At 43.7% G+C, this 44426-nt stretch carries 39 protein-coding genes and 2 tRNA genes; 18 read left to right on the forward strand and 23 right to left on the reverse strand.

Annotated features, from left to right (window positions below; genetic code table 11):
* Positions 1-422 (reverse strand): hypothetical protein (locus ACE5CV_RS05465; RefSeq protein ID WP_374949157.1); only part of this gene is annotated, 422 nt, incomplete at its 3' end.
* A 121-nt stretch (positions 423-543) separates the two neighbouring features.
* On the opposite strand from ACE5CV_RS05465, the gene ACE5CV_RS05470 reads away from it, so the two are divergent.
* Positions 544-614, forward strand: a tRNA-Gln gene (locus ACE5CV_RS05470).
* 82 nt (positions 615-696) lie between these two features.
* On the opposite strand, the gene ACE5CV_RS05475 is transcribed toward ACE5CV_RS05470, so the two are convergent.
* The 4 genes from ACE5CV_RS05475 to ACE5CV_RS05490 form a co-directional block, all read right to left on the reverse strand.
* Positions 697-1671 carry a metallophosphoesterase gene (locus ACE5CV_RS05475; protein WP_374949158.1) on the reverse strand — a complete coding sequence of 325 codons (975 nt, stop codon included), beginning with the start codon at positions 1669-1671 and terminating at the stop codon, positions 697-699.
* Positions 1672-1761: 90 nt separating this feature from the next.
* Complete coding sequence (locus ACE5CV_RS05480; protein ID WP_374949159.1) at positions 1762-2838, reverse strand: phosphatidylinositol-specific phospholipase C1-like protein; 1077 nt, start codon at positions 2836-2838, stop codon at positions 1762-1764.
* Between the two features lie 47 nt (positions 2839-2885).
* Positions 2886-4478 carry a RagB/SusD family nutrient uptake outer membrane protein gene (locus ACE5CV_RS05485; protein WP_374949160.1) on the reverse strand — a complete coding sequence of 531 codons (1593 nt, stop codon included), beginning with the start codon at positions 4476-4478 and terminating at the stop codon, positions 2886-2888.
* A 24-nt stretch (positions 4479-4502) separates the two neighbouring features.
* Positions 4503-7508 (reverse strand): SusC/RagA family TonB-linked outer membrane protein, encoded by a 3006-nt coding sequence (locus ACE5CV_RS05490; RefSeq protein WP_374949161.1) that lies wholly within the window; start codon positions 7506-7508, stop codon positions 4503-4505.
* 339 nt (positions 7509-7847) lie between these two features.
* On the opposite strand from ACE5CV_RS05490, the gene ACE5CV_RS05495 reads away from it, so the two are divergent.
* The 6 genes from ACE5CV_RS05495 (at position 7848) to ACE5CV_RS05520 (ending at position 13868) form a co-directional block, all read left to right on the forward strand.
* Entirely contained in the window at positions 7848-9062 is a 1215-nt protein-coding gene (locus ACE5CV_RS05495) for a CehA/McbA family metallohydrolase (RefSeq protein WP_374949162.1), read from the forward strand.
* 128 nt (positions 9063-9190) lie between these two features.
* Positions 9191-10069: a diacylglycerol/lipid kinase family protein gene (locus tag ACE5CV_RS05500; RefSeq protein WP_374949163.1), complete on the forward strand. Its 879-nt coding sequence runs from the start codon at positions 9191-9193 to the stop codon at positions 10067-10069.
* Positions 10070-10074: 5 nt separating this feature from the next.
* Positions 10075-10623, forward strand: a complete 549-nt coding sequence (locus ACE5CV_RS05505; RefSeq protein ID WP_374949164.1) for a dual specificity protein phosphatase family protein — start codon at positions 10075-10077, stop codon at positions 10621-10623.
* Between the two features lie 125 nt (positions 10624-10748).
* On the forward strand, positions 10749-12143 hold the full coding sequence (locus ACE5CV_RS05510) for an inorganic phosphate transporter (protein WP_374949165.1): 1395 nt from the start codon (positions 10749-10751) through the stop codon (positions 12141-12143).
* Positions 12144-12158: 15 nt separating this feature from the next.
* Positions 12159-12980 (forward strand): universal stress protein, encoded by an 822-nt coding sequence (locus ACE5CV_RS05515; protein ID WP_374949166.1) that lies wholly within the window; start codon positions 12159-12161, stop codon positions 12978-12980.
* A gap of 78 nt (positions 12981-13058) precedes the next feature.
* Positions 13059-13868, forward strand: a complete 810-nt coding sequence (locus ACE5CV_RS05520) for a lysophospholipid acyltransferase family protein (RefSeq protein WP_374949167.1) — start codon at positions 13059-13061, stop codon at positions 13866-13868.
* Between the two features lie 10 nt (positions 13869-13878).
* Here the strand turns inward: ACE5CV_RS05520 and ACE5CV_RS05525 are convergent, their stop codons facing one another.
* The 6 genes from ACE5CV_RS05525 to ACE5CV_RS05550 form a co-directional block, all read right to left on the reverse strand.
* Positions 13879-14790 carry a metallophosphoesterase family protein gene (locus ACE5CV_RS05525; RefSeq protein WP_374949168.1) on the reverse strand — a complete coding sequence of 304 codons (912 nt, stop codon included), beginning with the start codon at positions 14788-14790 and terminating at the stop codon, positions 13879-13881.
* Positions 14791-14794: 4 nt separating this feature from the next.
* The gene (locus tag ACE5CV_RS05530; RefSeq protein WP_374949169.1) at positions 14795-14962 is read right to left on the reverse strand and encodes a hypothetical protein; all 168 of its coding nucleotides are present in this window, start codon (positions 14960-14962) and stop codon (positions 14795-14797) included.
* 92 nt (positions 14963-15054) lie between these two features.
* Complete coding sequence (locus ACE5CV_RS05535) at positions 15055-16146, reverse strand: phosphoglyceromutase (RefSeq protein ID WP_374949170.1); 1092 nt, start codon at positions 16144-16146, stop codon at positions 15055-15057.
* Between the two features lie 58 nt (positions 16147-16204).
* A complete protein-coding gene (locus ACE5CV_RS05540) occupies positions 16205-17806 on the reverse strand; it encodes a SusD/RagB family nutrient-binding outer membrane lipoprotein (protein WP_374949171.1) in 1602 nt (533 codons plus the stop codon).
* A gap of 21 nt (positions 17807-17827) precedes the next feature.
* Positions 17828-21106, reverse strand: coding sequence for a SusC/RagA family TonB-linked outer membrane protein (locus ACE5CV_RS05545; protein WP_374949172.1), 3279 nt, complete (start codon positions 21104-21106; stop codon positions 17828-17830).
* 174 nt (positions 21107-21280) lie between these two features.
* Positions 21281-21868, reverse strand: a complete 588-nt coding sequence (locus ACE5CV_RS05550) for an HD domain-containing protein (protein WP_374949173.1) — start codon at positions 21866-21868, stop codon at positions 21281-21283.
* A gap of 151 nt (positions 21869-22019) precedes the next feature.
* On the opposite strand from ACE5CV_RS05550, the gene ACE5CV_RS05555 reads away from it, so the two are divergent.
* The 4 genes from ACE5CV_RS05555 to ACE5CV_RS05570 all read left to right on the forward strand — a co-directional run bounded on the left by ACE5CV_RS05555 (position 22020) and on the right by ACE5CV_RS05570 (position 25809).
* Positions 22020-22598, forward strand: coding sequence for a helix-turn-helix domain-containing protein (locus ACE5CV_RS05555; RefSeq protein ID WP_374949174.1), 579 nt, complete (start codon positions 22020-22022; stop codon positions 22596-22598).
* An 80-nt stretch (positions 22599-22678) separates the two neighbouring features.
* Complete coding sequence (locus ACE5CV_RS05560; RefSeq protein ID WP_374949175.1) at positions 22679-23362, forward strand: HAD hydrolase-like protein; 684 nt, start codon at positions 22679-22681, stop codon at positions 23360-23362.
* 6 nt (positions 23363-23368) lie between these two features.
* Positions 23369-24685, forward strand: coding sequence for a DUF5690 family protein (locus tag ACE5CV_RS05565; protein WP_374949176.1), 1317 nt, complete (start codon positions 23369-23371; stop codon positions 24683-24685).
* Positions 24682-25809, forward strand: a complete 1128-nt coding sequence (locus tag ACE5CV_RS05570) for a TIGR03364 family FAD-dependent oxidoreductase (RefSeq protein ID WP_374949177.1) — start codon at positions 24682-24684, stop codon at positions 25807-25809. The genes ACE5CV_RS05565 and ACE5CV_RS05570 overlap by 4 nt, the downstream gene beginning before the upstream one ends.
* A 15-nt stretch (positions 25810-25824) precedes the next feature.
* On the opposite strand, the gene ACE5CV_RS05575 is transcribed toward ACE5CV_RS05570, so the two are convergent.
* The gene (locus tag ACE5CV_RS05575) at positions 25825-27036 is read right to left on the reverse strand and encodes an alkaline phosphatase family protein (RefSeq protein ID WP_374949178.1); all 1212 of its coding nucleotides are present in this window, start codon (positions 27034-27036) and stop codon (positions 25825-25827) included.
* Positions 27037-27362: 326 nt separating this feature from the next.
* Between ACE5CV_RS05575 and ACE5CV_RS05580 the strand changes: the two genes are divergently transcribed.
* Positions 27363-28115, forward strand: coding sequence for a hypothetical protein (locus ACE5CV_RS05580; protein ID WP_374949179.1), 753 nt, complete (start codon positions 27363-27365; stop codon positions 28113-28115).
* 50 nt (positions 28116-28165) lie between these two features.
* Here ACE5CV_RS05580 and ACE5CV_RS05585 read toward each other — a convergent pair whose 3' ends face one another.
* On the reverse strand, positions 28166-30850 hold the full coding sequence (locus ACE5CV_RS05585; protein ID WP_374949180.1) for an ATP-binding protein: 2685 nt from the start codon (positions 30848-30850) through the stop codon (positions 28166-28168).
* A 239-nt stretch (positions 30851-31089) separates the two neighbouring features.
* On the opposite strand from ACE5CV_RS05585, the gene ACE5CV_RS05590 reads away from it, so the two are divergent.
* A complete protein-coding gene (locus ACE5CV_RS05590; protein ID WP_374949181.1) occupies positions 31090-31587 on the forward strand; it encodes a hypothetical protein in 498 nt (165 codons plus the stop codon).
* Between the two features lie 35 nt (positions 31588-31622).
* Here ACE5CV_RS05590 and ACE5CV_RS05595 read toward each other — a convergent pair whose 3' ends face one another.
* The 10 genes from ACE5CV_RS05595 to ACE5CV_RS05640 all read right to left on the reverse strand — a co-directional run bounded on the left by ACE5CV_RS05595 (position 31623) and on the right by ACE5CV_RS05640 (position 39552).
* On the reverse strand, positions 31623-32984 hold the full coding sequence (locus ACE5CV_RS05595) for a L,D-transpeptidase (RefSeq protein WP_374949182.1): 1362 nt from the start codon (positions 32982-32984) through the stop codon (positions 31623-31625).
* 136 nt (positions 32985-33120) lie between these two features.
* On the reverse strand, positions 33121-33714 hold the full coding sequence (locus tag ACE5CV_RS05600) for a dihydrofolate reductase family protein (RefSeq protein ID WP_374949183.1): 594 nt from the start codon (positions 33712-33714) through the stop codon (positions 33121-33123).
* A 171-nt stretch (positions 33715-33885) separates the two neighbouring features.
* Positions 33886-33970: transfer RNA gene (locus ACE5CV_RS05605), tRNA-Ser, on the reverse strand.
* Between the two features lie 87 nt (positions 33971-34057).
* Positions 34058-35038, reverse strand: coding sequence for a YihY/virulence factor BrkB family protein (locus tag ACE5CV_RS05610; RefSeq protein WP_374949184.1), 981 nt, complete (start codon positions 35036-35038; stop codon positions 34058-34060).
* A 9-nt stretch (positions 35039-35047) separates the two neighbouring features.
* Positions 35048-35455, reverse strand: coding sequence for an acyl-CoA thioesterase (locus ACE5CV_RS05615; RefSeq protein WP_374949185.1), 408 nt, complete (start codon positions 35453-35455; stop codon positions 35048-35050).
* Positions 35455-36507 carry an endolytic transglycosylase MltG gene (gene mltG, locus ACE5CV_RS05620; protein WP_374949186.1) on the reverse strand — a complete coding sequence of 351 codons (1053 nt, stop codon included), beginning with the start codon at positions 36505-36507 and terminating at the stop codon, positions 35455-35457. Before mltG ends, ACE5CV_RS05615 begins: the two co-directional genes overlap by 1 nt.
* A gap of 20 nt (positions 36508-36527) precedes the next feature.
* The gene (locus ACE5CV_RS05625) at positions 36528-36830 is read right to left on the reverse strand and encodes a rhodanese-like domain-containing protein (RefSeq protein ID WP_374949187.1); all 303 of its coding nucleotides are present in this window, start codon (positions 36828-36830) and stop codon (positions 36528-36530) included.
* Positions 36817-37608 carry a PASTA domain-containing protein gene (locus ACE5CV_RS05630; RefSeq protein WP_374949188.1) on the reverse strand — a complete coding sequence of 264 codons (792 nt, stop codon included), beginning with the start codon at positions 37606-37608 and terminating at the stop codon, positions 36817-36819. The genes ACE5CV_RS05625 and ACE5CV_RS05630 overlap by 14 nt, the downstream gene beginning before the upstream one ends.
* Before the next feature lie 114 nt (positions 37609-37722).
* Positions 37723-38640 (reverse strand): helix-turn-helix domain-containing protein, encoded by a 918-nt coding sequence (locus ACE5CV_RS05635; protein ID WP_374949189.1) that lies wholly within the window; start codon positions 38638-38640, stop codon positions 37723-37725.
* Positions 38641-38652: 12 nt separating this feature from the next.
* Complete coding sequence (locus tag ACE5CV_RS05640) at positions 38653-39552, reverse strand: NmrA family NAD(P)-binding protein (protein ID WP_374949190.1); 900 nt, start codon at positions 39550-39552, stop codon at positions 38653-38655.
* Between the two features lie 258 nt (positions 39553-39810).
* On the opposite strand from ACE5CV_RS05640, the gene ACE5CV_RS05645 reads away from it, so the two are divergent.
* The 5 genes from ACE5CV_RS05645 (at position 39811) to ACE5CV_RS05665 (ending at position 44158) form a co-directional block, all read left to right on the forward strand.
* The gene (locus tag ACE5CV_RS05645; RefSeq protein WP_374949191.1) at positions 39811-40794 is read left to right on the forward strand and encodes a D-alanine--D-alanine ligase; all 984 of its coding nucleotides are present in this window, start codon (positions 39811-39813) and stop codon (positions 40792-40794) included.
* Between the two features lie 81 nt (positions 40795-40875).
* Entirely contained in the window at positions 40876-41466 is a 591-nt protein-coding gene (locus tag ACE5CV_RS05650) for a TlpA family protein disulfide reductase (protein ID WP_374949192.1), read from the forward strand.
* A 5-nt stretch (positions 41467-41471) separates the two neighbouring features.
* The gene (locus ACE5CV_RS05655; protein ID WP_374949193.1) at positions 41472-42284 is read left to right on the forward strand and encodes a helix-turn-helix domain-containing protein; all 813 of its coding nucleotides are present in this window, start codon (positions 41472-41474) and stop codon (positions 42282-42284) included.
* A 79-nt stretch (positions 42285-42363) separates the two neighbouring features.
* The gene (locus ACE5CV_RS05660; RefSeq protein ID WP_374949194.1) at positions 42364-43479 is read left to right on the forward strand and encodes an FAD-dependent oxidoreductase; all 1116 of its coding nucleotides are present in this window, start codon (positions 42364-42366) and stop codon (positions 43477-43479) included.
* 184 nt (positions 43480-43663) lie between these two features.
* Positions 43664-44158, forward strand: coding sequence for a DoxX family protein (locus tag ACE5CV_RS05665; protein WP_374949195.1), 495 nt, complete (start codon positions 43664-43666; stop codon positions 44156-44158).
* Positions 44159-44426: the final 268 nt, after the last annotated feature.

Below are 44426 nucleotides of genomic sequence, written 5' to 3' on the forward strand. Positions count from 1 at the left end.
CGGCCCTCAACTTTAAGCACCTGGAATTGAATACTATCTTTAGTTTGCTTTTGCAAACGCATGTATGCCCATGCTATATTAAATATCGAGTCGTGATCGAACTGCATGGGCGCATTGCCCCAGGTTTTATTGACCGGGTTATAAATATTTACAGAATCGTCATTCAAGAATTTAAAGCGCCACTCCGGTTGCAGCTGGTAACCGTATTCACTAAAGGCTATGCCATTTTTAAAGGTGCGTTTTACTTCGGTGAAACTTTTGCCCCAATGCTGTTTAAAAGTAGGCTTTACTGATTTGTCGCTTTCAATAGTGCGATAAACCTTGCCTTTTTCTGGGCCGCCATTACAGGAAAGAATACAAGCCGTTGCAATTGAAATGATAATTATGCGCGATAAGATGCCGCGAAGAAAAAATGTATCCATAAATGTGTTGCAACGGCGAATATAAAACATTGGCTCAAACCTGATTGGCTATATAATGAATAACCTTAGGCTATTGTTTAATTTTTTATAATTTTGCAGCGTATTAGACTCGATACTATACTTTCCTGTAGTGTAACGGTAGCACACCAGACTCTGACTCTGTTAGTAGTGGTTCGAATCCATTCAGGAAAACGTGTAAATCACAAACATAAAAAGCCGGATCTATAGTCCGGCTTTTTTATTGACTTGGTCGTTCTGAAAAAATGTTCAGTAATTATTTTTTTAGCTCCGTTTGGTAAAGCACTTTGCCTGCCGCATTTATAGCCTGCACGTTAATTTTTTCGTTGTTTACCGCAAAGTACATAAAGCCGTGGTCTGACGCCTGGAAGCGGCTGTATGGTATGCCTTCAAAAACCGGGGTAAGCTCAGATCCTGCCCCGGAGATAAACTGGTGAGTAAGCCCTTCAGGTTTTAAGTGCTGCAGGGAATGATCATGCCCCGACAGGTACACATCGATTTTATATTTCGCCAGTACCGGTCCGAGTTTTTCGCGAACGGTTAGGGTATCATAATTTTTTATGCGGGGACCTACCGTATAATAGGGGTGGTGGCCCACAATTATTTTCCATTTAACATCTGCCGATGCGTTTTTCAATTGTTCATCAATCCATATCATCTGCTTATCAACCTGCGATTTTTTTTCGGGGTGCAGCATCGGGTCCGTATCGATCATCAGCATCAGTAACTTTTCGTTTTTGCTGCCGAGCTTAAATTGTTTGGCATAATACAAAGCCGGCATACACCATCTTCGGCTTACTTTGCTGTAACGAACCTGCACCTCTGGTTCCGATCCATAATCGTGGTTGCCCAAAACGGGGTACCAATCGCATTGTAAAGAATGTGCCGTGTAAATATTCTCGAAAGAATAATGCCAAAGCGGATCCATCTCGCTTACTACACCACGCGGATAAAAATTATCACCTACAGATACCACAAAGTCATTAGGGTTGTTTACAGCCCATAACCCCATTTGCTTAGCTACCTCTGTCTGATCGTACTCGCCGTTACGGCCCCAATCGCCAACCGCAATAAAATGTACGTTATACTCATCTTTTAAAAACGACGGAGATAGGTCATCACTGTCTAAATGGGTTACGCCGTTATTGTCGGCCAGGGAAATAAGCGGATTAACCAACGAAGCACCCAAGGTGGTTAGTGCTGTGTTTTTAATAAAGTTTCTGCGTTTCATAATGTTCAGTGATATAAATTGTTGGCGACTGACGGTATAAACTATAAAAAGCCGGGACATTAGCGCCGGCTTCAGTAAAGATATATACAATTATTTTGCTTTGCTGAAAACCGGATTCATCCTGAAATAGGTACCATCAGCAAAACTGATCTTGTAATCTGATTTAAAATGAGTGCTTGGACGGTAATAGTCGGTTGAAATGATTTGGGCTCCAGATCGCATAGCCGCTTCGAAACTGGTTTTATCATTTAAACGTGCTTCCTGTGTATCACTATCAGCACGGGTGCGGATGATGTAACCTTTTTTTACCAATGCAGAAATTTCTGCCAGTTGTTTTTTAGCGTCGTTTAGCACATAAATAGCCGCCTCGGGCGTGCCGGGCCTGGCGTTTATAAAAAGCACGCGTCCCTTTAGTGACGGGTGGCCTTTGACATATTCCAGATTTTTAGGTGCCGGCTCATCCAGTAAGAAGATGAATTTGCCCTTAGCCTGTTTTAGGGCAGGCCAATTTTTATGCAAAACGGCTTGCTCAAGCGTTTTGTATTTTCCGCGTACGTCATCAGGGCGTATCACGTGGTCAAAGCCCAGGTTATCGGCTATTTCTTTATCCAGCTTATCATAAATTGCCGGGTTGAATTTATCAGGTATGGTAAAGCCGGGCCTTTTCATCGCCTCGTCTTTAGTATTCATGGTAATGTAAATAGGGTTATGATCGGGGTGTGTATCAGACCATTTCTTTAACTCTTGCAGGCAGAGTGCAAAAGTGGCGCAATTGCTGCGATAGTCTATATCCTGAATGTGAAAAACTTTAAATCCTGGCTTGGTCATCAGTTTTTCCGTATCGTAAGCAGGCTGTCCAGGTGCCCAATCCAAACCTTTAGGGTGGGCATATTTACCGCCGGCTGTATCAGCATATACATCTATCTCCAGATCGAGCAAACCCATGTCCAATTGCTGGGTCAGGCTGATGTGCTCGTAATCGATCTTGGTCATTGCCAGTGAATCTGATTTTTGCAGCAGCTTAAAAAGCTTAGGGTCAATGGCCTTTTTGTAGCTGTTATGCGAGCCGATAACCTGCACTTGGTTTATAGGGGTGTTATCACCAGGGCCAGTCAGTTTATTTACAGGTAGCAGCGCTATAACTAGTAAACCGTAAATCGCTTTCATATTATTTATATTAAAACAGCCGGCTTTTGGCCGGCTGTTTATGATGATTAATAACCCGGGTTTTGAACCAGGTTTGGATTGGTTTTTAACTCTGTAGATGGTATTGGGAATAGCCTTCTTGTAGGATCGGTATTCATTTTCAATACGTCATTTGGCAACGGGTATTCCGTTTCAAACTGTCCGAAACGGATTAGATCATTACGGCGCCATGCTTCCCACGAAAGTTCACGGGCACGCTCATCTAACACGCCCTGCAAATCTACACTTGATGCCAATTGCGCACCAGAACGTGCACGCAGCTTGTTGATCAACGTAAGCGGGGTTTGTGCATCACCATTAATAGTAGTTGGTGTGGCACCGCGTAAAATTGCTTCGGCCTTCATCAAATACACGTCGGCAAGCCTTAATACGGGCACATCATTACCATTTAAGCGGGTTGCCTGTATAATCTGTGGATCCGGGTAGTATTTTAAAGAACGAATACCTTCGGCCTGGCTGGCAGTGGTATTACCTAAATCCATAGGTTTACCGGGCACCAGTACCAGCTGCGGAGTAATAACGATTTGCGTGGTTGTACTTGGGTAGTAAACCGGTTGATTGGTAAAACCTCCGTTACCATCCGGGTAAAATTGCGGGCCAACTAACCAGGTTTTTGTACGGAAATCGTTAGGAATGTTAAAGCGGTTGTAGAACTCTGGTGTGGTGCTCATTGCAATACTTAAGCCAACATTAAACCCGTACGCATTCACCAGGTAGTAAAAGAAACCGAAACGGGTAAACTGGTTGCCCGGTATCTGCTGATCGTAAGGGATAGCGAAGATCGTTTCGTTTATCTGCGGGCCGTTGTTTGGTAAAAAGATGTCGCGGTACTTAGCATCTAACGAGTAATTGGTATTCCGCTGTACACTGTCGGCCATAACAACCACATCCTGGTTGCGGGTAGTGCCATTATAAACAGGTGCGTTTAAGTACATTTTGGCAAGCAACGCAAACGCCATTCCCCTGGTAGGGCGGCCATATTGCTGCGTGTTTGTGGCCAGGTTGCCGGTTTTAGCAGGCAACTGCGGTAACACCGCTTTTAATTCACTTTCAATAAAATCGAAAACCTTAGCGCGTTTTTCTGTAGCAGGCGGCGTATTTACCGGGAAAGTAGTAATGATAGGCACGTTACCGTAAGTATCCATCATAAAGAAGTAATACAATGCGCGCATGGCCCTGATTTCGGCTGTGTAGGACGCTTTTACGGCTGCAGGTGAGTTAGCAGCATCAATAACGGTTAACAGGCGGTTACAGGTGTTTATACCGCTAAAGCCCCACTGCCATATCCCGGTAACGTTAGGGTGGTCAAAGGTCCAGGTATGGTAATGCAGCTGGCGGTACTGGCCACCATCGTCAAAGTTACCATCGCGCGCGGGGATGATAGCCTCATCTGTAGACAGCTCCTGCATCCTCCAGTAATTTACTGCAAAGCTTGATGAAAGGTTAGAGTACATGGTACCCGTTAGCGCATTGTAATCTGCCGCTGTATTTGGGAAGTTAGATTTTACGTACTGTGACTCGACAGGTACATCTAACTTGGTGCAGGAGCTAATGGTAGCTATAGCCACACATCCTGCTAGAAATGAATATATCGTTTTCATGTTAATATCTCTTTTTTTAATTAATTAAAATGACGCGTTCAGGCCAAATAAGAATGTGCGTGTTTTTGGGTAATAGTTGTTATTATCAATACCCGGTGTTAAACCACCAATGTTGATCTCCGGATCGATACCCTTGTACTTGGTGATCACAAAAAGATTGTTGGCCGATGTATACAAGCGGATTGATTTGATAGCAGCTATCCTTGGTTTGATGGTATAACCCAAAGTAGCGTTATCCATACGCAGGTAAGCGCCGCTTTCCAGGAAACGGTCTGATATCAGGTAAGCGTTGATGTCCTTATAAGATTCGCCCAGTGTAAAGCTTGGAATGTTTTGCAATCTCGCGTCGGCAGGGTTGTTAAGGTTAGCCAGTGTTGCGTTCAGGATTTTGTTACCGGTTACGCCACGGATAAGGAAGTTAAAATCAAAGTTCTTGTAGTAGAAACTGTTGGTCCAGCCGTAAATAAGTTTTGGCTGGGCGCTGCCTGCTACACGCTGATCGGTAGTAAGCGGCTGTGTAGCTATAGTAGCTCCAGCTGCATTTTGGTAAGTACTTACGCCATTTGCATTTTTACCGGCGTAATGCCATAAATAAAACGTACCAATTGGCTGGCCCGGCTGTACAATTTGGCTATAGTTACCCGACTGGCCTTTACCACCTAACTGTGCGGTATAGAAAGATGGCAGGTTAAACTGACCGTTTGATAAGCTTTCTACTACGTTCTTGTTATGAGATACGTTTGCAGATGTTTTCCAGGTGAATGAGTTTGATTTAACAGCAGTTGCACTTAATACAACCTCGATACCTTTGTTGCTGATCTTGCCCGCATTTGCAGTAATTGTGCTGGTAAAGTATTGCGTTAAAGATACCGGGTACTGATCGTAGATCAGATCTGATGTTTTTTTGATGTAGTAATCAACCGAACCGGTGATGCGGTTTTGGAACAAGCCAAAATCCAAACCGATGTTGGTAGTAGCAGTGCTTTCCCATTTCAGATCAGGGTTCTCGTTACGCACTGGGCCAATGGCATTGGTAACATTTCCGTTTGATACAAATTTACTGCTATTTTGAGTTCCGTAGATCAGGATAGAAGAGAAGGCATCAAAACCAACGCTGTTACCAGATTTACCGTAACCTGCCCTCAGTTTCAAATCGCTGAAAACAGGTAGGCTTTGCATAAAGTCTTCACTGATGATTCTCCATCCAACTGATGCTGCCGGGAATAAACCATAGCGGTGGTTAGCACCAAATGCTGATGAACCATCATCACGTAATGATGCCTGTACTAAATATTTATCATCAAACTGGTATTGGGCACGGCCGTAATATGATATCAACCTTAAAGTTGAAATAGGTGCATTATCAAAAGCGATCTGCGATACCGATGCCGGGTTAGACAAAAATATGTTGTTGTAAGCCAGGTTGTCGTTGCTGAAGTTTTGGGTTTGTACGCCAAAACCATCATTGTTTTTATTTTGCTGATAAGAATAACCCGCCAATAACTTGAGGGAGTGGCGGCCAAATTCTTTATCATAATTCAGGTATGATTCGATAATGTTGTTGGTATTAAGTACCGATGTACGGCGGGCAACACCATTCAAATTTACCGCTAAGCCCGATTGACTGTTCAGATAACTATTATAGTTATACTGGTCGCGCTGTTGTGAAGCGCTGATGGTGAACTTTAGACCGCTTAAGATATCAATCTGTACAATACCATTAATTAAGGTTTTGTTATCATTGCTTTTGATAGTATTATTATTAAGCAATGATAAAGGGTTTAACGGCCCGCTTCCTGTACGGGTAAAGTTTTCTTTATAAGTACCGTCTGGGTTGAATGGGCCTACAGTTGGCAGGTAAAATAACATAGCCGGCAGTACGCTACCCTGAAAAATATCATTACTAACCGAGTTACTGTTAGTTAAATTAAGGTTTAGCCTTAAACGGTTTTGAAAAAAGCGTTGGTTTACGTAACCACGATAAATGGTACGCTCTAACGATGTGCGTTTAAGTACCCCGTTGTTTTTAAAGTAGTTTACGCTTGCACCGTACTCCGCATTGTTACCGGCACCGTTATAGCTTAGATTATGATTTTGTGAGTAGCCTCTTCTTTCAACCATATCCTGCCAGTTGGTATTAGACCCATCATCATCCAGCGGTTTTACAAGTGGTGCAACACCGTTATCAGCCAGATATTTACGCAGTTGGTCGCCGGTAAGCATATTTATCTTTTTAGATACATCTTGCATAGTGGCATAAGCGCTGTATGATAAGTGGTTTTGGCCGGCTTTAGCTTTTTTGGTAGTTATGATAATCACACCATTTGCCGCACGCGAACCATAAATAGCGGTTGATGATGCATCTTTCAGCACATCAATGCTTTCAATATCTGTTGGGGCAAGCACATCAATGGATGCACCCGGCACACCGTCTATAACGTAAAAGGGCTCTTGCGCGCCGCCTGTTGTGCGTATGGTTGACGGGCCGCGTAGCACAACTGATGGTGCCTGGTTAGGGTCGCCGCTTTTAGTGATATTTAAACCGGCTACCTTACCTTGCAGCAACTCTGCAGGGGTAGTAGTGGCACCAATATTAAACTCTTCAGATTTTAATGTTGTGATAGCGCCTGTAACATCTTTTTTGCTGGATGTACCGTAGCCGATAACTACAACATCTTTCAGTTGTTTAGCATCCGGAGACATGTTGGCATTAATAGTATTGTCTGAGCCGATTATGACGTCTCTCTGCAAATAGCCAACAGAAGTAAACCTCAGGGTGGTACCATTTGTATTAACAGTTATAACATATGCACCTTTTGCATCCGTCATAGCACCAATGCTGGTACCTACAACTACTACTGATACGCCTGGTAAAGGCTCGTGTCTTTCATCAGTAACTGTACCTCTGATTGTCCTGGAGGTTTGCGATAACGCCGGCGACACGCTGAAAATGACAGCACAGATCAGCAATAGAAATTGCCTGGAGTGATGCGTGCCAACATTACAAAAACGCTGGTAAATTTGTTTCATAAATAGTGTTGTTAAGTTTTGGGGATAAAGTTTGTGTTGAATTAATTGCAAAGTAACGCCAGTGTTGTTATCATAATATCAATTGAATATTAGATTATCAGTGATTTTTGCAAGTAGTTTCTGTTAAGAGGTAAACTGCTTGCTGCCGGTTAACAGTCTGTTAACATGTAGTTTACACCATTTGGTTGTAAGATGTTCAATGCGATGCCGGTAATACTAAACCCGCAAGGAAATAACGATTTCCTAAAGATGGGTTTATATGCACTGTTTATCATTGAGCGCTGATGCAAACGGCCGTAAAGGCACCGGATAAGAATAATGGCATCAGTAACTTTCAATATGATAACTCACACCAAAACATCTTTTCTGCTCGGTTGCATTGCCGGAGCAACTTTATTGATTTTATCGCAGGCGTCATTCGGCCAGGCTAAACACGTTAACCCGTGGACTGCGAAAAAAATGGCTGAGATCTCGCCGCTTGCCAGCCTCACCGATGGTGTATGGCTTAAAGGCGAGTTGCATGTACATTCCCGCCACAGTAAAGAGTCGTCTAATAACCCTATCTCCAAGATTCTTGCTTTTTCAAGGTCGGCAGGGATAGATTTTGTTTGTATTACAGATCATGATAACCATGTAGATGGCGATGTTGCGCATAATACCTGGGCAGACCCGGAATTTAAATCTGATTCTATTTTACTGCTGTATGGCGCAGAATGGACAACCACCCGCGGACATGGAAATGTATTTTCGGCAAAACCTTATGACCATCAACTACTGTACGATGTGCGCGATCAGCGCGATGTAACCATCGGGACAGTAAAAAATAAGCTGGGCGTTCACCTATCGGCCAATCATCCAAGCGGAAAGGACAATTTCGGATACTCGTACGATCTGGTTCAATCCATCGAAGTTTGGAATTCGGTACTGTGGGCCAAAAATGCTAACGCGATAATGATTTGGGATGATATGCTATCGTCTGGAAGGAAACTAACCGGCCGTGGTGGGAGCGATGCGCATCACGGCATCCCGGAAAGCCCTGATAAAGTAACTAAAAACAGTAACGAGGCAAAGGTAAATTACGTGGGGACACCAACTACCTGGGTTTACGCCAAAAAAAGAACGTCACAAGCTGTTATCGATGCCTTAACTAATGGCAGGGTAGCTATCAGTTCTAACCCGTATGCACCTCGGGTTGAATTTTATGCGGATCTAAATAACGATGGAAAAATGGATATGATGATGGGCGATAACGCTAAATCAACCGGCAAACCTGTAAAATTTCAGATCAGGTTGTCAGCTGCCACTTTTCCGGACGGAGACTATACGATCACTGTTATTAAAAATGGAGGTAAATTAAATACTTACACTGTTACAGGTAAACAGCCGCTGGCCGAGTTTACCGATACGCCGGCAGAAACAGGGCGCACTTACTATCGTGTTACGGTAGAAGGGCCACAAACGCCATACCCACAATTACCTGCATGGGCTGCAATCAGCGGGAACATGGTTGGCTTGTCAAATCCTATTTGCTTTAATTTCGACCCTAACTTTTAATTTTAGGCTTACTTAATTAGTGAAAACAAGGTATTTGTCTTACGTTAAGATAGTATAAGCTTTTTGTAAAATCAAAAGTTGGCCTAAACTTAAATGTGGTATGCTTGTTTGCAGGTAAACACCGCATTTTGAAACTAAAGCACATCCATTTTATCATTAACCCGGTTTCCGGTAAGGAAGAACCCATCTTGTCGTATATCAACAAAGCGATGTATGATTCCAAATTGGAATGGGATGTATCTGTCACAAAAAAACACGTAAGCGCCAGCAATATCGCAGCTAAGCTTATCGGCAAGACGGATGTGGTGGCCGTTTACGGGGGTGATGGGTGCGTAACCGCCGTTGCCTCAGCGTTGCATGGCACTAATACGCCAATGGCGATCATTCCTGGGGGTACTGCTAACGTAATGGCGAAAGAACTTGGAATACCTATCGACACAACAGAAGCTCTTGCCATATTGACTAAGGGCAAGCATAAGATAAAAGCGATAGATATGGGCCTGGTGAACGGTCATCCGTTTTTGTTGCGGGTAAACCTGGGGATAATGGCCGATATGGTAACTGAGGCGGACCGGGGTCTGAAAAATGCTATCGGCCAGCTGGCCTATGGAGTTACAGCAGTGCAAACTGTTGCTAAGGCCAAACGTGTAGACTATAAAATTAACATCGACAATGAGGAAATTAAATGTGCCGGTGTCGCCCTGACGGTAACCAATTCAGGCAATATGGGGATCGGGGATTTTGCCATGCAACCCGGTATAAGCATTACAGATGGGCTTTTAGATGTGATCCTGATGAAGGAAAGCAGCATCGGGTCGCTTTTAAAAGTTGCAGGCAGCGCCCTTTTGCAGCAGGATACTGAAGCCTTACAACATTGGAAGGCAAAAAAGGTAACCATTAGCATGGCCGAAAAACATTCATTTATATGCGACGATACAGAATTGAAAGCCAGCAAATTGAAAATTGAAGTTGTGCCCAAGTCTATTTTAATTGTGTTACCAAAATAATTTTTATGCTCACCAAGATCAAAAGCCTGTTTAAACTTAGCGGCCTTTTTTTGCAGTATAATTACGATAATATTTACCGTGTTGTATTTGGGATGCCCCGTCTTAAGCGCTGCCAGATAACAGCAAACTTGTTTTTGGGCAGCCAGTACAACAGGGTGGGGCTGCGTAAAATGAAGGCGCTTGGCATTACCGCCATCATCAATATGCGGATGCACTCCGTATATTCCGAAGCGCAGTACGAGGGTTTCCATTACCTGCATTTACCAACCCCCGATAATACACCGCCACCTTTGGAAGTTTTGATAAAGGGTGCCGACTTTGCCGATGCCGAGATCAAAAACGGGGGCAAAGTATACATTCATTGCCGGCAGGGTCTTGGCCGCGGGCCTACAATGACCATCGCTTACCTGCTTAAGACCGGCCTTACGGTTGATGACGCCATCACACTGATTAAGAAAACCAGAACCTTTATTAATCCGCGCCCCGGCCAGATTGAACGGCTGCGTGAAATGGAAAATTATTACCGACAACAGCCTGCCGCAGATAATGGTTAGCGTATTTGCAACCAGATATGCTAAGGTCGGGTAACATTAAACAAACGATTTGTTAATGTTAAATACAGTTTTGGCACCGGCAAAATGTAGTAATTTGATATATAGCTGGTACCTAAAATATGCAAATGCTTTTAAATTTTATTTCGTTGCCATTCATCGGCGAGATCCCGCTAAGTAATGGGTTGCTTGTCGTTTTTTTATTGTGTCTGTTAGCTGTTGTAGGCTTCGAATTTGTAAATGGTTTTCACGATACCGCAAATGCCGTTGCCACAGTAATATATACCAAGGCGTTAAAGCCGGTTTACGCAATTCCATGGTCGGGTTTATTCAATTTTTTGGGTGTTGCCTTGGGTGGCATCACCGTAGCTATGGGGATCTTAAAACTGGTGCCCCTAAATGAGCTAATGGCGCTCCCTGTTGCTGTCGGAGCCTGTATGGTGCTGGCTATTCTGCTGGCATCTATCGTTTGGAATTTAGGTACCTGGTACCTGGGTATTCCCTGCTCCAGCTCGCATACGCTTATTGGTGCAATGATCGGCGCCGGCCTGGCGTTCAGATGGTACTATGGCGGCAGCGGCGTTAATTGGGAAAAGGCCGAAGAGATTGGTTTGTCATTGATATTATCACCCATACTTGGCTTTGGTGCCGCAGCTTTATTAATGTATTTTTTGATCCATGTACTTAAATCAACGGCCTTGTTCCATATCCCGCATGGTGAAGACGACAGGCCGCCGCTCCTTATTCGCGCGCTGCTGATCACTACCTGTACACTGGTTAGCTTTTTTCACGGTAGTAACGATGGACAAAAGGGAGTAGGGTTGTTAATGCTGATTCTGATTGCATTTATGCCGGCCAAATTCGCGATAGACCATGCCGTAAGCGACGATAAAATATTAGCAGCACTTAACCAAACCGAGCTGGTTATCAAACACCACACAGCATCGCCGACAGAATTGCAAAAAATTGGTGAAGCTATAGCCGTGGCAAAAAGACAGTTGCCCGACAAGAGTAAAAATGCTTTTAAATTCCGCAGGCAGGTGCAAACGATCAAGCACGAAATTGATGTTATTGCTAAGGCAGATCAGCGGAAAATATCTGAGGCCGACCTTGACATCTTACATAAAGAATCTGACAAACTAAATGCCGTAACCGATTTTGCGCCCATTTGGGCAATCGCCTTGATCTCCCTTTCATTAGGTATCGGTACCATGATCGGCTGGAAACGCATTGTGGTTACCATTGGCGAAAAGATAGGTAATGAGCACCTTAACTACGCCCAGGGTGCCAGCGCCGAAATTGTTGCAGCTTCCACTATCGGGTTAAGTACTGCGTTTGGTTTGCCTGTAAGTACTACGCATGTATTATCAAGCGGTATAGCAGGTGCCATGGTAGCATCGGGTGGTAAAGGCAACTTAAATAACAACACCCTTAAAAATATTGCCATTGCCTGGTTGCTTACCTTGCCGGTTGCCATTATTTTGGCTATATTGTTGTTCATGCTTTTTCATTTGTTTATTTAGACCCTGATACTTAAAATGAAACAAATACTGGTTGCTACAGATTTTTCGCCAAGTGCTTCAAACGCAATGGAATATGCTTTAGGGCTTGCTGTTTTGCTAAAGTTGGAAATATGCGCTATACACGCAATTCACCCAACAGAAGGCATAAACAACAGTACTTACAACGCTATATTTATTGAAGACTATTACAACAATAAACGCCATGCGTTAACTGAATGGGCCAGCCGCCACGCGGAAAAAGAGGAATATAAGCACCTAAAGATTACAACGCTTTGCGATGTTGGTTACCTTAAAAATGTGATCACCAAATACATCAAGAAACATCCTGTGGAGCTGCTGGCGATGGGCGTAACCGGCGCTACCGGCATCCCGGGCATTGTTGGCAGTAACGCCAGTATGATGGTTACCAAAGTAAAGGTACCAACGCTCATCATCCCGCTGGAAAGTAAATTCCCGGAGAAGCCGGCCATTACCCTGGCTACCGACCATGAAACGCGCCTTTCTGCAGAGGATGTAAACGCCTTGAACGAAATTGTGAAAGCTTTTAACCTGCAGCAAATGCAGGTGCTGTATGTAGACGGCTCGTCGGATGAGCAGTATATTGCCACCGGCGAAGAAAAACTTAAGAAACTGATCAGGCATACCACTTTGCATTTTAACAACCTCCAGGATACTACGCCTATTGCCGGTATCATGAATTTTGTTGAAAAGAGCCAAACCGATATCTTATGCCTGGTAAAACACCATCATAATGTGATTTACCGCCTGTTTAATCGCAGCACGGTGAACCAGGTGATGAACCGGTCGGTTAAGGCTATTCTGGTACTGCACGAATAATTACTTCATTAGCGTGTTTGCGCATAACGTTAACAATAAACGGGCGTTTACTTTACATACCGGACTTATTTTTACCGTATGTCGATTATAAGCAGGGCTGATGTAATAGCCGCTACAGGTACCGTTCACTTTCCGGCCGTCGCTTCCCTTTTAATGCGGGTGATGAAGATTGATGCCTTTAATCAGATGATGCGTAGTGCCGAGGCGCTGGAAGGCGTTGCTTTTACCCAATACGCACTCAACTACCTTGGTATAAATATCGAGATTGATCCTGCAGGCATTGCCAACATCCCTGCTGATGGCGCTTTTATAGCAGTCGCCAATCATCCTTACGGCGCGGTTGAATCTTTGGCATTACTCAGCCTGCTGGTGACTAAACGGCCGGATACCCTTTTTATGGGAAATTTTCTGTTAAAGCGCGTGCCACACCTGGCACAGTACATCATCGGTGTAAACCCATTTGAAAGCTTAAAGGATTCATCAAGCATCAGCGGGTTAAAAACCACTTTGCAAAAGCTTAAATCCGGCACACCGGTTGCAATATTTCCCGCCGGCGAGGTATCAGCCTATGATTTTAAAACCCAAAGCGTTACTGATAAACAATGGCACCCGGTAGTTGGTAAACTCATTGCAAAAGCTAATGTACCGGTGCTGCCAATTTATTTCCACGGCAGTAACGGCCTGGTGTTTAGTTTGCTGCGCTACATTCATCCGTCCTTACAAACAGCCATGCTGCCTGCCGAATTATTTAACAAAAAGGGGATGACACTGCGCATCAGCATCGGTAAGCCCTTCTATCCGGATGCGGTTTGTACAGAAAAAAATCAAGGCGATATACTTTCTTTCACGCGGGAGCAAACATATTCCCTTAAAGAAAAGCATAACTAATTGGCGGCAGCTATACCAGGTAGTTTACATACTTATCATTAAAAGTGCCATCGTCATAAAGGTCAATAATGCCGTAACCGGGCGCTGTTTCACGGCGGTTACCTTCCCACCAGGCGCCGCTTACTGCGCCATCGCATATATAAGTTACGTTATTGTATTCAACCCGGTCCTTGAGGTGAATATGGCCGCTTAAGCACAGCTTAACATTTGGGTGTTTATAAAAGAGTTTGATAATTTTAGAAGTGTCGGTGTGCATGTCGCCGCCAAGCATTTGCCATTTGTTTACAATATCATCCTCTATCATCAGTGTTGCAGTTAAAATTGGTATGTGCGACATCACTAATATTGGCACACTTGCATCCGTGGCTTTTAGTTCATCCTCAAGCCATTTAAACTGTTCGTCACCCAACTTACCAATATACCACGTGCCGTCGATATCCAGGTGGACGCTATCCAGTATAATAAATTTCCAGCCGGCTTTGATAAAGCTGTAATAAGGCAACGATAGCTTCAACTGATCTAAGCTATATTTTTTTCCATAGATAGCCTGGCCCCTGGTATTTTCATTCCACCAAATATCATGGTTACCCAGGCAGTATTGTACCGGGATACTGCACTCATCTTTCATGATACCGTTCATTAGCTTCCATTGGTCGTTAATAGTGCCAATGTTCTCCTTATTCATATCGAATACGATATCGCCCCCATTTAAGATCAGATCAGGCTTGGGGTTTTGTTGTTGCAGGTGGTGCAGGCATTTCACGAATTTGGCCGGCGCATCAAACTTATTTTTCAGGTGCACATCGGTAATATGCGCAACGCGTAAAACCGGTTTTTTTGCTTTCGCTGCGGCAGCGCCGAAACTGATGGCCGGGGTTAACAGTAACCCACCTATATTTTTTAAAGCTGAGCGTCTTTGCATAGCGTTAGATATTGAGATCGTTTTTCTTTAAATGCTTGCGGTGGTATTTGTGTCCCGGCAGCATTTTTTTCAAATCGTTCTTGTCTTTTTGATTAGTGCGGATGATCCAAAACATTAAACAAAAGGCAATAATTACAAAGCTTAAAGCTAAGGGATAGTTAACATCTGTCATAACAATTGTGCAGATAGATGCAGGCAAAGGGATCGAACCTTTTGTGCTGCCGGCCAGCAACCTGCGTTGCTTATTAAAGCTTGATTGTGATATTATTTTTTAACGGTTTTGATGGCATCACCAACTTCATGGCCAGCATTTGCTTTAAAATCAAAGCCAAGCAACATTGCCATGGTTTGCGCCAATTGTTTGTGATACGTAGTTGTCGCAGTTTTAACCTCGCCGGTTGGCGGGGTATCCGGCCCTATTACGGCAAACCAGGTGTTTTCTGAGCCTTTTACATCAGCGCCGTGGCTTTTCCAGGTGTCTATAGGCGTATCGCCGCGGCCATGGTCGCAGGTGATCAGTAAAGTCGTGTTGTTTTTGTAAAAAGGGTCGGCCTGTATCATGTCCCAAAGCGCTTTGATATAACCATCTTCCTGTTTAGCCCTGTCCAGGTAAAATTTGTAATTGCCGGCATGTGCCATATCGTCCGTTTCATCAAAGGCCATGTACAATACGCGCGGTTTATATTGTTTAATATATTCCTTGCTGAATTCATAGGTGATAAAATCCAAGCGGGTAGAATCTCCAAGATATGGAGGAACGTTGTGCTGTAATTCGTTCAGGTACTTCAGGCGCGGGTTGGCGTCCTGATTCTTCAGGTCGGCATAACCGGAGTGAACCGGCAGGCCCGAACGATTTACATTAAGGATTTGCGGGAAGCGCTCCCACGATGAAAATGCGATAACCTTGCCCTCAAAGCCCTTTTGCTTGTTTATGTATTCCAACACGTTCATATTAGGGTTTACAATAGCGTCGTTCGTGTTCATCCGTTTATCAGGAAACCCTGTAAAGATCTCGTTGTAACCAGGGTAAGAAAAGTGGTAAGGATTAGCAAGCTCATCTTTATTGCCCAGATCGCGGTTGCCGTATAACTGGCCTTGCTTGCCAATAATACTCCACAAAAACGGGAATAATTGTTCGCGGCGCTGCTGCGAAGTTGCCGCCCAGTAATGTTTTTTTACCTCATCTTTATCATTGGTAAAGTTTGAATTGATCATCACCGAATCAGCCCCGCGGAACACCTCCTGCCAGCGCATGCCATCAAGCGTTACGACTATAAGGTTTTTTGTTTTAGTAGTTTGGGCGAATGAACCGGTCACACTTATTGCCGCAGCTATCAATAAAAATATTTTTTTCATGGTAGTATTAAATAAAAAAGAGGGCCGTTTTTTGCGGCCCTCTGGTATAATAATTAGATTATTTCAATATCCACATCAGGCCGTTAATATCATCATTACCACCAAACTGGCTGTCGAGAGCAGCTTTGTAGTTAGCAGCGTTTGACGTACGCTCTGCAGATGGGTATTTAAAGCGCTGTGCAATACGGCCGCCATTACCTGTGCCGGGGCCGGTTGTAAATGTAGGGATGCCGGTACGGCGATAAGTGAAATACGACTCCAGGCCAGAATGTCTGAACAGCGCCAGGTATTTTTGCTGAAGTATACGGTTGATACCGGCTGCGTCAGCCGTGTATTTTACCGTAGCCTGGCTATAATAACTCGCAAAGTTGGCCGCAATGTTAAAGGTATCATAATTGCTTGCACTGGTTACATCTGTCGAACCCGGGCGGTAAAAGTAAGCGGTAAAGCTGCCCGTTTCCGGGATACCATATGAGGCCATAGACGCTTTTATACCGTTTTGGTAGTAAGTTTCGGCATTTGCTCCTGTTGCCCATCCGCGACTGATACCTTCAGCAATGTTAAACATTAACTCAGGGTAACCTATCTGAATGCTTGGTTCGCCTGTGTAAGTTGAGTAAAAGTGCTTACGGTTGATGAACGAATATTTCTGCAAAGCTGCATTATTGTACATCACACCCTGGTCAAGGCCTGCATCGGCACCAACAAATGATGCAAAATCCGTTGCGCTTTTTTTAGCATTGTCAACCAGGTCGCGGGCTGGCTCAGATGTAACAAAAACCCTTGGATCTTTTAACTGGGTAAGTAAACCAACATAAGTTGAAGACATGTTCTTCCTTGAACCGCTTTGACCAAAGTTGTTTGGGTTTTGCGGATAGTAATTGTTTGGCGCTAAAAAGGTGTATTGCAGATTATCTGCAGAACTGCTCATTAACGGGTATTTTGCCGGCGTGTTGATAATATTTGCAAAACGCGTTGTAACCTTAAGGTCAGCATCGGTAGATTTTTTGCTTAACTGCAACAGCAAGCGAATGTTTAAGGCGTTAACCGCTTTTTGCCATTTGCTCAGGTCGTTACCGTAGTAAATATCTCCGGATAAAGTAGCACCGGCACCGGTGCCGCCTACCGTTGGATTTTTTATCAACTGATCAAGATCAGCGTTTGCGCTTTCCAACCAATCAAGCGATTGCAGCATAACGGTTTTCTGCGGGTCGTAAACAGGCTCTAAACCGTCAAGGCCTTTTAATGCCTGAGTCATCGGGATATCGCCCATCTCTAAACTCATTTTGCTGAAGAAATATGCTTTAAAGAATTTTCCCAACGCCTCATAAGGGTTAATGGCTGCACCACCGGTTGCGGCAGCCTGTTGCTCCATCGCTAATACGTTTTTAAGGGTGGTATAATAGTCATCGCCACCACCTAAATCGTAACGGTTATTACCGTAATAGTCATAGTTATACAGATAGTATTGGCTGTATATTTCTTTCTGGCCATCCGGCAAATCGGGCAGGCCGTTTAGCACCCCGTTAAATAACAGTGATGCCGGGACGTTATTCGGTTTGTTTTCGTTTTGGGTGAGTTGGTCAAAACTTTTTTTACAGCTGGTTACACTCAGTAGCATCGCTAACGGTAACACATATATTTTAAATATTTTTTTCATGATTTTACTGCTTATCAATGTTTAGAATGACAGGTTTAGGTTAAGGCCAAAGCTGCGTACGGTTGGCGACTGCAAACCGGTTGATGCTGTTGCATAGTTGTACTGGTCAAGGTCAACGTCTTTGAAGCGTTTATCGCCATAAAAGTATAGCAGGTTACGGCCATATATAGACACCGACGCTTTTGAGATAAACGTTTTGGCAAGCATATCTTTAGGGAAATCATAACCAAGCGTTACCTCGCGCAGTTTGGTGAACGTTTTGCTCATCAGGTTAGATTCGTCAACGTTATAGTATTTACTAACGTAATCCTGCACAAACGCAACCTGTGTGTTAGGGGCATATTGCAAGGCATTGTAATTTAATACCGCGCCTGTATTTGAATCATAGTTAATAGCAGTACCGTTAGATACAACCACACCTTCGCCTACATACGTACCATTGTAGCCTGTTTTACCAAAGTTAGACCAATCCTGGTAGCGGGCGGTTCCCAATGCACCCTCTGCAGTTTCGGCATTTGCGCCACCACGCATGGTTTTGTTATGCATGTAATCGATAATCACACCACCTACAGATCCATCTAACTGCACACCAAGGCTAAAGCTTTTATACTGGAATTTATTGTAGATGCTCCAGCTGAACTTAGCAGTTTCGTTCCCCAAAAACTGAGCAACAGGGTTAGCCAATGGTTTACCGGCAACATCATTAATAATTTTGCCATCCTGCGTACGTACGAATGCGGTACCGTATAATTTGTCGGTACGGTCACCCGCTCTGAAAAAGGTGTTGTAAATGCCCTGGCCGGCAGGTAGTTCTTTATAGATCTCTTTGTAAGTAGCAATGTTGGCTAAAACATTCCAGCTAAAACCTTCGGGGTTTTGGAATACCGAACCGCTTACCGAACCTTCATAACCGGTCTTCTTGGTTTTAAGTGCGTTTAAGTACTCAATAGTGTAACCTGTTGCAGTAGAGATAGCGTTAGGCAGGATACGCGGGCCGTCGATATACTGGAACGCGGTACCACTAAAGCCTAAACGGTTTTGCAAGAATTTAATATCAAAACCTTCCTCGTAATTTACGCGGGTTGATGTTTTGATGCCATTTTGATATAAATAATCTGAAGCGTAACCGGCAGTTTGGCTGTTATATGGCTTGCTGGTAGCATAAGATGTATTTAAAGAATAATCAGGGCCGTTGTAAGGAGAGGTATAAGTGCTGCCGTAACCTAACGGGTTGTTAAATAACGATGAGCCGGTGCTGCCACCATATACGGTGATTGAGCTGAATGGGGCAGGGCCAATTGTTGTAGCTGTAGCATCCGAACGGATGTTTGAGAACGATGCGCGGCCTTTTAAGAACGTGATAAAGTCTGGCAATTTAATATAGTCAGATATAACGGTAGCTACTGATAAACTTGGATAGTAGTAAGTTGTTGGTACCTGGAAGGCCGATGATTTATCGATACGGCCGGTGCTCGAAATTGTAGCGTATTTGCCAAAGCTTGCATCTAACGAGTAGTAAGCACTCATTACCCGCATGCCCGAGTTAAAGCTGGTAGCCTGTACCGGATTTTTTGAGTTGCTGAACGAGTAAACGCCCGGTACATTCAAATAATCTGTTGATGCCCAGTTTGAGTTATAAGACAGGTTACGCATGTTACCACCAATTAAACCGGATAAGTTCAGGAACTTTTTAACAGTATAATCGTAGTTCAGCATCACCTCGGTATTGTTGTCAAACAAGTCGCGGCGGTCTTCGCGGTAATCACCTTCATTACCTTCACGACCGTAAGGGTGGGCAGAGAACGGCATTTTTTCGGTACGCAGGATATTGTAAGTATCTACCTGCGAGCGTACAGTAGCATTCAGGTTATTGTTGATCTTGTAGTTTGCTAATAAGTAGCCGGTGGTATTGGTTTTATAGTGTCCGCGGGTCCATTCTTTTGTCATGAACCATGGGTTATGGTAGCGGGTATACTCTGCAAATTGGCTTTGAATACCTACTTTACCCGGCTGCCATATAGCTTTAATATCGGGCGCGTTAACATCCCAGTCGGCACCTGTCCAAATTGCAAGGTTATAGATCAAGCTGTTTGGGCCATAGCTAACGTCAGGGAAGTTGTCGGTAGTTTGGCGGTTAAAATTAACGTTACCTTCAAATTTCCAGCGTGGGTTTGGATTAAATGACGCATAGATATTTGCATTCGCAATATCCAGGTACTGGTAAGGAATGTAACTGTTTTGATGCTGCTGAGATGCAGATAAACGGATGGTATAATTATCGCCGTTTGATGTTAAGGCGATATTGTTGTTGGTTTGGTAACCTGTGCGCAAAAAGTTATTCAGGTTATTTGCACCACGTGCCGTGTACGGTGTTGCTTGGCGCACGCCATTAATAACAGGGCTATCATATTGTGGTATCAGCTGGCCGTTGAAGAAAGGGCCCCAAATATCGTAATCGGCATCTACACCGCCCGGTGCACCACCTTTACCATCAACAAACTGGTAAAAGGTATTTTCGCCGGCACCGTATGAGTGTTGCACTCTTGGAAACGCTAAAAAGCCTTTATTAATTACCGTACTGCTGTTAACATCTATAGTCAAGCCTTTTTTGCTTTTATTGCCTTTTTTGGTAGTGATCAAAATAGCACCGTATGATGCCCTGTTACCATAAAGAGCGGCAGCCGCAGGGCCTTTAAGCACGGTGTAAGTTTCAATATCATCCGGGCTGATGTTATAGGTATCCGTATTGATAGGGAAACCATCAACTACATACAAGGAGATGGTATTACCACGTATAGCCACATTTGGAGCGCCTAAAAGCTCTGCCGATGGGCCAACAGATAAACCGGCTACTTTACCTATCAAGCCGGTAATAGGGTTTGGGTCGCGAGCCAGGGTTAAGTCGCTGCCTTTTACAGTTGATACCGCATAACCCACGCGGCGTGCATCCTTGTTAACACCTAAAGCGGTTACTACAACTTCATTAAGTTTTTTGTTGTCGCCAACAAGGTTAACCACCATTGATGTACCGGTGCCAATAACAGCTTCCTGAGTCGCGAAACCCAAAAACCTGAACTCGAGCACCTGGCCCGGGCTTGCAGTGATAATAAAGCGGCCATAAACGTCGGTAGTGGTACCCTGGTTGGTTCCTTTTAATACTACACTAACGCCCGGCAGGGGTTGCTTTGTTTCGTCGTTAACGGTACCGGTGATCTTGGTTTGGGCCAAAAGCATCAGAGGCGACAGGCTGCACATCACAATAAGGAGGAGCCGTTTTAAATGTGGGTAAAATTGTGTCATTATTGCTAATAATTAATTTAAGAGATTATAACGCAATAGTAAACTTTGTTTATTATTTGTAAACTAAGTTTAGATTAAGTAAACTTTAAGCGTTTGTTGATTTAGGATTAAGAGAGAAGAGAGCAGGTAATAACCAATTTACATTTCCAGCAAATGGATTTAACATTGCAGTAACTAGCTTACAGCTTCAGCCTTGAGGTGGCGTAAAGTAATCTCTTTAAGATAGGCTATATTGTCAACCGGTGTCTCGGTTAACTTTGCTTCATCATCCCAGTAGCGCATCCTGACAATCAGTTCGGCATCCGGATCTTTTTCAAATTCAGCAGCTTCATCGGCGCTCATTACGCCGCCCTGAAAGTTTAAGGTTGCTCTGCTCGCCGGCGATAGCTTTTCAAAATATTCGGGATACTTATAAGTAAGATATCGTTTAGCAATTACATGGCCGTTAACTAGATTAGCAATCCGTGCCGAGAAACCTTTTGCCAACAAATAATCCGAACCAAGTTTTTCATGATCTATATTGCCCATGCCGTCCATGCTCCCAACTTCGCCACCGGCAGCGCAAAGATGGCCGATATCATGAAAAAAAGCAGCAAGTACTACTTCATCATCGTAACCCTCGGCTTTTGCAAGAGCCGCCGCCTGAGACATGTGTTCTAATTGGGATACCGGCTCGCCTATATAGTCTTCATTGCCATGTTGTTCATAAAGCGCGAAAACTGCTTCGGTGATTTCTTCCGGTGATTGATTTGATAGGGGCATTAGCAATTACTTTTTGCAAATGAAAGGTATGAATGTTATGGTAAAATTAATTTTGTATCATCTAATCTAACAGGTATTAAATTACCTAAAAACTTTGCCTTGTTTAAATATATTTTCTACTTTACAACCGTTCAACAAATGTTAACTACTGATGGAAGATGATGTACTGATACAGATCAGTAACCGTATCAAGGACCGCCGCCGCGAAAAAAATATTACTGTACAGGAACTGGCTTCGCGTGCCAATGTAAGCAAGGGGCTAATATCTCAAATAGAAAACAGCCGTACTATCCCATCGTTAATCGTACTGATAGATATTATAAAGGCGCTGGAAATCGACCTTAATGTATTTTTTAAAGATATACATTCCGGTGCGGGTAAGTTTCCCCTTATCATCCGGCGTAAAAACGAATACTACCATTTTGAAAAGGAACATGCCGAAGGATTTTTATATCAGCGCATATTTACCCAATCCATCAAAAGTTCTACTGTTGATATTGTAATCCTCGAACTTGAGCCTGACGCCTCCCGCCCGCAGGTGGAAACCGAGGCTTATGAATATAAATACATTTTATCGGGAAGCATCCAGTACCAGTTTGGTGACGACAAATACGATCTGGCCCAGGGCGATTCCATGCTGTTTGATGGCCGCATTCCGCACACACCCAAAAATATCGGCACGGAAAAAGCAAGCATGCTGGTGATATACTTTTTCGAAAACCAGGGGTAGGCTTAAAAATAATTTAACTTTAAGTTGGTTTATTATTAATAAACATAGTTTACTATTGCTAAACATTAAATTGTATTGCAATGCCAATTGAACTTGTTGTTTTTGACATGGCCGGTACCACGGTTAAAGATGAGAATAAAGTAACCGGTACCTTTAGCGCAGCTTTAAAAGCTTATGGTTACTCAGTGCCTGATGACGTTATTAACCCCTTAATGGGTTATAAGAAGATTGTTGCGATAACAAAAATGTTGCAGCAATATGAACCTGATGCTTCAAAAATAACCGCAGAACTGATCAATAATATTCATGAAGAGTTTGTAAAGTTAATGATTGGTTATTACCAACAAGCCCCCTTTTTAGAAGCACTGCCAAACGCCGAGGAGACGTTAATAGCTTTACGTGCGGCCGGTGTGAAGGTGGGAATTAACACCGGATTTTCAAAAGATATTGCCGAAACGATAGTTGAACGCCTGAACTGGCGGCAGAAAGGCGTTTTCGATTACCTGATCGGATCTGACGAAGTAGCCGAAGGGCGTCCGGCACCGGATATGATCAAAGTACTTATGGCCCTTGCCGGTGTTAGCGACCCGACAAATGTTGCTAAAGTTGGTGATACCGAAGTGGACGTACGCGAAGGACAGAGTGCAGGTTGCCGTTTCGTAATTGGCGTTACTACAGGGGCTTTCAAAAGAAGTGAACTTGAACCGTACCGGCCTACACACATCATCGATGATATTGCTGAGGTGTTAACTATAATCCGTTAACTTCGTATGCAGCTTACCCACTCATTAAAAGCGCAGGTAGCAAGGCTGCCTTATGCCGCCGTATCTGTATTGGCGGCGATTGCTGCGTTTGGGGCCTACACATCTATGTATGCATTCCGGAAGGCTTTTGCCGCGGGTACTTTCCATGGCGAACAGTACTTACATATCGATTACAAGGTGTGGTTGGTAATAGCGCAAATTGTAGGTTACACCATGAGCAAATTCTATGGAATTCGCTTCATCGCCGAAATAAAAGGCGCAAAACGCGGCCTTACCATTTTGCTGCTTATCGGTATATCATGGCTGGCCCTGCTTGGATTTGCAGTTGTGCCTGCACCATATAATATTGTTTTCCTTTTTATAAATGGTTTCCCGTTGGGTTTAATATGGGGACTTGTATTCGGTTACCTGGAGGGCCGACGCTCTACAGAATTTATGGCTGCGGTTTTGTCTATAAGCCTGATTTTTGGATCAGGGTTTGTAAAAACTGTAGGCCAAACGCTTATCCATACCTATCACATCAGCGAATACAACATGCCATTTCTGACAGGGGCACTATTTGCTATTCCATTGGTAATCTTCGTTTTAATACTTGAGTTGATGCCGCCCCAAACTGAGGAAGACAAGCTACTCCGTGCCGAACGCCTGCCTATGGATGCACAAGAGCGGAAACATTTTATTATCCGGTTTTTACCGGGGATAATTCTTACTATCATTATTTATGTGCTGCTCACAATAATGCGCGATGTACGCGACAATTTTGAAGTAGAGATATGGAACAGTCTCGGTATAAAAGATAAAAGCATTTATACCCGCATCGATACCCGGATATCCATCATCGTGTTGGTAGCCATGAGCCTGCTAATCTTAATTCGCAAAAACTTACGTGCATTTAGCGTAATTCACATTTTTATCATTGGCGGCTGTGTGCTTGTTGGCGTATCTACCCTTATGTTTTCTCTTAAAATGATAGGCCCGGTTAGCTGGATGACAATGGCTGGGCTAGGGCTATATCTGGGCTACGTGCCTTACAACGCGATATTTTTTGAACGCATGATCGCTACTTTTCATTATAAAAGCAATGTAGGCTTTATTATGTACGTTGCCGACTCTATGGGTTACCTGGGCAGTGTAAGTATCCTTTTGATAAAGGAATTTGCCCGGCCAAATATTAGCTGGGGCGCTTTTTTTAAAGAAGGGGTGATGATCGTAGCCATTGTTGGCGGCATTTGCGGCGTTTTATCTTTAATTTATTTCCTGCAGTCGGCCCGCCGTAATACCGCTAAAGCCACCGGGGCCGATTTCAAATTTTCAACCGTATGAGCAAACCATCTGCTATAGTAATAGGTGCCGGCATTGTTGGGCTGGCAACAGCCCGCGCACTTGCCGTAAGAGGCTACCAGGTAACTGTTTTTGAACGTAACGAGAGAGCGGTGGGTGCATCCATCCGTAACTTTGGGATGGTATGGCCTATCGGTCAGCCAATCGGCCCACTTTTCGAGCGTGCCATGCTGTCGCGCAGTATCTGGAAACAAACCTGCGAAGAGGCGGGAATCTGGCATGACGAGGTAGGATCGTTACATTTGGCCTACCATGATGATGAACTGGAAGTGATGGAACAATACGCCGGCATCAACCAATCGGTTCGTGACTGCGCTTTACTCAATCCGCAACAAGCACTACAAAAATCACCCGGCGTAAATGCTGAAGGCCTGAAAGGTGCCCTTTGGAGCGGTACTGAAATGATAGTGGAAGCACGCGCGGCAATTGGTGCTGTAGCAAACTACCTGGCAGAGAAACATCAAGTTGATTTTTACTGGAACACAGCTATAAGCCGCGTAGGTACATCGATGGTTGCATCAGGCAGCAAAACCTGGCATGCAGATGAGATATTTATTTGCAGTGGCGTTGAGTTTGAAACGCTGTATCCGGAGTTGTTCGCATCGTTCGGTATCACCAAATGTAAACTACAAATGATGCGCCTTGCGGCCCAACCTAACGGTGAACGTATTGGCCCTGCTTTATGCGGTAGTTTAAGTATGATTCATTACCCGGGTTTCCAGGCAGCACCGGCGCTGGCCAACCTGCGTAAGCGCTATGAATCAGATTATGCCGAATATTTAAAATGGGGTATCCATGTAATGGCCGCGCAAAACCATACGGGGGAGATTACCGTTGGCGATTCGCACGAGTACGGGTTGGTACATGATCCTTTCGATAAAGAATTTATCAATTTTATGATCCTAAAATACCTTAAAACCTTTACGCAATTTAAGGATACACAGGTAATTCAAACCTGGAACGGCATCTATGCAAAAATGACCGGTGGCCAAACCGAACTGGTTGTTGAGGCCGAACCCGGCGTAACCATTATAAACGGCTTGGGCGGCAACGGCATGACCCTGTCTTTCGGTTTATGCGAGCAAATAATAGCAGCAAGATTGTAGTCTTGCTGCTGTTATCTATTTCTTCACTTCGGGAACTATCCAGCGGTTTATAGTATTGTACTTGCCTTCTATTACCACTTTGTAAAAAGTCGAGGGCATATCTTTTACAGATACAAGTGCATGTTCTGCGTTTGCCGGATATTCACCCAACAGCTTATAATCATCCGGATTGCCATCTTTAAAATTATTCACCGCCGACACCCAGATCTTAACCTTCTCATCCGTACTCAAAGCTTTCCAGCTTACATCAATATTGCCCTGAATGAGGTTAGCCTTCAGTTCTGCAACGGAAACCGGACCGGTAAGTACGGTACCATCTATCTCTCGTTTATATTTTACCGGGATGTCGATATTTAAAAACTGTGCTATCGACGGCATGATATCAACAATGCCCGGATAGTAATATTTGGCGTAATTATTAAGGCCTTTAGCATTGGTAACCATCCAGGTAGAGCGCTGCCTGGCAGATTGGCCGCCATGACCTTTGCCCGTACGTTCGTCGCGGCCATGATCGGTAGTGATAAATATCAGCCAGTCCTCTTTAAAGTTTTTCTGACGATATTGGATGGCGTCCCAGATACGGCCAACTTGCTTATCCATCATTTCTATAGCCGTGTAGTATTGAGGGCTGTCGCCATAACGGTGGCCCATATCATCTGTGTATTCCAGGTAAACCCATGATAGATCCGGGGCGCTTTGTTTAATCGTGGCGGATGCTTCATCAATCACCTTTTCATCAATGCGGTGCATGTAGGCACTTTCTTTATCATGCTTAAAGTTTACGGTATCCAGTTCGTAACCGTCTGCATGCAAATCAACTTTCAGGTTATTAGTTGCAGCCAATCCGTCGCCTACCAGCTTAATACGGTTATCCAGCCAGCTCGAAAACACCGCTATCTTCTTATCCGGATACTGGTCTTTAAACAACCGGAAAATAGTTGGGTAATGGTAATTAGGTGCCTTAATGTCGTTATCGGCAACGTTGTGTTTATTAAACCATGTACCTGTTAACAAGCTATTGTAGCCTACAGCTGATATGGTTGGCGTTTGGCTGTATCCGTCTTTTTCGCCGCCTACATGCGCCCGCAGGTACTTACCCTGGCCGGCAATTAAATTTAAATTTGGCGTAGCCACCTTTTCAATCACATCGGCAGGGATGCCGTCCGCAATAATAAATAAGGCCTTTTTCACCCTTTGCTGCGCGTTACCTGCAAACGCCTGTAACATTATCAAGATAAATAATTTATATACTTTACGATTCAATTGCATAGTTATTTTTTTAGGCGAAACTAAATATCATAAGGGTAATAGAGGTTAAATAGATGTTAATTTTGGCGGCAGTGACGATTAATAACTTTAGATCGTTTGTCATGTGCTTTACAACCATCAGTCGCTTGAAAGAATTGCCGTAAGCAGGGGGACTTTATCAAAGAGACAACTAATATATATTAAGTATTGCCACTGTAGCCAGTATTATATTAGTGTATTGAAGTATGTTTTTTATGAACAATACATTGTTAATGATACAGATAAAATAATAATATTTGCGTTGAATGAAGAAGCTAATCCTGATTGCGCTATTGTTTTTCTGCACGGCACGTGTATTTGCCGATTCGCGCAGCCTGGATAGCTTAAAAACCTTGTTACAGGTCACCACCAACGATTCGCTAAAAGCAGGAATTTACAAACAAATCGCTGCCGAATATTTGCAATACGACACCATTAAACATGTGGGCGTGAAACGCTTTTACCAGTCGCAGGCATTAAACTATACCATGCTGGCCCTGCATAATTACAGTTATTACCTGGATACCCTGGGCGTGCGTACCTGTTTTGACTATCTATCAAAAGTTTACCTTTCGCAAGAAAAATACAGCCAGGCCAAATGGTTTCTGCTGCAATCAAACAAGATCTCTCGAGATAGAAAGGATATCCCCGGAATAATTACGTCACTGATTAAGCTCTCTACAGTAAAGATGAGTAATGAGGAATACGAACTGGCCATGCGTGATCTTAACGAGGCACAGCAGTTATCTACGGTAAACAAACTGCCGCATTTTGAAGTCCTGGTGCAGCAAAATTTTGCTTATCTGTATAATAGGATGGGAGAAGAGGAAAAGGGAAGCCTGGCTTTAGATAAGGCCAACAAGCTTAGCGGCCTGCTCAAATCCGACGAGAAAGCGATGGCCCTTGCCTTGCAAAAAGCCCCCGATTTTGTGGTGTTAAATAAGAAATCTACAAAGCCCAGAAAACCTTTAAAGACAACTGTTAAAAAAAGAGCAAAGCTTAAAACGACTAAGCCTTAGTAGCAATGCGTATAATATAGTCGCGTAACTATTGCCATTGTTTAGGAGAGCTATTCTCGCTTTTCATCTAGCCATTGCTCGGCCAGGTTAATATCCGTAAAAAATTGCGTGGTGATTTCTCCGACTGCAACATCCATACTTTTTTTGGCAGATAACTGACTAAAAACGCTTCCCGAGAAGATCCAGGCGAGATACACCACACCGTCTTCTTCAATCATTGGGAAAAATTCGGTACCTACCCAATCTGATGCTTCGGACCAGGTGCCCAAAACCTGCCGGTTATCATTAAGTATTCTGTTAACCTTATTTGTTTTGATGATTTCCAGCATTTTGATACATCCTTTTTGCACGGAATCAAAATCCTGAAAGCCCGTCCAGTTTACGTCTAAACGCTGCTTCTTTTTATTGAAGGCAATGGTAATATGCCTGTCTTTATAAAATTGAGCGCTGTTTTTAAATGCGCTGTCCTGATTGTGCTGGCTAATAGTTAAACGGAAATAAAATATCGATCCTTCGCCCGGTGTGCTTTCTATCCAGAAACTTCCGCCGTGCCGTTTCAAGATCTCTGATGAGATGAACAAGCCGAGGCCAAGCCCCTCAAAACGCATGGCCGTATTATCTACGCGGTAATAACGGTCAAATAATTTATCCAGGCTTTGTTGCTCTATCCCAATGCCAAAATCTTGCACCGATGTGATAAGGCTATCCTGCTCCAGGTGGCTGTTTACTATTACTTTATCAGCGTTTGGTGAATATTTTACGGCGTTGCTCAAAAAGTTATTCAATACCTGCTCCAGCCTGAATTGGTCGCCTTCATAAACAATGTCTACGGCCGATTCCAGTATGATCTTATGCGTTTGTGTGGTATGCTGCACACTCTCAACAGTGGCCTGCAATAATTCCTTAAAATGGAAGGATTGCATGTTATAGTTCATCTTACCGGCATTGATCTTGGTAACATCCAGCAGATCGCTTATCAATTTTTCTAAGCGGGTAATGTGATCTGCCGATTTTACCATAAAGCCTTTGATCTTTTCAGGATCGGCCATGCGCTGCATGATCTGGTTAAAGGCTTTGATACTGGTTAGCGGGGTACGCAGCTCATGGCTGGCTATCGACAGAAACTCGTCGCGTTTTTGTTCGTTTTGTTTTTGGATCTCGATATTGGTATTAGTTCCCAACCACAGGGTGATCTCACCGTTCTCTATTAGCGGCCGTGCCCGAGCGAGGTGCCAGCGGTAAATGCCATCGGCAAATCTAAGCCTGAATTCAACTATGTATTCTTCGCCGCTGTTTAATGAGGCGATCCATTTTTCGAGCGCGATAGGCAAGTCTTCCGGGTGAATGAAGTTTTGCCAGCCCTGACCAACAATTTCACTGCCCTCGTACCCAAAATCATCAGATACTACCATGTTAACATAATCCAGCGAGCCGTCCGGCTTAGCCGACCATACTTGTTGGGGTATGGTATTTAACCTAAAACGGAAGTTTTGCTCACTATCAGCCAATTCGGCAATTACCTTGACCAGGTCTGCCTGGGTTTCCTTAAGTTCCTCATTGGTAGCTGCCATCTCTTCGTTAATAGCGGCAAGCTCTTCGTTGGTCGATGCAAGTTCTTCATTGGTGGCTGCCATCTCCTCGTTAATCACAACCAGTTCCATTTCACTTTTTTGCAAAGCCTCTGTGCGCTTTGCAACACGTTCTTCCAGGTCATTATTTAACTCCTGCAATATGCCGCGGGTTTCCTGCAGTTCGTCATTAATAGCAATTAGCTCTTCGTTTGTGGCGGCTAACTCTTCGTTCAAAGCCAATTCTTTTTGTAAAGCAGCATCCTGCTCACGGGCAAAAGCGTTGTTTAATATAATCGAGGCATAGTTGGCTACGGTTAACAGGAATTCGCTATAGGCATCATCCATTTTTTTAAGTGGCGATAAGCCAAGTATTATATGGCCGCTTATAGCGGCCTCGCCTTTATTTAAAGGCACTACAAAGGCCTGTGTACAAGGGTCGCCGGCAGCACTTAACGGTGCGCTCGCCATATATTGACCGGGATTTTCTATCAAGATGGCGTTATGGGTATCAAACGGCCACTTATGGTCTTGTTTGGTAATGCCATCGCCCTGCGGATAAATTTCGTAAAAAGGGATATCGGCCTTTGCGCCGTCCAACACCTCTTTAATATCTTTTAGCGCGCTATACACTACCAGCGCACGGTACTGCAGTAATTGAAAATGTTGCAGCACAGCGGTACGCCTGCTGTTAATAACCCGGTAAGTAGTTTCGATAACCGCGTTGAAAACGCCACCGATGGTGCCATCGGGACTTATAATGGGCGACAGGCTATAGTCGAAGTAACACTCCTCTGTATAACCAAAACGGTTCATGAGCAGCAATGTATCCGGGTAACGTAACGAGTCGCCTTTGTCTTTAACAACAGCGAATTGATCGCGCAAACCATCCCATATTTCAGACCAGGCTACTTCGCCGGGGCGTCCGAGCGCCCAGGGGTGCTTAGTACCTAAAATAGGGCTGTAAGCATCATTGTAGATAATGGAAAAATCTTCGCCCCAGTAAACAGCGATCGGGAAACCCGAGTTAATACAAATACTCACCGCCGAACGCAAAGTTTCGGGCCAGGTGCTTAAATGCCCAACCGTTGTGTTTTCCCAGTTGTGTTCGCGTATCAGCTTGCCGCAATCGCCGCCGCCTTTTAAGTATAAAGGAATAGTTTTCACCTATCAAGAATGTTTGGCTGCAAGAATAAACAAAATTGAAAGCAAATTTAATGATGCAGTGCAATGTTTATCACATTAAGTTCTAATTACCTCTGCTGAATTAATTCCTGTTAATCGATAGTTAGTTTTTTCCGTTTAGATTAAATAGAGTAAGGTGGGTAAACTACTGCATGTTGGAAATTAAACTGAATTTTTCGATATTCTGCCGTTAAAAATTATAGATAAGCTAAATTTGCCCGATGATCGAGCTGAATGAATATGAATGCGAAATGCTGGATGCGGTGCTGGAAGCCTTTGGTATCCCCGACAGTTTAACGCGGCAACAACTCATGGAGCTTTTTGACCAGGACGAGGCCACCGCCTTTGCACTGGTGCAGATACTTACCCGGGAAGGGTTCATTGCCGTAACCGGCAAGCATGGCGATTATGATTTGCCCGAAAAACTGGTGCTTAAGCCTAAAGGTGAAAAGTTTTTGAAAGCTGGTGGCTTTGTAATGCGGCATAAATTGGAGCAGGAGAAACCCGTTGAGGTTAACGGCACCTTATCTAAACTGCAGCAGCAGAATATGAAGCTGCAAAATGAAAAATTAAGCCACCAAACGCAAGTTTTCAACCTGCAAAAAAACATTGACCGCATGAAGATGATGCAATACGTTTGGTGGGCGCTTATTTTGGTTGCCCTGATCATTGGCTACTACATTGGCCACTCTGCCGGCGTTAAGGCCACTCACAAATAAACTGAGATATTTAATAGCTGATACAAGCCTAATCATTAATTCTTAGCAGGCACACCGGTGTTTAAATCTACGGGTTCCGGATAGCCTTTACCTTGCAGGGCGGCAATTGCAACTACAGCCTCTTTTTGACCTTTGACACGCGATGTTATTTTCCCTTGTTTAGACCGCTGCTGCTTACTGGCCGGCACACCATCTTTGGATGGTGCCAGATTATCGGTTGCAATTGAATTGCCCCGTGCGTCGCGGTTCATCTCGTCAAGCGCGGTATCCAGTTCTGTTTTTTCCTGTTGGGTTAGTTTATCATAATTAACATTGTAGGCATCAAGTATCTGTTTGGCAGTTTCTATCGTATTAGTGCCACGTTCATAAACATCACGGTAAATATGCAGGCTGCCGTTTTGCGCTACTATTGTTTCGTACCTAAGATCCACAGGTACCGGGGTAGGCAATTTTATAGACTGCGTTTTGCCTTTACTTTTAAATGCTTTTACGCTTTCTGCTGTAACGTTTGAGCCACCAAGTTGGGCAACCGTGGCAGTAAAGTCCTGCACCTGGCTATTAGTTAAGCCCACGCAACCGTGCGATGCGAAATTACCGATCTTGGTAAGCGGCTTGCCGCCATGTATAAGCGAGGGCATACCAATAGGTATTTTGATCACACCGAGCGGGTTATCCTCATTACTGCCCGAAACTTTTTTGCCCGGCTGGAATTTACCCTTTACCCACGGCTCATCTGGCGGTGTCCAGCTGGGGTTGAAAATAAGGGTGTCAGCACGGCGCATACCTGTCGGCAGCGGAAATTCCGGGTAGCCTATTCCTACTTTATAGCTTTTAAGTAAGTGCCCGTTTTGAAATACGTCCATCCTGAAGGCCGGGGCATTCACTACAATACGGGTATCAGTCGGTACAAAATTAGGTTTGGTAGGCGCAAGGCCATCCAGCCCCTGGCTGTAACGCTCGCTAACTAATTGCTGTAACTGCTGTGCTTTATCATCTCCAATGATGGCTACAATTTGCTGGTTGTAACGCTGAACTGCCGATCGGGTGGATACCGTGTCGGCTATGCCATCTTCACTTAAATCGGCAACAGATGTATGTGCGGCAGCTTTTAATTTTGCAATCTGCTCGGTAGTTAAACCCAATTTGGATTTAAGCACTGCAGTAAAATCCTTTTCGTAGAAAAGAGCGTCGAGCGCGGGTAGTGTTAACGATGTTTGATTGGCCGAATGCACCGGCACTTTTGCTGTTGTATCGACCTTTTTTTGTGTGTCTTTCTGTGTCTCTTTTTGCTTAGGTCCATCACAGCCCGTCATCAGGGTGAGGCCCATTAACCCGGTAGCTATGAGCACCAGAGAGTTGTTTTTGAATAGGGTGATTACTGGCTTGGTTTTGGTCATACCTAATCAACACGGCGGGCCGGTATTTGTTTATCTGTATTAATTGCAGCAGCCAATTCCAATGGGCAATATCGCCGCTTTAAATAGTTACTTCTCGACCCGAAGAATCAACTAACCATTACCATGTATCACATCTTTAGGGGCCAACAGAGCCGGTTTTTATCTCGCCATTTTTTTTAAAATGCGCCATAATAAGCCCTCCTGGTGTAACTGTGCTTTCAGCAAGTTTAAAAGCTGCGGGAACGGCGCTTTTAGCAAACAACTTTTTGCCTTTACCAAGAAGCACAGGGTGGATGTTAAGCCACAATTCATCAACCAGATCATTCGCCAGTAACAGTTGCACAATTTCGCTGCTGCCCCAAATCTTGATATCGCTGCCTTCAGACGCTTTAAGCTCCCGTATGTCATCGATGCCAGTCAGAAATACAGTGTTTTGCCAGTTCGACTCTTTCCGGGAACGGGATAAAACATACTTGGTTACATTGTTAATACCCGGCCAATAATCGGCATGTTGTGGCCAGTAGTTTTCCCAAATGTCAAAAGTTTTCCTACCTAAAATAAGGTCGGCCGGTTCCAGCTGTTTTTGCATTACCTGGCCGGCAATCTCGTCGCTGTAAGGTGCTGTCCAGCCGCCATATTTAAAATCTCCTGATTGGTCCTCTTCCGGCCCACCGGGTGCCTGCATTACCCCATCTAAAGTAATAAATGATAAAACGATAATCTTTCTCATGACAATTCTAATTTATGATCATTTCACAACCGGTTAAGTCAGGTTGTTTATTTGATATAAAGTTCGGGAATGCTAATGGTAAGAATGCTGGTAAAAAGCGCTAAATGCAGGGGGGCAAAGCGACATGTTAAAAACAAGAAAGCCTCACAAAGTGAGGCTTTCTTGTTTTTGCGGAGAGCTAGGGATTCGAACCCCAGGACCTGTTACAGTCAACAGTTTTCAAGACTGCCGCAATCGACCACTCTGCCAGCTCTCCGGGGACAAAAGTACAAATCCGGGGCGAATTGGCAAATTCGATGTTAACTTTTTTTTAATTAATTGTAACTGTTTGGTTGTCATTACCTTATTGCCCGTTTTGGCTGATTTTGCGGGAACGGAAGGTGTTGAAGCGCGGTTTTGCTATGCGGATAGTGCGCTTGGAAAGGTCGACACTGGCGTTTAATTCAAAGCCGATGAGCAATATAAGTGAGTTCAAATACAAATAGATCATTACAACAATGAGCGTACCGATAGACCCGTAAACCTTGTTATACGATGCAAAGTTATTGGTGTAATACGTAAACCCTATCGATGTGCAAATAGCCAGGAACGTTGCCAGCACTGATCCGGGATTGATAAGTTTCCATTTGCGTTTGTTTGAGGGGCCGTAGCGGTATAAGATGGCGATGGTTATAAAGAAAATGATCAGGATGACAAGCCACTGCGAAAGGGATATCAGGTATAGCCAAAAGTGTGATTCGCTATCCAGCTTTGATTTAATGAACCCTATAACCGACTGCCCTGCAATCATGATGATGATAGCAATGAGAAGGGTAAAACTAATTACTACTGTTAGCGATAAGGCTATAAGCCGTCGTTTTAGCCAGCTCCGCGTCTCTAATATCAATGATGATTTGTTAAAGGCCTGCATCAGGTTACTTACGCCGTTGGTGGCAAAGTAAAGCGCCGTTATAAAACCAAAGGATAGTAATTTGCCGTTTTGAATTTTTACGATGCCCTTTATAGTCGTTTCGAACGCCAGGTACGCCTCTGTCGGCATGATAAGGGCGAGCAGACTGAGCAACGAATCCTGGAAATGATTTATAGGGATGTAAGCGATGAGCGTAAATAAAAAGATGACCGCAGGGAACACAGCCAGCATAAAGTTGTAGGCCAGAGCTGCTGCCCGGTTAGTTAACGACGTTTTCTGAATCTCTTCGATAAAAAAGATCACTACTGTGTAAAGGGGTAACGGACGAAAACCGGGAATGTATACCGTTTTAGCCCAGTCTGTTATGAACTGGTAAAATTTAAAACGGATAAGGATACGGTGCGCCCATTTCATTACCGCAAATTACTCAAAAAAAGGCTTTAGTTTGTCAAGAAAATCCTGTGGGGGCAGGCAGGGCCTGCCGGTGTTCATATTGATAAAGGCCAGCAACGTTTCGCCCACGTGGATCAACTCCTGCTTTTCGTTATAGAGCTCATATTTGAAGTGAATCTTAACGCCTGGCATTTTAGCCATCGAAACGTTTACGGCGATCTCTTCATCGTAACGGGCGGGTTTTAAATATTTGCTGTGCAATTCTAACACCGGCATCATCACACCAGATGCTTCCATAGCACTGTAACTAAGCCCCAGGCTGCGAAGCATCTCTACCCGACCAACCTCAAAAAATTCAGCGTAATTGCCGTAATACATGTAGCCCATTTGATCGGTTTCGCCGTAACGGACACGGATCCTGGTAGCGTGGGTAAACATTAACGTTTAATATTACGTTCGTTAAGTGCCTGCTGCCATTTCCGGGCGTTTACTTTATGCTCAGCCTCATTGGTAGCGAAGTTGTGGTAGCCTGAAAAATCTTCTTTAGCGCACATGTAAATGTAATCGGTCTTCTTAGGGTCCAGGACTGCTTTAATAGCATTTACAGATGGCATCATTACCGGGCCGGGAGGCAGCCCTTTGTATAAATAGGTATTATATGGCGAATCTTTTACAAGGTATTTATTAAGCACCCGTTTTATAGTAAAGTCATTCATGGCAAAGATAACGGTAGGGTCGCTTTGTAGCTTCATGCCTTTTTGGAGCCGGTTAAGATATAGCCCTGCAATAGCCGGCATTTCATCATCATGCGAAGCTTCGGCATCAACAATAGATGCCAGTACAGAGACCTGTTGTTGGTTCAAATTTAATTCTGCTGCCTTTTGTTTACGCTCAGGCGTCCAAAACTTTTCGTAATTGGCGTACATGCGTCTAAAAAATTTCTCGGGCGTGGTATTCCAGTAAAACTGGTATGAATTAGGAATAAATACTGTGTAAATGTTATCTTTTGTGAAACCGTACTGCTCAGCAAACTTTGCAGAATCAAGCAGCTTTAGTATCGACGCTGAATCGGGTTCCAGTTTTTTGGCCACAAACCCTGCAAACTGCTCCTTTAATCGCAGGTTGTGAAACGCAATGGTAACAGGCTCCTGCGTGCCCGATTTAAGCATGTTAATTAAGCTGCGGTTGCTCATGCCCGATCTTAGCTTAAACTTACCCGGTTTTACATGGGTAATATATTTCATGTTGTGCGCGGCCCACATAAAAGTGGTGGTATCTTTCACCATGCCTTGTTCGCGGATGGTTTTGTAAACCTCGTCAAAGTTGGCATCGGTGTGTATGTATAAATATTCCTGCTTGTCAGTAACATTTGGTCCAAACAGTCGCAAATAATAAAATATGCCTGTTCCGGCCAGCGCTATTACGACTAAGATAACCAGCGCAATAATAAATTTCTTAAATACTCCTGATGACGATTTTTCGGTTGTCATATATAAATGGGGAAGATGTTTTACTTTTTGATTTTTTGCAGCGCTTTTAAGCCTCCGGTTAGGTTTAAAACATTTTGGAATCCGTTTTCGGTTAAAATAACCTGCGCCGTTTGGCTCCGGATACCGGCACTGCAAATAACGATTATCTCGTCTGTTTTGTTGTAGGTTAAGCTGTTTATGTTGTGCGGTATTTGTCCTACCGGTGTATTTTGCCCGCCTATGTTAAAGCTATGATACTCTATCAATTCGCGTACGTCCAGTAAGTTTAGGTGTTCGTTGGCATCTAAACGTTGTTGTAATACTGCTGCATCAATTTGGCGCATTGGCATCTTTACTTTGCGAGACTGTTAAATTAATACGCGTACCGATACTGGTCTTACTGGTACTATCGCTTTTCATCGGTGATTGCGAAACTACCACTACGTTAGTACTGTCAGTAATACTGCCTTCGTAGGTAATGGTACCTACGGTTAAACCGGCACCTTTTATAGAGAACTTCGCTGCATCCAGGTCAAGGTTGAGCAATTCAGGAATGTCTACTTCACTTGCGCCTTCGCCGTTACCCAGTACCAGATCAAGTCGTGACCCTTTAGGTAACTTTGTTCCCGGCCTTATCACCTGCCCGTTAAAGCGTACCTCAAGCACGCGGTCGCGGGCAATATCACTGCGATAGGTGGTGTCACCAATTTTCAATCCATAGTTGGACAGGGTGGCAACTGCCTCGCGGTAGATGCTTTGTTCGGTTATCAGATCGGGAAGCGCAACGTTGGGCGCCAGTTGGGTCACCATGGTCAGATAAATGGTACGGCCTTCTTTAACGTTTGTACCGGCATCCGGGTCTTGCTCCACAACAGTGCCGGGGGCTTCATCGGGTACGTAAACACTATCGATTTTTACATTAAAGCCCTGGTCTTTAAGTGCAGCCATGGCCCTGTCAATGTTAAGCCCTTTAAGTTTTGGAACGGGGATGCCCGATCCGTGGCGTGTATAATAACCAAGGCTGAAAAAGGCTATTAACACCACTCCAATAACGGTGGCTATAACCAAAAGGATGGTGTTTCTGAATTGCCTTGTTTTTAAATAAGCGCCAAAATTACTCATGCGGAAAATCAAAAATTACAACCAAACATAGGGAATAATTTCGGATTTCGGCTTTTCGATTTGGCATTTACTGTGCAACCTGCCTACCCGGGACCTGAATAAAGCGTGAGGCATTTAGTTGAATGACGCACGGAATTCAAGCGGCGAAAATTCTGTTTTAGTTTTAAATAATTTACTAAATGATTGCGGGTGCTCAAAACCCAATTCGTAAGCGATCTGGCTTACAGATAATGTTGTTGTAGAGAGCTTTTCTTTAGCCCGCTCTATTAAATAATTATGGATGTGCTGCTGCGTGCTTTGGCCGGTTAAGGTTTTAAGCATGCCGCTCAGATAACCTGGTGATATATTGAGCTGGCCGGCAATATCGCTCACGGCAGGTATGCCTTTCGTGGCAAGCTCATCGCTGTTAAAATAATCGTTTAGGATAGCCTCCAGTCGGTCGAGTACCTGGTGGTTGGCAATTTTGCGGGTGATAAATTGCCGTTGATAAAAACGCTCGGAGTAGGTGAGCAGTAATTCCAACTGGGCGATGATGATGTTCTCACTAAATTTATCAATATTAGAATAATACTCCTGCTCAATATTTTTGATGATGCCGTTGATAATCGTTTCCTCTTTATCAGACACAAAGAGGGCTTCGTTTATGGCATAATCAAAATATTCATAGCGTTTAATAGCCTTAGCAAGCGGCGTGTTCCATAAAAAGTCGGGATGGAATAGCAACATCCACCCCGACTGTTTTATTTGCGTTAACTTGCTTACTTCTAATTTTAGCAACTGCCCCGGTGCCATGAAAAACATAGTGCCTTCATCAAAATCATATTTCTGCTGGCCGTACTTCATCTTCACATTAAAATTTCTTTTTAATGCTATCGAATAAAAATCTTTGATCATGCTGATCTCGCCGGCCGGCAGTTCGGTCACCATATCTAAATTGATCACGCTGATCAAAGGGTGCTCGGGCCTGGGCAGATTTCTTAGCTGATGAAATTCGCTTATCGTTTTTATACGCAACGGTTGCTGGTTAGCCATGATACAATATACTTAATTTTGATGATAAACTGCGGCAAATTCTTTTGCAAAGTCGGTTATTTTAACTTTGCCCATTTCAGCAGGTTTATTGCGGTTGTAATCTTCAGCTAACAGGCCGTTGTATAGGCTGTCATACATTTCAACCAGGCCTGCGGCAATACGTTTATTCATGCCAATTGAAATCATGTTATTAAGTACTTCTTCGCTGCTGATCAGCACCCATTTTAAATCGGGCTTGCCAATGGCAGCGCCTAAAATACGGGCTGTTTCATTACCGGTTACTTCTTCGCTTGCTACATAACGCACTTTGCGGCCGTTATAAGCTGCCTCTACCTCTTCAAAAATAGCCTGGGCAATATCATTTGGCGATACCCAGGGAATGATGCTATCCGCCCCGTAGTTCTGTGCAATAACGCCCGTAGCTTTAATAGCGTAGATGTAAGGTAGTAAGTTGTAATAAAAAGATGTTGGGCGCATGTGCACAATGTTTACTTCTTCCGGAAGCTCATTTAATATTTGTTCTACATCATGTGCGCCGATTAAAATGCCCGATCCTTTTTCTAAGTGTGCGCCAATAGTACTCAGATTAATAACACGCTTAACGCCGGCATTGGCAATTGCCTTTGCATAGCTATGTCCGATAGTGTGGTAGTGTGCCAGCAGATCAAGGTCCTGGTCAAAATAATTGGCCGGCGGCACCATGGTGTAAACGGCATCGGCACCTTTAAAGGTTTCTGTTAAAAAATCGGAGTCTTCCAACGCGCCAATTGCTGCCGTTGCGCCGAGTGCTTCAATTTCAGTTTGCTTTTCGGCTTTGCTGCTGATCACAACAACATCGTGGCCGCTTTCTACTAATTTTTGGGTAAGTGCTTTGCTAATGTGCCCCAACGAACCTGTTACAATGATTTTCATATGGTTATATTTTTGATATCACAAAGGTGCATTGATGCCGTTGCGCACACGTAACCGAATCTGCTGATGTTGTAGCCGAATATCAGGTATGCAGTTTTTGAATAATAGATTTCAGCTTAAGAATTTAATCATTCATAAAAAGAACAGTAAAAGCTTGGACAAGTTGATAGTTGTTATGACGATGGCTGAAGCTTTAAGCAAAAGGATAAATTCCGATCCTCATCTCCCTAAGATCAAAAAAAACTATCTTTGAAAACTATGAAACCTATGAATATAGCCCTTTTAGCAGGCGGCTTTACCGGCGAATACGAAGTATCTATCAACAGCGCAAAAAACATTGCCCAAAATTTAGATGCTGATAAATATAAAGTTTACACCATACTCATTAACCGGGATAGCTGGGTATATGAAGGAGGCGGCGAAAGCGTAATGGTTGATAAAAATGACTTCAGCATAACTGTAGCCGGGGAAAGGGTAAAGTTTGATTTTGCATTTATTACCGTGCACGGTACGCCCGGCGAAGATGGTAAGCTGCAAGGTTACCTCGACCTGATGGGCATCCCGTACAATACCTGCGATGCTACAACATCAGCCATAACAATGAACAAGGCTTATACCAAAGCGCTTGTACATGGCATCCATGGGTTAAACACTGCAAAATCTATTCAGTTACATCAAAAAGATGGTCACGATACAGCAACCATCGCATCGGCGTTAAAATTTCCATTATTTATAAAGCCAAACAATGGCGGAAGCAGTGTAGGCATGAGCAAGGTGTATAACGTTGCCGGTTTACAGGAAGCCATTGACAGGGCTTTTCATGAAGATCCGCAGATATTGATAGAGGAGTTCATTAAAGGCCGGGAATTTAGTATTGGCATTGCCCGCCTTAACGGTAAGATCACGGTGTTGCCTGCAACAGAAATTTTGACTACCAAAGATTTTTTTGACTACGAAGCAAAATATACCACAGGTGTTACCAATGAAGTAACCCCAGCGGACCTGCCCGAAGAAAAAAACCATCAGATTGCAGAGATAGTGACACACGTTTACCTGCGCCTTAATTGCCGCGGCATGGTTCGGGTTGATTTTATTTTATTGGAAGATACGCAGGAGTTTTATTTTATCGAGATAAATACCACGCCCGGCCAATCGGCTAACAGCCTGATCCCACAACAAGTAAGGGCCATGGGTATGAGCGTAACGGATTTTTACGGCCAGATAATAGAAGGGACCAAATAGGGATGTAACTCGTCTTTGATCAGCCCGTTAATTTTACTGCTCAATAAAAAAGCTATGTCCCCCGCTTCAAAATGATATTTAATGGCTGATAACCGTACCGGTAAAACATTATTCACAAAAAGTAACCTTGGCAATGCCATTTTTTTCGCGGCGATATTGGCCATTTTGTTTGTGCCTGCTGTAAAGTCGTCATTATTGCGTGGGTTAATGGCCGTAGGTTTTTTTCAGCCTAAAATTGAGGAACAAGTTAGAGCCGTCGCCGTGCCGGATATCACGCTAAAAGATGCAGCCGGAAAAGAGCTCAGCCTGGCATCCTTAAAAGGTAAAGTAGTATTCCTAAACTTTTGGGCTACCTGGTGCGGCCCATGCCTAACGGAACTGCCTTCCATCAACGCGTTACATACCCGCTTAAACACCAACCCTGCGATTATATTTATTACTGTTGATGTAGATAACAATTTAGCTATGTCAACTCCGTTTATGAAAAAACGGGGTTTCCTGCTGCCTGTCTACGGAACAGATGAGGCGTTTCCTGCTGATATACTTAGCGGCACCATCCCCACAACTATCGTGATAGATAAAAGCGGACAAATGATTTTTCATCATGCCGGCATCGCCGATTATAGCGGGCAAAAGTTTGAAAAATACTTGCTTAATTTGGCTGCGGAATAGTAAGTATGATACACAATATGCTGCCTTACCATATACAACATCTTGAATTTAACCCCCCGGAACACTTAAAAGACATAATCAAATGCTTTTGGTATGATAAGCGGGAATTCTGCGAGTACCCGGCACTTTTTGAAGTAGTACCTGATGGTTATACCGAAATCATCTTTCATTTTGGCGGCGGTTGCAAAATAGATCTGCCAGACGGTTTGCAGGAATTGGCATCACCATTTATCATGGGTTTGTTGAAAAAACCAGCCCGTTTTTATATGCAAAATAAATTGGAGATCATTGCGATAAGGTGCTTTCCGTGGGCTGTTTTTAATTTGCTCGCCCTACCGTGTAACAAAGGTGTGATGAGCGTAGCAGATCATCAGGTTGTGGCCCTTCAGGATACCCTAACCGGTCTGATCAAAGCAGGCAGAGTAGCAAATGCCATAGAACAGGTGTCGCAATATTTTACTAATGCATATTCGCAAACCACCATAAACAAACTGTTAAGCAGGGCCGGTACAGCCATGATAAAAGCTAAAGGGGATATATCAGTAAATCAGGTGGCATCGGCGGCATTCACAACAACCCGTACTTTAGAACGGAATTTTAAACAAGCTTCAGGCAATACAGTAAAAGATGTGGCAGGCCTTATGCGATTTGAAGAGGCAAGGAACAGGCTGTTGCTTTTTCCGGATACCAATCTTTCCAGCCTGGCTCATGAACTTGGCTATTCAGATCAATCTCACTTAAGCAGGGAATTTAAAAGATACAGTGGTACCACCCCGACTGCATTTGCACGCGACAATAAAAAGCAATACAAGCTTTAGCAAAATTTGTCGCGTTTATACAAGCCTAAACTACCAGTATAGCTGACTTTTGTATCGGGTTAATTTATCATACAACATTATGCTGCTAAATCAAAAGATAGCCGTTATAGGGGCCGGCCCGGTAGGGCTTACCGTTGCCAATTTGCTGCAGAAAAAGGGGATAGATGTAACGGTTTATGAAAGAGATAAGGATGCAAAGGAAAGGATTTGGGGTGGCACGCTCGATCTGCATGAACATTCGGGGCAAAAGGCGCTGAAAGCAGCCGGGTTATTGGACAGCTATTTTGAAAAGGGAAAACCCATGGGTCGGAAGATTGTCAATGAACTTGGAGAGCTTTTGCAGGTAATACCACCTGATTATAGCAGCCCCGAGATCAACAGGAACCAGCTGAGGACAATTTTACTTCATAATCTGGCAATTGATACGGTGATATGGGATATTAAACTAACCGGGCTGGAAGTGCACAACCAAAAGTGGGTGTTAAGTTTTGATAATCAGCCGGACGCTACTGCCGATGTAGTGATTGTAGCTAATGGCGGACGATCAAAGGTTAGCCACTATGTTACGGATGCCAAAGTGCAGGACACCGGTACTTTTATCTTGCAGGGCGAAGTTATAGACCCCGAAATAAATTGCCCCGATTTTCACAGGCTATGCGATAACAAATTACTGATGAGCGCATACGGCGGTAATTTATTAGGGGCACACCCCGATAATAATGGCCAGCTTACCTACAATGTAATCTTTGAACAGACTGAAGAATGGGAGGAGCAAGAGATAGACCTGCACAATAATGATAAAGTAATTGCTTATCTAACTGATAGGTTTGCCGGCTGGGCAAATTGTTATAAGCAATTATTCCTTGCAACAACTACTTTTTGGGGCCTGCCTACTAAAAAGCTGCCCTTAGCGCACGCATGGAAAAACAATCGCCCGCTGCCGGTAACACTTATAGGAGATGCGGCGCATTTAATGCCACCATTTGCCGGGCAGGGTGTAAATACCGGCTTACTGGATGCACTTGTCCTTTCAGATAATTTAACCGGCGGAGACTTTGATACCGTAGAAAACGCCATTAGCGATTATGAGCAAAAAATGATGATTTATGCCGGTGCAGCACAACTCGAAACTGATAAAAATGAGAAAGCGTTACGGCAGCCCGGCTATTCATTTGCTAACAGGTTTAAATCTTAATTGCATCCACGCAATCTTTATCAGCTAAAATAAAATCGGCATAGTGGCTGCCAGTTGGGTAAACTATTGCTGCAAAAAATTGTCTATATTTATATAACCATTATAACCTAACCTTACTGATATCATTACCGGCTTATGCTGGGATCCGTTGGCAGCGCCTCTTAGCATTTTAAAACAAATTGTTATGAAAATGATAGGCGATTTTGAAAAATGGGGCGACAGGCATCACCCTAAGTTACTGGATATGTTACGCATATTTTTAGGCGGGTTTCTATTACTTAAAGGCTATTTGTTTTTCCAGAATATGCCTTTTCTGCGCGACCTGATCCTTGAAGCAAAAACCGTCGAGCTTTCGCCCGACGCGATAACCGCAATATTATATTACGTTACTTATGCCCACATGGTAGGAGGGGTGTTGATATTTTTAGGCCTTGCGACGCGGCTGGCAGCGTTTGTTCAGTTACCCATTGTTTTTGGCGCGTTGTTCTTCATCAATATATTTAAAAGTCCGGTCAATTCGGAGTTATGGCTGTCTGTTGTTGTGCTCATTTTGCTGTTACTATTTGTAGTAATTGGTTCAGGGCCAATCTCTTTAAACAATTTTTTAACGGAAGATGAAAAGAAAATGCCGCTCGATGATATTTTAAATAAAAATAAAAACCGTCAAATTAATAGTTAAAACGTTGTTTTGGTGATGTTGTTAACAAAAGTGGAGATTGCCTGTTAATAAATTGACAGTGAGTTTTTTACAATTGGATTAATTTTTGAACGCTTAGCGATGTTACGAGTTAAAATAGCGAGCATCTAATAAGTTTCAAAAATAACAACAGCATGAATACTACTAAAAACACTACGCGCAAGTTAAACAATGCACTTACCCAAAAGGTAATCGATCTTCATCAGAAAGGTTACACTAACGATTTTTTGCCTACAAATGATCACAAGCT

Origin of the sequence: Mucilaginibacter sp., from assembly GCF_964263795.1 — a bacterium.
Classification (GTDB): Bacteria; Bacteroidota; Bacteroidia; order Sphingobacteriales; family Sphingobacteriaceae; genus Mucilaginibacter.

Excerpts from the sequence above, each read along its gene's own strand:
- ACE5CV_RS05490 (WP_374949161.1), bottom strand. The coding sequence starts at position 7,508 with ATGAAACAAATTTACCAGCGTTTTTGTAATGTTGGCACGCATCACTCC.
- ACE5CV_RS05600 (WP_374949183.1), bottom strand. The coding sequence starts at position 33,714 with ATGAGAAAGATTATCGTTTTATCATTTATTACTTTAGATGGGGTAATG.
- ACE5CV_RS05495 (WP_374949162.1), top strand. The coding sequence starts at position 7,848 with ATGATAACTCACACCAAAACATCTTTTCTGCTCGGTTGCATTGCCGGA.
- ACE5CV_RS05540 (WP_374949171.1), bottom strand. The coding sequence starts at position 17,806 with ATGAAAAAAATATTTAAAATATATGTGTTACCGTTAGCGATGCTACTG.
- ACE5CV_RS05535 (WP_374949170.1), bottom strand. The coding sequence starts at position 16,146 with ATGAAAAAAATATTTTTATTGATAGCTGCGGCAATAAGTGTGACCGGT.
- ACE5CV_RS05550 (WP_374949173.1), bottom strand. The coding sequence starts at position 21,868 with ATGCCCCTATCAAATCAATCACCGGAAGAAATCACCGAAGCAGTTTTC.
- ACE5CV_RS05545 (WP_374949172.1), bottom strand. The coding sequence starts at position 21,106 with ATGACACAATTTTACCCACATTTAAAACGGCTCCTCCTTATTGTGATG.
- ACE5CV_RS05660 (WP_374949194.1), top strand. The coding sequence starts at position 42,364 with ATGCTGCTAAATCAAAAGATAGCCGTTATAGGGGCCGGCCCGGTAGGG.
- ACE5CV_RS05525 (WP_374949168.1), bottom strand. The coding sequence starts at position 14,790 with ATGCAAAGACGCTCAGCTTTAAAAAATATAGGTGGGTTACTGTTAACC.
- ACE5CV_RS05610 (WP_374949184.1), bottom strand. The coding sequence starts at position 35,038 with ATGAAATGGGCGCACCGTATCCTTATCCGTTTTAAATTTTACCAGTTC.
- ACE5CV_RS05595 (WP_374949182.1), bottom strand. The coding sequence starts at position 32,984 with ATGACCAAAACCAAGCCAGTAATCACCCTATTCAAAAACAACTCTCTG.
- ACE5CV_RS05475 (WP_374949158.1), bottom strand. The coding sequence starts at position 1,671 with ATGAAACGCAGAAACTTTATTAAAAACACAGCACTAACCACCTTGGGT.
- ACE5CV_RS05480 (WP_374949159.1), bottom strand. The coding sequence starts at position 2,838 with ATGAAAGCGATTTACGGTTTACTAGTTATAGCGCTGCTACCTGTAAAT.
- ACE5CV_RS05580 (WP_374949179.1), top strand. The coding sequence starts at position 27,363 with ATGAAGAAGCTAATCCTGATTGCGCTATTGTTTTTCTGCACGGCACGT.
- ACE5CV_RS05565 (WP_374949176.1), top strand. The coding sequence starts at position 23,369 with ATGCAGCTTACCCACTCATTAAAAGCGCAGGTAGCAAGGCTGCCTTAT.
- ACE5CV_RS05485 (WP_374949160.1), bottom strand. The coding sequence starts at position 4,478 with ATGAAAACGATATATTCATTTCTAGCAGGATGTGTGGCTATAGCTACC.
- ACE5CV_RS05590 (WP_374949181.1), top strand. The coding sequence starts at position 31,090 with ATGATCGAGCTGAATGAATATGAATGCGAAATGCTGGATGCGGTGCTG.
- ACE5CV_RS05665 (WP_374949195.1), top strand. The coding sequence starts at position 43,664 with ATGAAAATGATAGGCGATTTTGAAAAATGGGGCGACAGGCATCACCCT.
- ACE5CV_RS05510 (WP_374949165.1), top strand. The coding sequence starts at position 10,749 with ATGCTTTTAAATTTTATTTCGTTGCCATTCATCGGCGAGATCCCGCTA.
- mltG (WP_374949186.1), bottom strand. The coding sequence starts at position 36,507 with ATGACAACCGAAAAATCGTCATCAGGAGTATTTAAGAAATTTATTATT.
- ACE5CV_RS05505 (WP_374949164.1), top strand. The coding sequence starts at position 10,075 with ATGCTCACCAAGATCAAAAGCCTGTTTAAACTTAGCGGCCTTTTTTTG.
- ACE5CV_RS05625 (WP_374949187.1), bottom strand. The coding sequence starts at position 36,830 with ATGCGCCAAATTGATGCAGCAGTATTACAACAACGTTTAGATGCCAAC.
- ACE5CV_RS05615 (WP_374949185.1), bottom strand. The coding sequence starts at position 35,455 with ATGTTTACCCACGCTACCAGGATCCGTGTCCGTTACGGCGAAACCGAT.
- ACE5CV_RS05560 (WP_374949175.1), top strand. The coding sequence starts at position 22,679 with ATGCCAATTGAACTTGTTGTTTTTGACATGGCCGGTACCACGGTTAAA.
- ACE5CV_RS05520 (WP_374949167.1), top strand. The coding sequence starts at position 13,059 with ATGTCGATTATAAGCAGGGCTGATGTAATAGCCGCTACAGGTACCGTT.
- ACE5CV_RS05575 (WP_374949178.1), bottom strand. The coding sequence starts at position 27,036 with ATGTTACAGGCGTTTGCAGGTAACGCGCAGCAAAGGGTGAAAAAGGCC.
- ACE5CV_RS05640 (WP_374949190.1), bottom strand. The coding sequence starts at position 39,552 with ATGAAAATCATTGTAACAGGTTCGTTGGGGCACATTAGCAAAGCACTT.
- ACE5CV_RS05530 (WP_374949169.1), bottom strand. The coding sequence starts at position 14,962 with ATGACAGATGTTAACTATCCCTTAGCTTTAAGCTTTGTAATTATTGCC.
- ACE5CV_RS05635 (WP_374949189.1), bottom strand. The coding sequence starts at position 38,640 with ATGGCTAACCAGCAACCGTTGCGTATAAAAACGATAAGCGAATTTCAT.
- ACE5CV_RS05630 (WP_374949188.1), bottom strand. The coding sequence starts at position 37,608 with ATGAGTAATTTTGGCGCTTATTTAAAAACAAGGCAATTCAGAAACACC.
- ACE5CV_RS05650 (WP_374949192.1), top strand. The coding sequence starts at position 40,876 with ATGGCTGATAACCGTACCGGTAAAACATTATTCACAAAAAGTAACCTT.
- ACE5CV_RS05515 (WP_374949166.1), top strand. The coding sequence starts at position 12,159 with ATGAAACAAATACTGGTTGCTACAGATTTTTCGCCAAGTGCTTCAAAC.
- ACE5CV_RS05555 (WP_374949174.1), top strand. The coding sequence starts at position 22,020 with ATGGAAGATGATGTACTGATACAGATCAGTAACCGTATCAAGGACCGC.
- ACE5CV_RS05655 (WP_374949193.1), top strand. The coding sequence starts at position 41,472 with ATGATACACAATATGCTGCCTTACCATATACAACATCTTGAATTTAAC.
- ACE5CV_RS05645 (WP_374949191.1), top strand. The coding sequence starts at position 39,811 with ATGAAACCTATGAATATAGCCCTTTTAGCAGGCGGCTTTACCGGCGAA.
- ACE5CV_RS05570 (WP_374949177.1), top strand. The coding sequence starts at position 24,682 with ATGAGCAAACCATCTGCTATAGTAATAGGTGCCGGCATTGTTGGGCTG.